The organism is Enterococcus caccae ATCC BAA-1240 (assembly GCF_000407145.1).
GTDB lineage: Bacteria > Bacillota > Bacilli > Lactobacillales > Enterococcaceae > Enterococcus_L > Enterococcus_L caccae.
In genome coordinates, this window is record NZ_KE136474.1 from 461,372 (window position 1) to 507,392 (window position 46,021).

General features: G+C 34.6%; 40 protein-coding genes, 1 rRNA gene and 1 other annotated feature. Of the genes, 32 read left to right on the forward strand and 9 right to left on the reverse strand.

Annotated features, from left to right (window positions below; translation table 11 throughout):
- The first annotated feature begins 123 nt into the window (after window positions 1-123).
- Both I580_RS12565 and I580_RS12570 read left to right on the forward strand, forming a co-directional pair.
- A complete protein-coding gene (locus I580_RS12565) occupies window positions 124-1,170 on the forward strand; it encodes a bifunctional transcriptional activator/DNA repair enzyme AdaA (RefSeq protein ID WP_010770256.1) in 1,047 nt (348 codons plus the stop codon).
- A 190-nt stretch (window positions 1,171-1,360) separates the two neighbouring features.
- A complete protein-coding gene (locus tag I580_RS12570; RefSeq protein WP_010770255.1) occupies window positions 1,361-2,329 on the forward strand; it encodes a GH25 family lysozyme in 969 nt (322 codons plus the stop codon).
- Between the two features lie 518 nt (window positions 2,330-2,847).
- Here the strand turns inward: I580_RS12570 and I580_RS12575 are convergent.
- Together I580_RS12575 and I580_RS12580 are read right to left on the reverse strand one after the other, a co-directional pair.
- Entirely contained in the window at window positions 2,848-4,077 is a 1,230-nt protein-coding gene (locus tag I580_RS12575; RefSeq protein WP_010770253.1) for a sensor histidine kinase, read from the reverse strand.
- Window positions 4,067-4,834 (reverse strand): LytR/AlgR family response regulator transcription factor, encoded by a 768-nt coding sequence (locus I580_RS12580; protein WP_010770252.1) that lies wholly within the window; start codon window positions 4,832-4,834, stop codon window positions 4,067-4,069. Before I580_RS12580 ends, I580_RS12575 begins: the two co-directional genes overlap by 11 nt.
- A 203-nt stretch (window positions 4,835-5,037) precedes the next feature.
- Between I580_RS12580 and I580_RS12585 the strand changes: the two genes are divergently transcribed.
- The 10 genes from I580_RS12585 (at window position 5,038) to I580_RS12630 (ending at window position 15,960) form a co-directional block, all read left to right on the forward strand.
- Entirely contained in the window at window positions 5,038-5,784 is a 747-nt protein-coding gene (locus I580_RS12585) for a winged helix-turn-helix domain-containing protein (protein WP_010770251.1), read from the forward strand.
- Between the two features lie 75 nt (window positions 5,785-5,859).
- Window positions 5,860-6,513, forward strand: coding sequence for a hypothetical protein (locus tag I580_RS12590; protein ID WP_010770250.1), 654 nt, complete (start codon window positions 5,860-5,862; stop codon window positions 6,511-6,513).
- Window positions 6,514-6,547: 34 nt separating this feature from the next.
- Window positions 6,548-7,651 (forward strand): WxLIP family cell surface protein, encoded by a 1,104-nt coding sequence (locus I580_RS12595; RefSeq protein WP_010770249.1) that lies wholly within the window; start codon window positions 6,548-6,550, stop codon window positions 7,649-7,651.
- Window positions 7,652-7,653: 2 nt separating this feature from the next.
- Window positions 7,654-7,971, forward strand: coding sequence for a hypothetical protein (locus I580_RS12600; protein WP_010770248.1), 318 nt, complete (start codon window positions 7,654-7,656; stop codon window positions 7,969-7,971).
- A gap of 9 nt (window positions 7,972-7,980) precedes the next feature.
- The gene (locus I580_RS12605) at window positions 7,981-8,205 is read left to right on the forward strand and encodes a hypothetical protein (protein ID WP_010770247.1); all 225 of its coding nucleotides are present in this window, start codon (window positions 7,981-7,983) and stop codon (window positions 8,203-8,205) included.
- An 89-nt stretch (window positions 8,206-8,294) separates the two neighbouring features.
- Window positions 8,295-8,987, forward strand: coding sequence for a WxL domain-containing protein (locus tag I580_RS12610; protein ID WP_010770246.1), 693 nt, complete (start codon window positions 8,295-8,297; stop codon window positions 8,985-8,987).
- Between the two features lie 135 nt (window positions 8,988-9,122).
- On the forward strand, window positions 9,123-10,148 hold the full coding sequence (locus tag I580_RS12615) for a WxLIP family cell surface protein (protein ID WP_010770245.1): 1,026 nt from the start codon (window positions 9,123-9,125) through the stop codon (window positions 10,146-10,148).
- 251 nt (window positions 10,149-10,399) lie between these two features.
- Window positions 10,400-13,234, forward strand: coding sequence for a MucBP domain-containing protein (locus tag I580_RS17275; RefSeq protein ID WP_010770244.1), 2,835 nt, complete (start codon window positions 10,400-10,402; stop codon window positions 13,232-13,234).
- Between the two features lie 587 nt (window positions 13,235-13,821).
- Entirely contained in the window at window positions 13,822-14,529 is a 708-nt protein-coding gene (locus I580_RS12625; protein WP_010770243.1) for a GNAT family N-acetyltransferase, read from the forward strand.
- 36 nt (window positions 14,530-14,565) lie between these two features.
- On the forward strand, window positions 14,566-15,960 hold the full coding sequence (locus I580_RS12630; RefSeq protein ID WP_010770242.1) for a M24 family metallopeptidase: 1,395 nt from the start codon (window positions 14,566-14,568) through the stop codon (window positions 15,958-15,960).
- An 85-nt stretch (window positions 15,961-16,045) separates the two neighbouring features.
- On the opposite strand, the gene I580_RS12635 is transcribed toward I580_RS12630, so the two are convergent.
- Window positions 16,046-16,996, reverse strand: coding sequence for a 1-phosphofructokinase family hexose kinase (locus I580_RS12635; RefSeq protein ID WP_010770241.1), 951 nt, complete (start codon window positions 16,994-16,996; stop codon window positions 16,046-16,048).
- Window positions 16,997-17,060: 64 nt separating this feature from the next.
- Complete coding sequence (locus tag I580_RS12640) at window positions 17,061-17,819, reverse strand: DeoR/GlpR family DNA-binding transcription regulator (protein ID WP_010770240.1); 759 nt, start codon at window positions 17,817-17,819, stop codon at window positions 17,061-17,063.
- A 201-nt stretch (window positions 17,820-18,020) separates the two neighbouring features.
- On the opposite strand from I580_RS12640, the gene I580_RS12645 reads away from it, so the two are divergent.
- The 14 genes from I580_RS12645 to I580_RS12710 all read left to right on the forward strand — a co-directional run bounded on the left by I580_RS12645 (window position 18,021) and on the right by I580_RS12710 (window position 32,155).
- On the forward strand, window positions 18,021-18,491 hold the full coding sequence (locus I580_RS12645) for a PTS sugar transporter subunit IIA (protein WP_010770239.1): 471 nt from the start codon (window positions 18,021-18,023) through the stop codon (window positions 18,489-18,491).
- Window positions 18,484-18,786 carry a PTS sugar transporter subunit IIB gene (locus I580_RS12650; protein WP_010770238.1) on the forward strand — a complete coding sequence of 101 codons (303 nt, stop codon included), beginning with the start codon at window positions 18,484-18,486 and terminating at the stop codon, window positions 18,784-18,786. Before I580_RS12645 ends, I580_RS12650 begins: the two co-directional genes overlap by 8 nt.
- A 138-nt stretch (window positions 18,787-18,924) precedes the next feature.
- Complete coding sequence (locus I580_RS12655; protein ID WP_010770237.1) at window positions 18,925-20,280, forward strand: PTS galactitol transporter subunit IIC; 1,356 nt, start codon at window positions 18,925-18,927, stop codon at window positions 20,278-20,280.
- Window positions 20,281-20,306: 26 nt separating this feature from the next.
- Complete coding sequence (locus tag I580_RS12660; RefSeq protein WP_010770236.1) at window positions 20,307-20,564, forward strand: hypothetical protein; 258 nt, start codon at window positions 20,307-20,309, stop codon at window positions 20,562-20,564.
- A gap of 6 nt (window positions 20,565-20,570) precedes the next feature.
- The gene (locus tag I580_RS12665) at window positions 20,571-21,329 is read left to right on the forward strand and encodes a class II aldolase/adducin family protein (protein ID WP_010770235.1); all 759 of its coding nucleotides are present in this window, start codon (window positions 20,571-20,573) and stop codon (window positions 21,327-21,329) included.
- A gap of 279 nt (window positions 21,330-21,608) precedes the next feature.
- Window positions 21,609-22,325 (forward strand): 16S rRNA (guanine(527)-N(7))-methyltransferase RsmG, encoded by a 717-nt coding sequence (rsmG, locus tag I580_RS12670; protein ID WP_010770234.1) that lies wholly within the window; start codon window positions 21,609-21,611, stop codon window positions 22,323-22,325.
- Window positions 22,326-22,340: 15 nt separating this feature from the next.
- A complete protein-coding gene (locus tag I580_RS12675) occupies window positions 22,341-23,102 on the forward strand; it encodes a ParA family protein (protein WP_010770233.1) in 762 nt (253 codons plus the stop codon).
- Window positions 23,095-23,988: a ParB/RepB/Spo0J family partition protein gene (locus tag I580_RS12680; RefSeq protein ID WP_010770232.1), complete on the forward strand. Its 894-nt coding sequence runs from the start codon at window positions 23,095-23,097 to the stop codon at window positions 23,986-23,988. The genes I580_RS12675 and I580_RS12680 overlap by 8 nt, the downstream gene beginning before the upstream one ends.
- 1,017 nt (window positions 23,989-25,005) lie before the next feature.
- The gene (locus tag I580_RS12685; protein ID WP_010770231.1) at window positions 25,006-25,833 is read left to right on the forward strand and encodes a winged helix-turn-helix domain-containing protein; all 828 of its coding nucleotides are present in this window, start codon (window positions 25,006-25,008) and stop codon (window positions 25,831-25,833) included.
- Between the two features lie 37 nt (window positions 25,834-25,870).
- A complete protein-coding gene (locus I580_RS12690) occupies window positions 25,871-26,665 on the forward strand; it encodes a hypothetical protein (protein ID WP_010770230.1) in 795 nt (264 codons plus the stop codon).
- Window positions 26,666-26,682: 17 nt separating this feature from the next.
- Entirely contained in the window at window positions 26,683-27,807 is a 1,125-nt protein-coding gene (locus tag I580_RS12695) for a hypothetical protein (RefSeq protein WP_010770229.1), read from the forward strand.
- A 323-nt stretch (window positions 27,808-28,130) separates the two neighbouring features.
- On the forward strand, window positions 28,131-29,300 hold the full coding sequence (locus tag I580_RS12700) for a WxLIP family cell surface protein (RefSeq protein WP_010770228.1): 1,170 nt from the start codon (window positions 28,131-28,133) through the stop codon (window positions 29,298-29,300).
- A 180-nt stretch (window positions 29,301-29,480) separates the two neighbouring features.
- Window positions 29,481-30,704 (forward strand): hypothetical protein, encoded by a 1,224-nt coding sequence (locus I580_RS12705; RefSeq protein WP_010770227.1) that lies wholly within the window; start codon window positions 29,481-29,483, stop codon window positions 30,702-30,704.
- Between the two features lie 347 nt (window positions 30,705-31,051).
- On the forward strand, window positions 31,052-32,155 hold the full coding sequence (locus I580_RS12710) for a tyrosine-type recombinase/integrase (RefSeq protein WP_010770226.1): 1,104 nt from the start codon (window positions 31,052-31,054) through the stop codon (window positions 32,153-32,155).
- A 90-nt stretch (window positions 32,156-32,245) separates the two neighbouring features.
- Here the strand turns inward: I580_RS12710 and I580_RS12715 are convergent, their stop codons facing one another.
- Window positions 32,246-33,763 carry a helix-turn-helix domain-containing protein gene (locus I580_RS12715; protein WP_010770225.1) on the reverse strand — a complete coding sequence of 506 codons (1,518 nt, stop codon included), beginning with the start codon at window positions 33,761-33,763 and terminating at the stop codon, window positions 32,246-32,248.
- A gap of 341 nt (window positions 33,764-34,104) precedes the next feature.
- On the opposite strand from I580_RS12715, the gene I580_RS12720 reads away from it, so the two are divergent.
- The 5 genes from I580_RS12720 to guaB all read left to right on the forward strand — a co-directional run bounded on the left by I580_RS12720 (window position 34,105) and on the right by guaB (window position 39,745).
- Window positions 34,105-34,302 (forward strand): DUF951 domain-containing protein, encoded by a 198-nt coding sequence (locus tag I580_RS12720; RefSeq protein ID WP_010770224.1) that lies wholly within the window; start codon window positions 34,105-34,107, stop codon window positions 34,300-34,302.
- A gap of 3 nt (window positions 34,303-34,305) precedes the next feature.
- Complete coding sequence (gene ychF, locus I580_RS12725) at window positions 34,306-35,406, forward strand: redox-regulated ATPase YchF (protein ID WP_010770223.1); 1,101 nt, start codon at window positions 34,306-34,308, stop codon at window positions 35,404-35,406.
- 100 nt (window positions 35,407-35,506) lie between these two features.
- Window positions 35,507-36,190, forward strand: coding sequence for a DUF1129 domain-containing protein (locus tag I580_RS12730; RefSeq protein WP_010770222.1), 684 nt, complete (start codon window positions 35,507-35,509; stop codon window positions 36,188-36,190).
- 235 nt (window positions 36,191-36,425) lie between these two features.
- Window positions 36,426-38,102: a glycosyltransferase family protein gene (locus tag I580_RS12735; protein WP_010770221.1), complete on the forward strand. Its 1,677-nt coding sequence runs from the start codon at window positions 36,426-36,428 to the stop codon at window positions 38,100-38,102.
- A gap of 158 nt (window positions 38,103-38,260) precedes the next feature.
- The gene (guaB, locus tag I580_RS12740; protein ID WP_010770220.1) at window positions 38,261-39,745 is read left to right on the forward strand and encodes an IMP dehydrogenase; all 1,485 of its coding nucleotides are present in this window, start codon (window positions 38,261-38,263) and stop codon (window positions 39,743-39,745) included.
- A 44-nt stretch (window positions 39,746-39,789) separates the two neighbouring features.
- On the opposite strand, the gene I580_RS12745 is transcribed toward guaB, so the two are convergent.
- From I580_RS12745 to croR, 4 genes are all read right to left on the reverse strand, one after another.
- Window positions 39,790-41,235: a polysaccharide deacetylase family protein gene (locus I580_RS12745; RefSeq protein WP_245558620.1), complete on the reverse strand. Its 1,446-nt coding sequence runs from the start codon at window positions 41,233-41,235 to the stop codon at window positions 39,790-39,792.
- Between the two features lie 189 nt (window positions 41,236-41,424).
- Window positions 41,425-42,696, reverse strand: coding sequence for a serine--tRNA ligase (gene serS / locus I580_RS12750; protein WP_010770218.1), 1,272 nt, complete (start codon window positions 42,694-42,696; stop codon window positions 41,425-41,427).
- A gap of 185 nt (window positions 42,697-42,881) precedes the next feature.
- Window positions 42,882-43,093 (reverse strand) — a binding site (T-box leader).
- 38 nt (window positions 43,094-43,131) lie between these two features.
- Window positions 43,132-44,283: a sensor histidine kinase CroS gene (gene croS / locus I580_RS12755; protein ID WP_010770217.1), complete on the reverse strand. Its 1,152-nt coding sequence runs from the start codon at window positions 44,281-44,283 to the stop codon at window positions 43,132-43,134.
- Window positions 44,273-44,962 carry a response regulator transcription factor CroR gene (croR, locus tag I580_RS12760; protein ID WP_010770216.1) on the reverse strand — a complete coding sequence of 230 codons (690 nt, stop codon included), beginning with the start codon at window positions 44,960-44,962 and terminating at the stop codon, window positions 44,273-44,275. The genes croS and croR overlap by 11 nt, the downstream gene beginning before the upstream one ends.
- Before the next feature lie 776 nt (window positions 44,963-45,738).
- Between croR and I580_RS12765 the strand changes: the two genes are divergently transcribed.
- Window positions 45,739-46,021: ribosomal RNA gene (locus I580_RS12765) — 16S ribosomal RNA — on the forward strand; the annotation flags it as partial.

Consider the following 46,021-nt stretch of genomic DNA (forward strand, 5'->3'; position numbering starts at 1 on the left):
TCTATACGTTTTATAATGAAAGTGAAAATAGTGACTTAGATACATCTTACATGTCGTTACTGGCAGATTTGGCTTAATATGAGAAGCAAGATCAAAATAAATTAGTAGAGAGGGGAATGCCCAATGATCAGTGAAAAAGAACAAAAACAATACTATCAAGCACTGTTAGCAAAAGATTCTACATATGACGGAATTTTTTTTGTAGGTATCAAATCAACAGGCGTTTTTTGTCACGCTACATGTCCTGCAAGAAAACCAAAGTATGAAAATTGTACATTTTATGAAACAGCAGAAGAGGCTCTTTTGTCAGGATATCGTCCATGTAAACGTTGTAAACCGTTATCCTTTCCAAGAGAAATCCCGCCCTTAGTTCAGAAAATGGTAGAGTTAGTAGAAGAAAATCCAGAGAAGCGTTGGAAAGATCAAGACTTCGCAGAATTGGGCATTCACTCGATGACGGCTAGAAGACAGTTTAAAAAAGTCTATGGTATGACGTTCGTTCAATATGCGCGTTCAAGAAGGATGGGGATGGCTTTGAAATCAATCAAAAAGGGTGAAAAGCGGATCAATACTCAGCTGGATGTCGGTTACGATTCATCCAGTGGTTTCTACGATGCCTTTTCAAAAATCATGGGAAGAAATCTAAAACAATCGAAAGAAATCAAAATATTATCGGCAGATTGGATTGATACGATTTTAGGACCGATGATGAGTATTGCGGATGATGAGTACTTATATTTACTAGAGTTTGTCGACCGGCGTGGCTTGGAAAGAGAAATCGAACGATTACGGAATCGAATGAATGCTTCTATCGTTCCAGGAAAAACCAAGATTAACGAGCAGATCAAAGGAGAACTGGATTTGTATTTTGAGAAGAAACTAGACGAATTTCGGACACCGTATCTATGTTTAGGTTCTGATTTTCAGAAAAGTGTGTGGCAAGCTTTGACAGAAATTAAGCGTGGTAAAACTTTTTCATATAAAGAGTTAGCGAAAGCGATCGGGAATCCAAATGGAATGCGAGCGGTAGGTAATGCCAATGGTGCAAATCAGTTAGCAATTATTATTCCATGTCATCGCGTAATCCAGACAGACGGAGGTCTGGGCGGCTATGGCGGTGGCGTAGAGCGGAAGAAGTGGTTGTTGAAGCATGAGCGTGAGTATCGTTGATATCAAAGAGGTTGGATGTGACTCGTAGAGTTATGCCTAGCCTTTTTTGGTGTAACTATCGTTATGCTATTGAAATCAAAAAAATACGTAAAAGCTACTATTTTGATCTAAAAGAGTTATAAAAACATGTTATTGTAAATCTATAAGTAAGTTTATTTATAAAAAAATAAAAGAAAGAGTGGTTTTTATTATGAAAAAGGTGTTATTAAATTTAGTATTTGCATGTTTAGGCGGTGTGGTATTATTTTCTCATAATACACAAGTGTATGCCGAAGACAGAACAATCAATGAGACTAATAATCATGTTATGGGAAATAATTTAAAGAAGACAGAGCCTTCTAGAAAAAGCCAGCAAGTTCGGTTACCATACACACCAGAGCTTCTTCCAAGAGCTGACTTTATTGATATCTCTTCTTGGAATGGCGAAATATCTGTGGACTCATACAAAAAAATGAATGCACAAGGTGTAAAAGGGGTAGTCGTAAAACTGACAGAATATACGACATATAAAAACCCTTTTGCTAAGATCCAAATTGAAAATGCGAAAAAAGCAGGTCTGACAGTTTCAACGTATCATTATTCTTGGTTTGTAGATGAACAAAAAGCGGTTGAAGAAGCTAATTACTTTGCTGATTTTGCACAAGAACTTGGATTAAATCCAGATACAATCATGGTCAATGATGCTGAAGAAGGGGAGATGATTCCTGCAGATGTAACGATTACATCAACAGCATTCAAAAATCAATTAAATAAACGTGGTTTTAATAACGTGATCCACTATAGCATGGCTAGCTGGTTTACGAACAATTGGTTAGAATTTCCGGTTTTAGGTAAAGAAAATAGTTGGGTAGCGGAATGGCCAAAATCACCATCGAATGAAAACTTATTGCATTCAGATACAGCCGCATGGCAATGGAGTTCACAAGTTGAATTTTCAGGTGTGACAGGTGTCTTTGATGCGAACGTAGATTATCTTGGTCGCTTTATTTCTACACTTGAGTTTAAATTGGGAACGGATTTGACTCCGATCCACTATTATCAAGGGGAAGAAGTAGCTTATCAAGGAAAAAAGTATACGGTGATTCAAACACATAAGAATTATGGCGATCCTAGTGGGGTACCAGGGATTGCGGAAGCATTGTTTGCGCTGAAAATTTAAATAAAAGAAAGAGTGGATGATGATCAGAAAAAAATCTGATTATTGTCCACTTTTTCAAATTTACCAGTCTCCAGAAAATCCACCTTTGCCTGATGAGCCGCCAGAACTGCTACTTCGATAAATTCATACCAGGTATTGCCCTTAAAAATAAACATTTATCAAGATCCATAATCTCTTTTTGTTAATAGTTTGATTCGATTTTTTTAAAATCCTTCTCATCTTTTTTTATAAATCCTTGTGTAAATGTTAAATTTGAAAAGAGATTACTTCAAGTTCATGTTGTAAAATATCAATAGGAATTTCAGAAATAGCTCCATCTTTTCCTAAACTAGTTCCGCATTCTGTAATTTAATTCTTCTTCATGTTTGTAAATTCTTCCATTCGTATCAAAATAAATAACTATCGCTATATTTTTTTGTGATACGAATGGAAGAATTTTGTTTTAATATTAATAGAAAAATAGTTGTTTAATCTGTCAAAATTGATGATAGGTGACTCAATAAATAGAAAATCAGCATTCATGCTTTTTTATGCAAGGTTAGTGATACTGTAAAATTAGTTTTGTCATGCTCAACAATGTACGATGCATTATTGTATCTATTTAAAATGGAAGAAAAAATATATAGACCTAGTCCTTGATTTTTCTCTTTGGTAGAAAAATTTTTTGTAAAAAGAGATTGAGAAGTTTCTCTGTTAAGTTCTGTAGATGAATTTTTAACTAATATGAACGTTTCTTTGTCATCTTGTTTTAGCAGGACCAAGATAGAAGGTTTTTTTGTGTATTTTGCTGCCTCAACAGCATTATCTAATAAAATAGAGAAGCTACGAATAAAATCTATTAAAGGAATGTTCACAGTGTCGATAGTATTAAGGACCTGTAGATCAAATGTAATATTATTATCAAGACTTTTTTGAATATAGTCGTTGATAAGTGTTTGTATTGGAAAAATTTTAATCAGAAACAACTGTGGATATCGGGGCATTTCCAGTAAATTACTGGAGTAGTTAAGAATATTCTCTAGATAATCCTTAGCCTGATCAAGTTGATCATTTTTCAAATAACCCATTAAACTAATTAGTATATTTTTATAATCATGTTTAAATTCATTAGCTAGGGCTATATATGATTTTTCATTTTTTAAGTGACTTTGAATTAACTCTGTTAGTTGCCTCTGTTGATAGTACTTACTTTTAGCATGAAAATAATTTGAAAAGAGAATGATGATAAATATAATTACTAGGCAAAGAATAGAATAAACGAGCACATTTTTGGATGCAATGAGTATCTGTTCAGCAAATCTTAATATTGTAATGAAAACAAATGTAAAAATCGAGATAAGAAGATATTTTTTTTTAATCAAAGAGAGATGGAGTAGAATCACTTGGATGGATTTATTTGTGTACAATTGGTAAGGGATAGCGTCGGTAATGTATAGAATTAACCATAGATCAAATGTAAAAATAGATGAAATAAGTACAAGCAAGGTTTGACCAGAAATAATAATAGTAGGAACTATCCAACTGTATTTGTTCCTAATAAAAATAAAATACTGAGAAATAGAAATTAATGAAATTCCAAAATAAATAGATTCTTTAGGGAATAACAGGTCAAATAATATCTGAAGACCTAGGATGCCTAAAAAAAATAATCTTTCTTTAAGAGAGGTTATTTTTTTTAGACAAGAAAAGAATATGATTAGCACCATATTAATTGAAGTAATTACTAAGTAAAGATGTCTAGCAATCACTACTATCACGCTCCTTAATCGCGTTAACAACTTTATTAAATACTTTGACACCAGTAGAAAGTATTACATCATTTTGAAAAATCAACGTAGTAGAAGACTTATTGTATCCAACAATATTATCTAGATTAATAATAAAAGATTGTAAATTGGTTAACATATTTTTTTGTGGAAACTGCTTTTTTACGGTATTGATTTTCATTTTGATTAAATATTGTTTGTCCATTGTCCTTATTAATACATGTCCTTTGTGGCCAGAAACGGATTCAATAAAGAGAATTTGAGATAGTTTAAAGAAAAGAGTTTCACTACGTGTTTGGAATACAACGACATCATTATGTTTATTTAAAGATAATGTCTTTTTTTCAAAATCATGTAGTATTTGTAAAATATTTTTTAGTGTCTCATCATCATTATCGATTTCTTTTTTTAGGTATCTAGTAGGATAGATATTTTCATTTATAATATTGATTGCTTGATCAGCTGCTGTTGTTAAGAATATAATTGTTGCTTTTGAATTTATTGTCCGAATCTGCTTAGCAATATCAATCCCAGAAAAGTTTGTTTTTAAATCAATATCTAGGAAAAATATATCGGTGTCTTCGATCAATTTTTTCTGAAAATAGTTCATAAATTCTAAATGATTATGTGGTTGCGGAAAATTAATAGTAATGAAGTTAGATTTATAGCTAAGGATAAACTCCATTATTTTTTTCCGATAGTTGTTATCATCTTCTAATATATATATATTCACATCCATAAAAAGATATTTCTCCTTTAAAAAATAAATATTTTTATAAATATATCATAATTGTTTTGAAAATACATAAGAACTTTACCAAAAGTATATCGAAAAGCGCTTACAAGTCGTTCTTTTTCTAGATAATAGTTGATAGTATAGTCAATGTACAGTGAGTTGGAAGTAGTTATTTCTGAAGAAATTTTAACTTAGGAGGGAGAAATATGGAAAATACAATTGGTCTATTACATATCAGAGATGATTCTGAGCAGAACGATCACATAGAGTTATTGATAAAACGGACCCTCATTGAACAACAGTATTCACTAATTGAAATTACAGAGAAAGAACAAATAGGATCGCTGGATGGTCTGGTGCTTAACTTGGAAAAATCATCTGATTATGTTAAAGCATTTCAGTGGTTGATTAATTTACAAGAGGAATATTCCTTATTTATTTGGATTCTGATTGAAGGAAAGGATTCTGAGCTGACAAAATTGTATCCTCACTTAAGTAAAAATTCAGTAATCGAAATTATTGAGTCAAATCAAGGATTTGAGGAACTAGGAATCAAAATAAAAAATGCGCTCAATTACAAAAATCACTTATTAAACGAGATAGAACCGAAAAAAAAATCTGATTACCATTACTTAGACCCGGCCAAGCTAAGTCTAGTGGTTCATGACAAAATAATAGCATTAACCCGAAAAGAATTCAAAATATTTGAACTGTTATATAAAAACTTAGATAAAGTTATGACCTATGAGCAAATCACTGAGGTACTCTATGGTAACTCATTAGGAAAATCACTAGAAAAGTATCGGGTCGCAAACTTCATCTTCCATATCAGAAACAAATTAGAAGAACAAAGCTATTTTGAAATTGAAATTATTCGAACAAAAGGATATCTACTTACCTATTCAAAAAAAGAACGATCTCTTTTGGAAAACCAAGACAAAAAAGTTTTATAATGATCGCTCATAGGAGAAAGACTAGATAAACTTAAAAAACTACGTAATTATTCAAAGAAATGGATGGCTAAAAGTGTGAAAGACAAAAAGACCTATTATCAGAAATATCGAGGCTATTATCTCGGACAATTGATCCTTTTGGTAGGATGGATCACTAATTTTATTCTTTTTTCAAGATTTTATGAAGAGGCCTTATTTTATGTAGATAAAAATGCCAAATTTATTATTCAGTTATTGTTCATCGTGACTTATTACTTGAGTGATGTACTAACGTATTTATTTGTCGCTTTTTTACTGATGACATTAAATATCTTCCTGGTCTTGATGTTTTATACCAAAAATAAGCGCGAAGGAATCAAACAAAAAGAGAGAACTTATTCAATGATCGTATTTCTAGCGATTATCGGAATAAGTACTATAGCGCTATTGATAACGATTATTTGGCCGCTGTTTTTATTACTATTTATCGTTTCTCTGACGATCGTTTATATCATATATGTCATTACAAAATCTTTATATGAAGAAAAAGATGAATTGTACGAAGAAAATGAACTAGTTAAAGTAGAAGGTCCTTTCCAAACAAAGGCAGTAGCAGAAGAATATACCAAAGAATTTTTGAAACATTGGATGGAGTATTTTACTAAGCAAGGTCTTAATTTAGTAGCAATTACTAAATGTGATGAAAATGATGAGTGGTATGTTGAAATCATTGTTCAATCAATTCAATAAGAATAAATACTAGTAGTTAGGAGAACTTTTTTTCATGAGAAAGATTAATGCGATATATCTAAGCCTTATCTGTGTTTTTTCATTATTTTTTTTTGCTGATCAAGTAATGGCTGCAGATGATGACAATAATCTAGGCTATACAGTGACACTGGTACAGTCAAATACCCAAATCGATCCCAATAAAAGTTATTTTTATGTGAAAACGACGCCAGGAGAAGCGCAAACATTAGAAGTAAGAATCAAAAGTACCAAAAAAGAGAATGTGCGGATCAAGATCTATGGCACCAATGCGATTACAGGAGACGGAGGAACGATCGAGTACAGCAATGACAAAACGTATTACGATTCGACCTTAAAAGAGCCGGTTACATCAATGCTCAAAATCCCAACGCCAGAGATTACTGTTGGGAACTACGAAGAAAAAACAGTGACAATCCAATTGACGCCGTCTAAAGAAAAGTATGACGGGGTCAAAATGGGGGCAATCGTCTTCGCTTTAGATCAAGGCGAAAAAGCCAAAAGTGGTGTCTCAACAGAATTTTCATATCGAGTAGGATTGATTACTTCCCAATCAGGAGATGAATTCAATAATGCTCAAACGTTAAATTTAAACTCCGTAAAGGCCTCAATCAAGCGCGGGAAAAAAATGGTTTTAGCGAATTTACAAAATCCTGAACCTAAAGTATTAGAAAATTTAAGTATCGTCGGCACGATGACGAAAAAAGGGACCGCTGAAGTCGTTAAAAGAAAATCTGTTGAAAATTACAGCATGGCGCCAAACAGTTCGTTTGATTTTGAAATGGACTGGGGCATTGCCGATCTGCCATCTGGAACTTATAACTTGAAATTAGATGCATCAAATGATTATCAAGAATGGCAGCTTAGCAAGGAGTTTACAATTACCAACCAACAGGCAAAAAAAATGAACGAAGAAAGTGCCTTTAAAATTATTACGCCAACTTGGATTAAGATTACCGCAATTTTTTTATTAGTTGCCACTGTTTTGATTATGTCATCAACGTTTTTTAGAAGAAGAAAATGGGAGAAACAATGGAAAAAAGTAAGAATTGCAAAACGAAAAAAACAAGGAAGTAAAATAAAAAAACGAAAAAAAATCAATAGAAAAGATGGTGAATAAGGATGAAAAAACCTTACTCTATTTGGCCGTTGTTTTTTGTGGTAGGTGTGTTTTGGGTCTTGTTTAGCCAAGCAACCCAAGCGTTAGGGGAGCAAGAGAAAACAGAAACAGGTATATCATTCAATCAGTCTGTTGAACCAGATGAACCGAAATCACCAATTTACGAGACAAAAACACCCGTTTATCCAGAAACGGATGGGGCACTACCGCATTTAGGACAAATGATGACATCTTTTATTCTATTACTGTTGGGTGTCGCTTGTTTGATTGTATTTCTAGGAGTGATTAGTTTACGTAAGGTATATAGCATACATGTATAGGAGTGTAAGATGAAAGATTATTTGTGGATTTATATATTGGGAGGTATTGCCTCTGCGTCGTTGATTTTTTTTCTGGTAACTCTTTCCAGAGATGTATTTTTAGCCAGAAAACTAAAGAAAAAGAAATTTGATTTAGCGGTTAATTTTAGCCTATTAGTCGTGTCTATTGCAAGTCTAGGATTGATTATTTATTTATTTGTTCTACTAAAAGACCAAATCAAACTGATTGGCTAGATTATTGCAAAAAGTATTATCCTGTGAACAATTTATAACAATAACTGTTACCAATTTTATTTACGTTAAATAAGAAGGGTGATTAAATTTTGAAAAAGATACTATTTACAACATTACTTGCATCATCAGCACTATTAATTTTTGCAAAACCTGCGAATGCAGAAGAAGTCGGAAATGAGCAAACAGATTTGGGGATTCGTTTTGATACAGACGGACCGAATAAACCTGGACAAGGACCATTCAAAGATAACTTGGCATTAGTATGGACACCATCTAAATTTGATTTTGGTCGTCAAGCAGCAACAGCGAATATTGCTACATACAGCAATACTGTAGCCGGAGATCAATATATTGTCGTGAATGATGACAGACAAGAAGCGGAAACTAGTGGTTGGAAAGTGACGGCTAAATTGTCTAAATTAGTTTCTAGCGACAGCTCAGCTACAGAATTGCCATCAAAACTAACATTTACTTTAGGTGATGCACAATCGTACGGTATTGGTGAAGTTGATCCAGATACAAATGACTTTTTACCAAATCCAATCGAAGGAAACTTAGGAAAACTTGCTGATTCTAACAATATCACTGTTAGTAAAAGTGTGACATTAGAAGCTGGTAATACAACTTCAACAAATATCATTGCTAAAACAAAAGCGGATGCTGTTAAAGGCGGTTTTGCTACAAAATTATCAGATACTAAATTAACTGTTACTAAAGGTACGGGAGCTGCCGGTAAAGCATTCAACGCTAGCGTAAACTGGAGTCTTGACAACACATACTAAGAAATAACTTGGTTGTGTGTTGCTACAAATAAGTAAGTAAAGTTGGTTGACGGTTATTGTTATAAGTTGTTCACAGAATGAATAGGCACTAAATAAAATCAAGTATTTATTTTACAAGGAAAGAGGGATCAGTAGATGAAAAAGCAGAGTATCAGCATATTATTGGTATTGTTTTGCCTAGCATTATTTTTTGATCCCATTAAAGGTTTGGCTAAACAAGATTCAACGAATTTGATTGGTGGATTATCGTATGAAGTTTTATACCCAGAGAATCAGAAAAATAAGAACCTAGGCTACTTTGATCTCCAAATGAAAACGGGTCAAGAACAAAAAGTTTCCCTCAAATTATACAATTCATTACCAAAAAAGTTAACCGTGGAAGTTCGGCTAAATACTGCAAAAACCAACAGTATTGGGAAAGTTGAATATGGACCAAACGAGCTAAAAGAAGATGCGTCTTTGATAAATGAGTTTATCAACATTGTCAAAGGGCCAAAAAAAGTAGTGATTCCTTCTAGAGGGAATTCTCAAGTCGACTTAGTGATTTCTTTACCCAAAGATACACCACAAGGCTTGATAGCAGGTGGCATTCAATTACAACCGGTAGCAGATAGCCAAGCGAAGGAGCAAAGTAAAAAAGATGTCGTAGTAAATGAATTTGCTTTTTTAGTCGGGATGTTACTAAGAGTTGGTGCTACTGACAGCATAAAACCTGAGCTAAAACTAAACAAAACATACATAGCATTTAAAGAGAGTAAAAGCCATTTTTTTGTCAATATTTCCAATATCCGTCCTGTCTATGTTGAAGGCATGGAGGTAGTCATTCAAGTAAGAAAAGCCAATAAACAGAAAGTGTTGTTTGAGTACCAAAAAAAGGGGATGAGAATGGCACCGAATTCGATGATCGATCTTCCTGTTGATTTAGCAGATAAGGGGATAACCGCAGGGGATTATTCGGCTCAGATCGATGTTACATCAAAAACTGGCGGCAAATGGTCTTGGACAGAAGATTTTAATGTCAATGCGTTAGAAGCAAATGGCCTTAATAAGCAACTGGTAGAAAATAAAACAGGTAATAAAGTGATTTTTTTAGTGTGTTTTTTGATTTTATGTGTGGGTGTACTTGTCTTTATTTTGAGTTATAAAGCAATAAAACGTTAAAGAATGAAACCTAGAAATAGGAAGTAATAGTTTGTTAAAAACGAAAGAACGAAAAGGGAACAGTTCAAAATAAACAATAGTGCATCAATCCTAACACTCTTCTTGAGTATCGCCTTAAATAAGCAAGCAAAATACTCCAATTAACGATCTGGTTCGAGCAGTTGAACTAAATAGGTGATAGCGATACAAAGGAGGTGTTGCGATAAGTGTGTATTTGAAAGATGATCAAAATAATAAAGAAAGGAGAAAAAATGAGTAAATTAAAGAAGAAAACTATTTCAAGTATTGTAGGAATAGCTTTAGTAATAGTATGCATATGTAGTATTATTTTAAAAAAAGCAACACCTATATCAGCATCCCAAGATAACAAGGTTGAACAAAGCGTTTATTCTTCTGTTGAGGAAGCAAGTTTAAAAGAAAACAACGACTTATTTGTTAAAAGTCAAAATACTAGAACAACTATATTACTACGAAACTATAGTCAATTTACAACTGTAAATCCCGACGGAACTATTGCTGAACCTGATAAAGTTTCAGAGAGTTTTGGTACTGCTCTTAAAGGGACCGCAAGTAAAGTTTATCATAATGGTAAACTTGTAACCGGTGGATTTGCGTACAGTGGTGTGGTCAAAGTAACTGATTCAGGAAGAGATAGTACTGGTAGGAGCTTCGACACCTATTTCATATTAGGTGAAAATTGCAGTTTTGATTTGTCAGAGTTAAAATTAGCAACAAGTTTGACTGCGTTAGCAACTTTGACTATAGAGTATAAATATTCTGATGGATTGCCGGTAGTTGGGAATATTTTAATGAATTTCAATTTTTCAACAGCTACGTATTTTGAATTAAATGAGAATAATTTGTTCGGAGTATTAGGTGATACTAATGCTAAAACTTACGGTATCCTTGATCATGATGCGCCATCTGGAAGAGTTAAAATTAGGCCAGGAGAAGGGATTACAGCTGGAGCAACATCTGTAACCTCAATAATAACAAATAATAAAGTGGAAAATATGACCTTTTGGAATTCCCATAGTAACGGGAGCCTTTCTTTTCTAAATTGGACTGGAGTTGAAATCAAACCGAAACAAATGGCAGGAAACATAGAAGGGCATCAAAATGAGTTTAGTACAGATAAAAAAAAGTTATTTACAGGAAGACAAATGGTTTCAAAATCACCATGGAACAAGTTATATGACGCATTTTTTTTTGAAATACTAGCTAATGATAATTTACTACTAAACCCAGATGACATAAAAATTTATTCGGTTATTGATAGTAATAGAGAAGATATTACTACAAAATTTTATAAAGAAAAAAACAATGATACTGGAAATATCATTTTATATCCATTAAATAATGATGAGTCATTGTATAACAAATTAATTGAGTTTGAGGTATATGGTAGTTTAGATATGAACAAAATACAACAATGGTGGCCGCTAGTAGATACAAATAATAACTTAAATTTGAGTACAAATTTTTCAATTCAGGTTAATTATGATGGGATTTCAAAAAAATTCTCAAGTAACACGGATGAAATGTCTTTCAAAAATATTAAATTCTCTAAAATGAAAATCATTGCTGAGCCAGAAGTCTTTAATGTCTATCCAGATTATACTGAATATCTTAAATCTAATTATAAGTTGAGTAAGATACCTACAGTGAATGATCACGGAACAGTTCATATTACCTACCCAAATGGTAACAAAATTACAACACCGTTTACCCCGAATGGTCCAAATGAATTTGATAGTCAATTAACAATTCCAAGAACTGAATTGCCAGAGCAATTGAATGAAGAGCCTGGAACAATCAAGGACTATGATACTTCTTTATTGGCGATTAATGAAACTGAGCCCTATAATGGTTTGACATCAGAGGATTATGCCGTGAAAATCAAGGTGTATAATCTTGGCGCAAAACCGATTCCGCAAATCATCAAAAAAGGCACGACTTTCACTAAAAAAGCTTCTGAAGTGATTCAGGATGTGGTTATCTTACCTGGACATACTGCCTCATACGAATATGAAGGTGACATGCCGGATACGTCAATCACTTGTTTAACCAGTGTGATGGTACGAATGACCGATGCAAATCAACCAGACAAGACAACGTTGGTCAAAGTGCCAGTCGAAGTGATTGATGAAACACCACCATCTAGAGGGCTTTATATTGCAGCGAATGATTTCATCAGTAGACCAGAACCGTTTCAAAATCTGACTGAAAATAAAATCAATAAACAGATTCTTAAACAATCTGAAGCAGTTGCTTGGGATGTAGCAACAGGTTCCAGTAAGGATATCACGCTTTCAGTTGAGTCGACAACATTACCTTTAAATCCTGAACATGGAATTTATAAGGCAACGTTACAAGCAGTCAGAGGAACAGAGACAGTCAAGAAAATGATCACGATAGATATTCAAAGTAATCAAAAAGTGAACGTGGAGTTCGTCGATGAAACAGGAGAAGCGTTACATGATAAAATTACTTTCGATAAAATTATCGGGACAACGATTGATTTAACGGAAGAAACAGAAGTTCAAAAAGTACTTGAATCGATTCAGGCTAAAAACTATCAATTAGTTAAAAAACCAGACAATGAAACGAAGATACCTGTAACAAGAGAAGAAAGTACGGTTCAATATCAATTTAAAGGAATGCTATTTGTACAATCTTCGCCAAACTTTTTGAATTTCGGCCGTAAGACTTTAGGGATCCCGTTTATAAAAGTCGAAAAAGCGAAATACGACAAATCATTGATTGTTTGGGATAATCGTAAAAACGGCGGTGCTTGGAATTTAACGGCGACGTTAAAGAAACCATTGACTAGTCAAGAAGATCCAAGCAAAATTCTACCTGCGGCTATTCGTTACAAGGTAAGTGATACAGAAACAGTTATTTTATCTGAGAATACAACACAGCCAATAGCGAAGAGAACACATGAAACCAAAGGGCAATATAACGTAAGTAATGAGTGGGATAAAAACGAATCTGGCTTGTTGTTAGAAGTTCCGTCTGGAGAAGTATTACAAGCAGGTGGCTATCGAGCAACGATTTTATGGCAAGTTGAACAAGCACCGTAGTGGATAAATAAAAAAGTTTCACCCATCGTGTATTCTTTTGGGTGAAACTTTTTTTGTTCAATTCATTTAGCAAATTACTACGCGCAGTATGAAGAAATGAAATAAAGAATTATTCCAATACTATTGGATTTTTAGGAATTGACAATAGAAGAAACTTAAATACTAGATATCCCAAAAACAGTCAAATCTGACACAAGCATGTTGAGTTAGAATTATCTTAAATATATACTTCCTAAACAAAGTTTTTTTTAGAAAAAAAGACATAATACTCAATTATTCGCTAATCTGCTTATCTAGAACCTACGATAAACGTATATGTAAAAACGTCCACAGAACATCATCAAAACGATCTTTATTTCTAATTTTATCCCCATATACAATAAAAAACAGATGAATTAATACGTACCATATATTGGTGGGATCCAGCTTTTTGTTATATTAATTATAAAAAATTACCCACAATATTTTTTAGAAAAAATGTTATAATCTTTTTAAATGAATGATTATTTTTTGTGAAGCGATAGGAATGTTGTATATAACCGGTTCTTTTTTTTGTTACACTAAAGGAAGTGACAGGAGGACAGAGGATGAAAATAGAGACAGAGTATAATTTATACAATCAACCGATTAGTTATCAAGTAGACAACTGGTCTACAAGAGAGTATCCAGCTAAAGTATTGCTAGAAGGAACATATTGTCTATTAGAAAAATTAGATTCAACTAAGCATTTTGAAGACTTATATCAAGTTTATGGACCAGAAAGTGATCCTAAGAATTGGACGTATTTACCAATGAATGCTTTTGGAAATAAAATAGAGTTTGCTGAATACTTAGAGTCTGTTAGTAGCTCACAAGACCCATTTCATTATGCAATTGTTGACAAAACTAACGGGAAGGCATTAGGCACATTAGCATTAATGCGTATAAATACGGAACAGGGGTCAGTGGAAGTTGGGTTTGTAATTTATTCCGATCAGTTGAAGAAAACTCGAATAGCTACAGAAGCACAGTATCTTTTAGCTTGCTATGCATTGGATGAATTAGGCTATCGACGGTATGAATGGAAATGCGATGCATTAAATGAACCTTCTAGAAAAGCGGCGTTACGTTTAGGTTTCGTATTTGAAGGGATTTTTCGAAATGCTTTAGTTTATAAAGGGCGTAATAGAGATACCGCATGGTTTTCTATTATTGAGAGCGAGTGGCCAAAGATAAAAACTCGGATGGAATCATGGCTGTCGAGAGATAATTTTACCATTGATGGCGAGCAAAAAAAGCGTTTAAATGAATTATAAATACAAACATATGTTGTTTGAAAGGGCGGTCACGAAATGAAAAAATCTGAAATTCAATTAGTTCAAGTCGCTAAACCAATGACTTTTACAGATGTTGCACCAACTTTTTTAACGGATGACACGATGCGTGAAAGAAAGCAAAAAGTCTTGGAAAATATGAAGTCAGAAGAGTACGATGCGTTAGTGGTTTATGCAGATAAAGAACATGGCGGGAACTTTGAATATTTAACTGGCTTTATTCCTCGTTTTGAAGAAGGATTATTGGTGTTGGATATTTCAGGAGAATGTACACTGATTCTAGGTAATGAGAACTTGAAGATGGCGAAGGTTGCTCGAATTGAGAACCAGTTGATTCATAGCCCATTATTCTCTTTACCAAATCAACCGATGGATAATGAAGCAAGGTTAGAACGCATTTTTGAAAAAATAGGTTTGTCTGACAAAGATAAAATCGGGGTAGTGGGTTGGAAAATGTTTACAACAGCCGAATCAGACAACGAGTCTTATTTTGATTTGCCTTATTTTATTATCCAAGCGCTTTTAACAAGTAAAAAGGAACAAGCTGTGCTTAAAAATGCGGCACATTTATTTATCCGCAGTGATAAAGGTGCTCGTACGACAAATAATGCAAATGAAATTGCCCATTATGAATATGGTGCAAATTTGTCTTCTAGTTGTATGTTAAAAGCTATGGATGCTGTTGAAGTAGGTGTAACTGAAGCTGTATTAGGCAACGAACTGACTGCTGAAGGACAAACCAACACCGTGGTGACAATTGCTGCTACTGGACAGCGTTTTGAATACGGCAATGTATATCCAACCCATAAACAAGTGAAATTAGGTGATCCACTGTCCTTAACGACGGCATATAAAGGAGGGCTATCTAGCCGCACGGGTTTTGTGATAGAAAATGAGAATCAACTTCCTGAAAATCAACAAGATTATTTAGAAAGAGTCGCTAAACCTTATTACCAAGCCATTACAAAGTGGTTGGAAACGATAAAAATTGGAATGGCAGGAAAAGAACTGTATCAAACAATCGAAACTGTTTTTCCCCAAGCTGATTATCACTGGCACTTAAATCCTGGACACTTAGTATCAGATGAAGAATGGATGTCTTCACCGATTTATGCAGGATCTGAGGAAACGTTGAAAAGCGGGATGATTTTGCAAATTGATATTATCCCATCTGTGGCAGGATATACAGGGGTAAGCGCTGAGGAATGTGTAGCGTTGGCTGACGTAACGTTACAAAAACAGTTAAAAGAGGATTATCCTGAGCTATGGCAACGAATTAGCTCAAGGAAACGTTATCTCAAAGATGTATTGAATATCGATTTAAGTGAAGATATTATCCCTTTATCAAATACAGTGGCTTATTTAAGACCGTTTTATTTAGCGAAAAATCAGGCTTTTCGCTGGATAAAATAATACTTAAAAAATAAGAAACGTCTCTTCATATTCGAAGAGGCGTTCTTTATGTTATTCCCAAAAGCCATTGTTACACGTGAAACATTTACTTGATTTCTTTTAAAAGAATGTTATTTTTCAAAGATTCAACTGACTCAATAGATACATATCCCACCGCTTGTTCAAGAGCATTACTCATCCCGCAAGCCATCCCGTAACGCAAAGTTTCTTCTATAGAAAGACCTTGGTCTATAGCGAAAGCAATGCCGCCAACTGTAGCATCTCCAGACCCCGTCGGATTGATAATGTCGATTGGGGGAATAATAACATCGAAGATCTGCTCATTATACTTTGCCACTGCGCCATCTCCGCCACAAGAAACCAGAATAAAGGGAATTCCCTGCAATAGTGGGTGGTTTAGGTGTTCAACCACATCATTTTTACTACGAATAGGAATACCTAATAACTCTGCAAATTCGTGGATATTTGGTTTGATAAAAAATGGTTTGGTTGTCCCTTGTAGAACATATTGCAGTTGTGTACCTGAAATATCTGTTAGAATTTTTATTTCTGAACCAAGTTGTGCCTGTAATTTTTGCAAGTAATCCTGATATAATCGCTCGTTTTTCGTATTAGCTGATCCGCACAGAGCAATGATTGGGCGTTTTTTTTGTTGAGATGAGAACTCAATGACTTTCTCTATTATTTGTTGTGCTGTTTTCTCTGTTATTTCAGGACCTAGCTCGACAATTTCAGTTTGATTTTTCTCTTGGTCCATAACGGTTACAGCATTTCTTGATTCCCCGCTGATTGCAAGAAAGTCTGTGTTAAATGGTTCATGCTCAAGTGCAGATTGAATCAGTTCTCCATTTATCCCAGCTAAAACGCCCAGCGTAGTTACGTCACTACCTAAAATTGCTGCTGTTCTTCCTGCATTGATCCCTTTCCCCCCAACAGCCTTTACAGGGTTACTACAGCGGTTCATTTCGCCTAAGGTAAATGTATCTGTAAAATAAATAGAATCCATGGATGGATTAAGTGTCACTGTTAGAATCATTGTTGTTTTCTCTCCTTCAGCTACCTAGCTAATCTGGGTTTCTGAAAGAGCATACCAAACCCAGTTAACTTTTTTTATTTAATAATGTGCCATAAGATTGATAAAAATTAAGTGTCTGTTCGTCAATTTGATCATCGGTGATTACATAGTCTAAATCAGACAGCTTATAAAAAGTATAAACATCGCTCACATTGAATTTTGTACTATCTGCTACAACGATTTTTTTCTTAGCATTTTTAAAAGCAGCCCGTTGGACGCCGCCTTCTAAATAGTTTGAGGTAGTCACATTATTGTTGTAGATGCCATTTGTTGCAGCAAAAGCAATATCGATATTGATTGTTTCAAATGTTTTCTCCGCATGTTCCCCGATAAATTCTTCCGTAATAGGTGTAAAATCCCCTCCAGTCAACAAAATTCGATAGTCCGTGTGTTCAATCACATAATTGAATGCCAACAGGCTATTTGTAACAATCATCAAATTTTGTTTTTTGATAAAAGGTAGCGCGTATAGAATAGTCGTTCCTGCGCCAACAAAAACAACTTGATGATCCTGGATCAAAGAATTCATGATTTTTCCGATATATTCTTTTTGCTCAATATGGAGGTTGATTTTTTCATGAGTGGCCAATTCCTTATTTTTTCGATCGATTTTTTGTGCACCACCATATAGACGAACGAGTTGGTTCGAGTCACTCAATTCGTTGATATCTCGGCGAATCGTCATTTCAGAAACATTCAGCTCCTCAGCGATATCGGATACTGTCATAAACGTATTTTTTTCCAGTAATTCTAAAATATGCGCATGGCGCTCTCTTTTTAACATAAGTATGTTCCCCTTTTTGTTCGAAAATGTTTATCTATTACATTTTAAACGTAAAACGAACAAAAAACAATCAAAAGAAAGCGTTGACAAACCTTTGCACAAGTTGTATTCTTTTTGTATAAACAAAGTTTAACATATATTTACAAAGTTGAACATAAAAAGTTTAAATATGTTAAAAAGTATAGAGGAGGAATCAAAGACATGAAGCAGATGTTTCAACCAAATTTGATCGATTTACGAGTAAGTGTTCAAGAGGAGGAAGAACTATTTGAGTTGATTGCTTGGCGATTGCAGCAAGCGGGATACGTGAATTCAGGGTATTTAGAAGGGATCATCTCAAGAGAAAAAAGGTTTCCAACGGGTTTGATCACAGAGTACCTCAATATTGCTTTACCTCATTCTGACACGGAATATATTGAAAGGCCTTTCATATATATCGTAAGAACAACAAAACCGATCAAGGTCAAACAAATGGGAGATAATCAAGAAATGGAGGTGAGCGATTTATTTTTCCTAGGAATCAAAGAGCCCTCAAAACAGGTTGGTTTATTACAGGAGTTAATGGTCTTATTTCAAAATGAAGCATTTGTGTCAGAGCTAAAAGCGACAACAGAAAATGAAGCAGTATTCAACTTATTCATGAAGCAATGGGAGGAAGTTAAAAATGCCTAGAAAATTAATTGTAGCGTGTGGTAGCGGTGTTGCAACGAGTACAACTGTAGCTGAAAAAATCAAAAGCCAATTTGATGCTGATAATATTGAGTATCCAGTAGAAGCAGTCGATTACAAATCGATTTTACAAGAATTACCAAGTGCTAGTATCTATGTTTATATCGCAAAACCTGATGATGAGGTACTTGAAGCAGCGGAGAAACTAGGTGTTTCGGTGTATGCGGGCGTGCCGTTTTTGACAGGCATGGGTGTTGATGAAGTGTACGAAGGAATTGTCAACGATACGAAGAAATAAAAAAGCGGTTCAGGTTATGACGAACCTGAACCGTAGTAGATAGTGAGAATGAAGCAATGCTTTTCTCTCACGCTCTAAATTAAAAAAGTATACAAACTAATCATACCAAAAATTTAAAGAGATAGGTAGGTAAAAGAGATGGGGATTTTTCAATCTGTGATTGATTTTATATTGAATCTTGGTTCAGCTATTTTTGTTCCGTTGATTATCCTAATTATCGGGCTGATTGCTCGGATGCCACTGAAAAAAGCGTTTATGTCAGCTGTTACACTCGGTGTTGCATTTACAGGAATGAGTATGGTGATCAGTTTTATGTCGGATGCGGTCAGTCCTGCATCTGAGGCGATGGCCAAAAATACAGGAATCAGTTTGCCAGCTCTAGATTTAGGTTGGACGGGTGCGGCAAGTATTACCTGGTCATGGTCTTATGCATTTGTTTTTTTCGCAGTCGTTTTAGGCGTGAATTTTATTATGCTTCTATTAAATTTAACGAAGACACTAAATGTCGATATGTGGAATGTTTGGGGTAAAGCGTTGACTGCGTATCTGGTGTATTTTATCAGTGGATCACTTGTTGCAGGGTTCATTGCGGCTGTTGTTCAAGTCGTTTTAGAACTAAAAATGGGCGATATGTTCCAACGGCATATTCAAGATTTAACAGGGATTCCTTTAGTGACGGTAACCCATTTGATGAATATTTCGGCTGTATTGATGCTGCCAGTTAATATCGTGATGGATAAAATCCCATTCTTTAATAAAAAAGCCGATACTTCAGCATTGAAAGCAAAAATCGGGATTTTTTCTGAAAATAGCGTGATGGGATTCATTATTGGTGTATTGCTTGGTTTTGGAGCAGCGTACGGGATTTCTGGTTCGTTGAATTTAGGGATTAAAGTGGCAACGGCGATGGCATTGTTCCCGATGATTAGTAAGATGTTTATGCAGTCTCTTTCTCCTTTAGCGGATGCGATGTCAGAGATGATGAAAAAACGCTTTAAAGATCGTGAAGTTTTTATTGGTTTAGACTGGCCCATTTTGGCAGGGCGTTCTGAGATTTGGGTAACAGCGATCATCTTAGTGCCGATTTTCATTGGTTATGCCATGATCTTACCAGGCAATCAAGTATTGCCTTTGGCTGGCATCATCAATTACTCGATTGCAGTTGGAGGATTATTACTGACTGGGGGAAACTTGTACCGCATGATCACACTTGGCATTATTTATACGCCGCTTTATTTATATGGTGCAACGTATCTTGCACCAGTGTTGACAGGTTTAGCGAAAAAAACAGGTGCAGTTGATTTAAAAGGCGGCAGTATAACATGGTCATCGATTGAAGGACCAGAATTTAGAATTTTGTTTGCAGAAGCAGCCAACTTGAATGTTGTTGCCATTATTGGTTTTATCATGTTTATCGCAATGTTCGTTTGGTTATATAAGTATATGGCAAAAGAACCTGTGCCAAGCGCACGTTACGAAGAAGTGAAGGATTGAATAAAACATAGAAAGGACCAAATGATATGACTCAAAAAGGAAAATGGATGATCCTACTATTTGTAGATAGTTTACTGTTTATACTAGCATTATCAATTAATATCGTTCCATTGTATTTTCTAGTCATGCTCCTTTCTTTTGTCATTTATAAATACGGAAATCCAGTACTTTTTAAGGAATACGATGATAGAAAGAAACAAAAATATAAAGAATATCAAGTGGTGCAGGAAGCAGCGAAAAAAGCGATCCGCACAGGTAAATTACTAAAAAAGAAGGAGCTGTAGTAAATCATGGCAGATGGAAGAATTTTATTTGAACGTGAAAGAGAAGATATGGCAAAAATCGTACAACTGATTTTTGAGCGTAAAAATACCAATGTTGCTGGCGGAAATTTTTCATTTAAAACAACGGATAAAGAGGGGAAAGAATATATTATCATGACCCCTACAATGATGTCTCAAGCCTATTTAGGACATGTTTCCCCGTCACAGATTTTAGTGGTGGAACCTCATACAAGAAAAGTCGTTGCAGGAGAAGGGGGATTAACAAGAGAAATCAATATGCATGAAGCGGTATATGATGCGAACCCTGAAATTAAATCTGTTTTACATGCTCATGCACCCAATAGTATGTTTTGGGCCACTAGTGGCTTAGATATGCCTAATTTGACCGAAGCGACTCAGAAAGTCGAATACATTGAAGTCTTGGAATTTGAGCCAAACTGTTCAGAGGAGCTAGCGGAAATCGTCAGTAATCATATTAAGACAATGCCGAGAAAAACATTGCCTCATGAATTTTTGTTGGATAGTCATGGCGTGTTGATCACAACAGGTGGTGAAACAGGGATGGAGGCTATTCATTCGGCTTTAGCTATTCTGGATACAGTCGAGTGGAACGCCGAGATTGCGTATAAGCAAACGATTTTTCAAAAGCTTGGTATTTTAGATGGCTACTATTCTAAAGGGGTTAAAATAGGCACGATTGAAGATCTGATCAATCGTGAGCCGATTTATAACCAAAAAATCAAAATGACAGCTGGCGGAGACTAAGAAGGAAAATATCAAAATGAGGTTGGAACAAAAGGGAGTGATTCTGCTCCAACCGTTTATCTGGATTCCACGTGAGTGGATATAACTCGAAGAGTTATGTCCCACTCACGTTTCTTTTTTACTGAAAATGAGCGGGATTTTTTTCTGCTATAATAGAAAGAAACATTTTATTAACTGTGACAAATCTTGCTAAAAACATTGCAAGAAATCTCTATTTGCGTTAAAGTAAGAAAAGACAACTGTGAAACATTTTCCTGTTTCACGCAAGGAAGGAAACGTATGACACCAGAAGAATTTAAACAACTATTAAGCCAAAAAGGCATTGATTTGTCAGATGAGCAAATGGCACAATTTGCTCGTTATTTTGAATTACTCGTTGAGTGGAACGAAAAAATGAACCTGACAGCAATTACGGAAAAAAAAGAAGTTTACTTGAAACATTTTTATGATTCTATCTCATTGGCATTTTTTGAAGATTTTTCGACAAATAAATCGATTTGTGACGTTGGTGCAGGAGCAGGATTTCCCAGCATTCCATTGAAAATTGTTTTTCCAACATTACAAGTCACAATAGTTGATTCATTAAATAAACGAATCACTTTTTTAACTGAATTAGTAAATGAGTTGAAGTTGGAAGAAGTCTTTTTGTATCATGACCGTGCAGAAACGTTTGGTCAAAAAACTGAATTTCGTGGTGCTTTCGACTACGTAACGGCCCGTGCAGTTGCTCGTTTAAATGTATTAAGTGAACTGTGTCTACCGTTAGTCAAAAAGGATGGTTTTTTCTTAGCCTTAAAAGCTGCCAAAAGTGAGGAAGAAATTATTGAAGCCAAACCTGCAATTGCTATCTTAGGTGGTAAATTTCAAAAAGAAGTTTCCTTTGAACTACCAGTCACAGCGGATGAGCGCCATATCGTTGTAGTGCAAAAGAAAAAAGAAACACCAAAAAAATACCCAAGAAAACCAGGGTTACCAAATAAACAACCAATCAAATAAGATGGAGGGACACAAATGGCACGAATAATTTCTGTAGCGAATCAAAAAGGCGGCGTTGGTAAGACAACGACCACCGTTAATCTAGGTGCTTGTCTTGCTTATTACGGCAAAAAAGTGTTGCTGATCGATATTGATGCTCAAGGAAACGCAACAAGTGGTATCGGCGTACGTAAACCAGATGTTGCGACAGATGTTTATGACGTATTAGTAAATGAAGAACCAATCAAGAATGTGATTCAGCAAACGTCTAGAGAAAATCTAGATATCGTTCCAGCGACAATCCAGCTTGCCGGAGCAGAAATCGAATTGACTTCGATGATGGCAAGAGAATCTCGTTTAAAAGCTGCGATTGAAGAAGTAAATGATATTTATGATTTTGTTTTGATCGATTGTCCGCCATCTTTGGGACATTTGACTATCAATGCCTTTACAGCGAGTGATTCGATTTTAATTCCAGTGCAATGTGAGTATTACGCACTTGAAGGATTGAGCCAACTCCTTAATACGATACGTCTTGTTCAAAAGCATTTTAATCCAGAATTACGTATCGAGGGTGTATTGTTGACGATGTATGATGCTAGAACCAACTTAGGTGCTGAAGTCGTAGAAGAAGTTCGCAAGTATTTCCGTGAAAAAGTCTATGACACCATTATCCCTAGAAACGTTCGATTGTCTGAAGCGCCAAGTCATGGTTTGTCGATTATTGATTATGATCCCCGTTCACGTGGTGCCGAAGTGTACCAAGCACTAGCAAAGGAAGTGTTGGATAATGAGTAAAGGAAAAGGTTTAGGTAGAGGTATTGATGCATTGTTTCAAGATTTTGCTAGTTTGGAAGATGTAGATGTTCAAAAAGAAGAAGTACTTGAAATTCCTTTAAATGAACTTCGTCCGAATCCTTATCAACCAAGAAAAACATTTGATGAGGCATCTCTTCAAGAATTAGCGAATTCGATACAGCAATCGGGTGTTTTTCAACCAATCATTATCAGAAAATCTGCCGTCAAAGGATATGAAATCATTGCTGGTGAAAGACGTTTCCGTGCTTCAAAATTAGCAGAGAAAGAAACCGTCCCAGCGATTGTCCGTGAGTTCGATGAAGAAGCAATGATGCAAGTTGCCGTGTTAGAAAACTTGCAGCGTGAAGATTTAAATCCACTAGAAGAAGCAGAAGCGTATGATATGTTGATGAAAAATTTAAAGTTAACACAAGTGGAAGTTGCAGAACGTCTTGGAAAAAGCCGTCCGTATATTGCAAACTATTTACGTCTGTTGACCTTACCAACTCAAGTCAAAGAAATGGTTCAAGGTGAAACTCTATCTATGGGACAAGCTAGAACGTTACTTGGTTTAAAAGATAAGGATTTAATTTTAACTCTAGCAAAACGAGTGGTAGAAGAAAACTTGACTGTCCGTCAGCTAGAACAAATCGTTAATGATTTAAATGAAAATCAAGGCAAAAAAATTTCTAAGAAAGAGAAGAAAACGGTTAAAGATAAACCTTATTACATTCGTGAAAGCGAAGATCGCTTAATGGATAAATTCGGTACAACCGTTGCTATTCAAGAAAAAGAAGGCAAGGGTAAAATTGAAATCGAATACCTTTCACCGTCAGATTTAGCAAGAATTTTAGATATTTTAGAGATACATTTTGATGAGGCTTGATTGGCAGGATAAACAAAAACGTGGAGCGAAACTTTTTTAGTTTCGCTCCACGTTTTTATATATTTTAAACAGGACTATACGTATGAAATATGAAAAAAATACATTTATACTAAGTTAATATTCACTATAATTAGTATATTTCAAAATAACATAATTTTTCTTGTTTTTATATAAAATAAGAAAAATTTATAATTGTTAAATTAAAGCATATGTCTATAGGTTACTAGAGGCTCAATTAAATACTCACTATAACGAGTATACAATAAATAATTTGGACATGTCAATGAGGAATAAAAAAATAACAATATATTTAATTTATGGATAATAGATGCGATTTAACAGGTAAATCATGTATTTAACGATTAAATATTAATAAAAAGCTACGTTATTATAGAAAAAACCATGTAGATTGCTTCTGCTATTTGTAGTTTGTAATAATAAATTAGTGGTTCGCATTAAATTTACTTATTTTCATACGCCGTCAAATGAACCGTCAAAAATATTCCTCTAGCTCAATAACCTTAGCTTCTCAAAACGTAAGAAGATAAGGCTTTTTTATAGTACTAATCTTTGCAGAATTCTCTATTTTTCTGCCCTTTTTTAATTTCTTAAAAAAATAAACGATTGTTATAATTTTGAAAAGAAAAGTATTGTTTTAAGTAAGGATAAACGCAAATAAACGAAAGAAAGAAATGATATTTTTTGTCTATAAAAACGGTATAGATTTATTTATTTTTATAATAAGTATTATTTTAGAAATACTTTTCTCCATATATTTCTTAATAGACCGTCATTCAACCGTCAACGGTAGAAAATAAATACTAGTAAAATATGCTATATAAAGTTGTTTTTCTTATTTTATATAAGAATAGGAAATTCCTATTATCTAATTATTCACAGGTTTATGTGAGGCGTGATGATTAGAAGCTGAGATACTTTTATCTGTTTAGGGAATTTTATCAAATACAAATGGTTGGAATTTACTATATATAAAAATTAAGAGGAGGATTTTCTATTATGAGGAAAAAAATTATTATATTGACAGACACACTAAGTGCAAATGGACTGTTGCAGAATAGTTTGTTGAATATGGATTATGAAATAATGGTTTCAAAAGATATATTGACTCAACCAAAAGATAAAGAATTTTATTTTCTGCAAAATTTTGATCTTATCATTTATCAACAATCTATGTACAGCGGGTTAAAAGAATCATTTATAGATAATTTAGCACTACTAAACAAACCGATTGTTGTCTTAACGTTTGAATCAGAACAGGACAATAAGTCGAAATATCTGAATAACTCTAATGTGAGTTTTGTTCGCTATCCAATATCCGTCACTGACTTAGCGAGTAAATTAGCTACTATTTTTGAGGAGACGGCTAATCGTACAGATAAAAATAGTCAAGAAAGGGCAGTGGCTTCTTCTGGTAAGAATGGTGAGACTTTACAAAATCCTACCTCATTTTCCAATGTAGTCAAAGCAAAAAAGCAGTACTCATTTCAATTAAAAGATCGTACATTGATTATTGATAACTGGTTGATTCCATTGACTAAAAAAGAGCATCAAGTATTAGAGCATTTTATTAAGTCAGATCAAAGAGTCTTTTCAAGTCAGTCATTATGTGAAGCCATTTGGACAAATGCAAAGCAAAAAAATAAGCAGGCTTTGTTGAGTAATCTAATCAATAGAATCAAACAAAAAATAATGGAAAAAACATCGATTTTTGAACCGTTTATTCTAAATAAAAAAGGAATTGGTTATTACTTGAATCAAGAGTTTGTCATTCTAGATGAACAAAATGATGAAAAGATAAGAGAATTGTTAGTAGGTAGTATTTAACTCAAATAGGGTAAGTATAAGAAAGGAAGCGGGAGATTTGGCAATATTTAATAAAAAAAGCAAAAAAAAAAGAAACGATGATGAGTACGAAGAGTACTACGATGAATATGATGAGTACGACGAGTATGATGAGTACGATGAATATGATGATGATGAATTTGAAGAAGAGTCTTATGAACCACCTAAAAAAAGTCGTCCAGAAACTTCAAATAAAAGAGAGCGTTCGGAAAATATTATGAGAAAACAAGAGCAAGAAACACAACAAGAGCAAGCTGCTGTAATAGAGCATCTAAATAATGAGAATCAACAGTTCCAAAAAGAAGTACAACGTCAAAAAACAATGGCTGAGCGTTTGAAGGCGGAAGTTGAAAACAAACAGCAAGAAATCGATCAATTGACAATGCGTTTGACAAGTTCATCGAAGTCTAAGGAAAGAATTATAGCGTTAGAAGAGCAAGTCAGACAATCAGAAGAGCTGAGAGTTCAATTAGATGAACAGTTATTGGCTGAGCGCAATAAAAATCTAGAGACTGAAAAGCAACTACGGAATCAAGATCAAATGAAAAATCAAATTGCAGAAGTATTGATGGATGCAAAAGAAAAAGCACAGCAAATCATTGAACGTGCCACTATTGAAGCTGATCGAACCGTAGAAGCAGCTAGACACGAGACGAAAAAAGCAATTTCAGAAGCCTCGATCGAGTTAAAAATGATTAATCAGGAAGCGGCTAATTATCACACACGTATTCTTCGTCTACAAAGTGAAACAAGTGTATTGATGGAAGACTTGCTGAATAAATCTAGTCGGCTAGCAGACCAGTCATTAGACTAAAGGAAGGGGATCAAGAAGTGGTTTATCAAAATATTATGGTCGACATTTATCAAGCCGCTTCTCCAGCAGTAGGCGAGCGCCTTTTTGATGATGATATGTTACGGGATATCTATTACATTTGCGAAGAAATGTTTCAAAATAAAAATAAAAGGGTCCCATATCCTCAAAAAGAAGTAGAAGAATACTTTGAAGAGTTTCATACCATAATTTCTTTTTTTAAACATGTTGAGATTACATTAGATTTTGTCGATCTTGATTGGTCTGCTTTGTTGGATGAGTTGATTCATACCTTTCCCCAAATTGCTTGGATAGGCGGCTCTAAGGAAAAAGAGGACAATCGTGTTGTTTATTATATTGATTTTGTTCCTATTGCGTATAGAGAGAATGGATTTCCGTTTATGGTCAATCTGTTACAGTCATTGAGTCAGCAATTAAAGAATGATGAGGGAGACGTACTGGACTCCTTTATTAGTGAGATCGAAAGGCTCGTATCTAAGTTTATCCAACCTCTAAAGATAGCTAAATCAGAGGTAGTAGAAAAAACAGAAGTTGTAGAATACAGTGAACAAGATGAAAATTATTTACTAAAAATAGAAGAAGCTGTTAGTAGAGAAAGATATGCAAAAGAAAGAATGCGACTTGCCAACAAAAAGTTGGAAGTCGTAATTGATCAAATGGAGCGCCAAAATCTATCCAGAGCTATGAAAGAATTAAGTCGGCCAAGCAATGAGGAAAATGAAAATTGGGATCAGATTTTGAAAATTGATTTAAGAGAGTATTCACAACTATTGCAGAAAGCTAAATTTCTAGAGCAATCATGGATGATGAATAAAGAATTAGTGACAAAATCTGAGAAGATGACGATTTCGGATAACCAACTGACTTATGAAAGAGAACAAGTTAGGAGTTTTAAAGATTCAGTTTCAACAAACGAAATTTATTTGATATTAGACGAATGTAAGTTAATTGAATCTCGAGTAAAGATCAAAAAAAAATCATGGTTTCGTCAACCACATGTCCGGATAATGAAGATGGACTACGAAAGCATATTAAATAAAGCAGCCTATTTTGATCTTATACAGGGAGAAAATTATTTACTAGAACAGATAGTATTAAACGAAGAATCGGTTGTTGGTGACTAAAGTAGCACTACAAGTCAGTAGAGTTACACAATAATATTGAAAAAGTAATAAATAAAAAGGATTGGGAATAGTCGGCTTTTCCCATCCGCTACTACATAGTTTTTTTGAGTATTTGCCAATAAAAAAAGTAAAAAAGAACAATCTCAAAATAGCAAAGCAATAACCGCCAGTACACTAAGAGAAAGTCATGTGAGACACTTGGAAAAGGATTGATTGGAAAAAGGCAATTTTAGCCTGTGATTATTTGATTTAAACAGTTGCTAGGTTTGATTTTTCATCAAATATATACATATGATTTTATTATGTAGGGAGTTTAAAATTCAATGATTAAGAAACGGAAAATACTTCGCTTGATTACGATGATCGGATTTTTTCTATTCTCACTGACATGTCTATTTGCTGGATCTGATACGGGGATGGCTATTTCAGTAAAGCCGATTTTACCCCCAAATCAGCATGACCCGCAAGCGACATATTATGATCTTAGAATGAATCCAGGTCAGGAACAAGATTTGAAGATAGAGCTGATCAATACCTCAGAGAAAGAACAACAGGTTACATTACAAGTCAATGATGCTACAACAAATGAAACTGGAGACATAGATTATTCTGATCGATCGAACATCGTCTCTAGAGATAAGAGTTTGAAGATTGCTCTAAAAGATATTGCAACGACTGAGCCGGAAATAGTTATTCCTGCAAATAAAACAATTACAACAACAGTTCATCTAAAAATGCCGAATCATCCGTTTGACGGAATGATTTTAGGCGGGATCAAAGTTGTCTCATCAGAAAAGATCAAGGAAGAACAGGTTCCAACTAATAAAGATAATCAGGCAAAAAAAACATATATAGTCGCTGTAAAACTAACTGAGACTGATACGCCAGTTGAAGCTAAATTGAATTTAGTAGACATTATTTATTCAAATGAGTCGAATAGAGATAGTCTAAAAGCAACTATTCAAAATGAGCGAGCGGTAAATTTAGAAGATATTGAGTACGTAGCAGAGGTTTATGAAAAAGGTTCGGATAAAATCTTGAAACAAAGTAAGGTAACAGGTTACCGCATGGCACCTAATTCAAGTTTTACTTTTATTTTTGACGGAGAAAATAAAGAGCTTCAATCTGGAACTTACCAAATGCACCTGACTGCAAAGTCTAAAGCAACAAATCAGGAGTGGGAATGGGAGAAAGAATTTGACGTCAAAACGGCCAAAGCTAAAACAGTATCTGCGCCTAGTAGAAATTCAGAGAAAGATCACATAATGTTATACACTATTATTTTTGTGAGTACGTTTGTGGCATTACTATTACTTTTATTGATTTTACTGATTTCAAGAAAACGTAAAGAAAAACGCTATGAAGAAGCTTTGTATCAAAGAAACAAAAAACGTGATCGAAACAAAAAAAATGTTCAACACAATAGAAAGTCCCTAAGAAGAAAAAATGTTGGTGCTAGAAAAAAGAAAAAATACTCTACAAATCCAGAATAGCTACAAGAATCTGATAAACAAGCAACGAACTATTAGTCTGCCATCTTACAAGTAGGTATCTAATGCTATTTAGAGTAATGCCCATCAAAAACTGAATTAAGTTTTAAAACAGTTATCGATCAATGTTTTTAAATCATGAAAAAAGGATTTATAGTATAGCGATTTTAGGAGTTGGTGGACATGAACGAAGCTGAGCAAAATAGCCAAAAACAGGGAAGAAAAATCATAAAAAAATATATACTACATCAGAAAGTCAATCCAAGACTCTTAGGGGTAGAACTATTCAATAAACACTTAGTTACACCAAATGAAGCGTATCTGTCATGTAAATTGATTTTTAAAAAAGATGTTCAATCATTGATGGAGCTTGAGCAAATCACGCAAAGAATTCATGAAACGTGGACTAAAAAAAATACTGAGTTAGTCATAAAAAGAATCAATGTTTATACATCAACCGCCTATATTGTCCTAACCTTTACTATCGGTTTTTACGAAGAAGCACAGGTGAAACACTTACGGGAATTAAAAGAATGTGCTAAAGAAATTATTGAAACCTATGATAACGTCATCAAGCAGGAAAAAGAAGCGGAGTACAAAAGAAAAGAAGCAGAAATAAATAGCGCTTTAGACCAGTTCAGTCAACTGACAAAAAAAATGGATATTTTAGAGGATAGGCTTGCAAAAAATGAGTCAATTGTTTTAGATTCTGGAGAATTACTTAAAACTGAGCTTACGAAAGTTAGTCAAACGATTAAGGAACAAATGAATCAAGTTGAACACAGAATCACGACTGTCCAAGGTGATGCTAAAAAGAAAAAACAACTAATGGCAGAAATAAAGCCAGATTCTATAAAAACGAAACAAGTAGCTAAACGAGTTGTAGGTATAAAAAAAGACAAATATGTACTTAATCGTTCAAAGCAACTATCAAAGACTGTAAAAATTAAAAACGGTTTATTGATGCGTTCGCCAGAAAAAAAAGTAGAAAAAGAAAAATCAAATGAAAAAAGTGGCTTGAAAGGAACTGCTTCCAATCTAGAGTTGGAAGTTTTGAAGTATTTTACGAAAGATCAAAAATTGAATGGGAAACAGATGATACAAAAAAAAAAATTTTTGACGTTAAAAGCAAAAATAGAATTTATAGACTATTTGTGGATGTTATTGGAATTAGAAGGTAAAGAAGAGATTATTATCGCTAATAAACTAAGCTGTCGAGAATTAATTGAAGACTTAGGTCAGTTTATGGAAACTATAGAAAAAGTGACTGCTGGTCCTGCAATTTTTAATTATTGGGTCTATTGTTCACAAGAAATAGTAGTGAAACTAGAAGGATATGCGGCATTAAAAGATTTTTTAAGCAATTCATTAAAGTTAAATAACAATATTCTGGTGAACGAATTATGATATTTAACAACTCGATTTGAAAAAAAAGGGGGGATGTACAAGAAACTAGAACAGTTTCAGATGTATGAGCCTCTTTATTTTTCATTCTAATATTATGTGAATAGTATTTGTATAACAAAAAAAGGTGACTGCATACTTTCAAATATTTTCTTTTTTTCTATAATTTTTGAAACGAAGTAAAAAAAATAGTAATGCATACTTAGTTAAGAAAAACGAACGTATTGTAAGATCATAGTTGAGTTTAAATAAGTGTTTTGAGTGGACAGGAGAACATAAAGTAATTGACATTTCTAAAGATTTCATTTGCTTAAATCAATAAAAATTAAATTTTAGAAAGGACCTTGATCATGGCTAGAAGAGGAGAAAATATCTATAAAAGAAAAGATGGTCGCTGGGAAGGTAGATACATAAAAGGGAGACAAAAAACTGGGAAGATTCATTATGGTTATATCTATGGTTACAAGTACTCAGAAGTAAAACATCAACTTATCTTGAAAAAATATGAAAAACAAACGAACAGTAGTAAAAACCTTCTTCCTTATGAAGGACAATTGTTAGACTGGACAAGCTATTGGTTGGAGACATTTGTTCGACCGAAAGTTAAAAGCAGTACCTATGCGAGCTATAAAAACAAGATGAATGTTCATGTATTATCAACTATCGGTTCAATCAAATTACAAAAACTAAAACAAGCGGATATTGACACTTTATTGAAAAAAATGAATGGACGGCTAAAGGCGAGTTCTATTCGGTCGATATTTTCAGTATTGAAAAACTGCTTAAGCAAAGCAGTATCGCTAAAATTATTAGCAGAAAATCCCTGTATAGGGTTAGAACTTCCAAAGACAAGAAAGAAAACTGTGCAGGCCCTGTCTATTACAGATCAAGCGAAGTTAGTTAAAGAAGTCAGTTCAAGTCAGAAATTTTTCTCTATCATACTTGCTTTGCAGACTGGACTTCGAATTGGGGAAATATGTGGATTAAAATGGGAAGACATTGATTTTGAAAATAACACATTAGGTGTTAATAGAACAGTGCTTAGAGTTCAAACAGAAGATAAGGCTGGACGAAAGACAGAAATTGTGGAAGTAACACCTAAAAGCAACAACTCACAACGAAAAATTCCAATTACTGAATCATTAAGAAAAAAACTATTGGAACTTCAGAAAATATCTACCAGTGAGTATGTTATTTCAAATAAACATAAGGCTTTAGAACCGCGCACAATTGCATATCGTTTTCAAATAATTCGAAAAAAAATAGGATTGGAAAAATTTTCATTCCATTCTTTGAGACATACCTTTGCCACTCGTTGTTTGGAAGCTGGGGGAAATATTGCAACGATCAGTTCATTGTTAGGACACTCCTCAACAAAAATGACATTAGATTGTTATACAAACTCATTTTTTACAGAAGAACGTCAATTAGTAGAGAAGCTGGAATTTAATTAATGCTTTAGTTCTAATCGTGTGAATAAAAAATGTTGTGCTGCTTTGTTTGATAGACAAAGCAGCACGGGAATGCACTTTATATTGGTATAATCAGCTATTGGTATGATCGGAATAGATATTAAACAGTAGTTGCTCTAGATCAACAATATCTTTTTTTTCGTTATAGTTGCTCATAAAGAAAAAATATTTGCCACGTTTTTTGAGATGTGAGCAATCAACATTACTAATAACCAAGTCATAAACTTGATTGACAGCTAAGGATTCAGCTCGTGCAAAACCCGTCAATTCAACATATTTGATCCACCAATCTGTAAATTTTTTTTTGCGAAGTAAATCCCCCTCGATAAATATACCAACAGAAATTTTTGTTTTGGTGCATTCTTCGTAAAAGCGTATTGCATGAGCATATTTTGTGATGAGAACACTATCATGAGTTTCATCAATCAACATTCTTGGGTATTTATTTTTTAGATGATTTACGAGATCATGGACAGTTCTAGAATACGTGGTTTTATTCCTGTGGAAATCAGTGGAGTCCCAATAGTAATCAATATGACCTTTGAATAGCAAATGATGATAGCCACTAGAATTTAAATAATAACGAAGAGTTGAATCGTGTGTATGGGTCAAGCTCGTATTTGGATATTTTTTTTTCATAAAATCTAAGACTTCTTGATTTAAAGCTCGAATAAAAAAATTACTGTATCTCTCAACTAAATCAAGCTCTTTTAAGCAATGTGAATTAGCAGGGATGATTTCTTCACCAAGCATGAAGAGTAGCAGTAAGATGGTTTCGCTTGGAAGCATTTTAAAGGAATAATAAACTAGAAATGATCCAAGTGCTTGATTAATTTTTATGAATAAATGAGTTTTTTTCAAGGCATTCACAAATTTTTTCTGACTGTCGATATCTGATTTGTTGTTGAAAAAGGATTCTTTTTCACTGAAGTTTTGAATTTTTTTTTGAGCATTTCTTCTTTTTAACAAGCTTAAGTAGATAATAAGTTTTTTTCTAGCTAAGTTCGACAAGGAACTACCTAGAATATGTTGAATACTATTGACTGTTTCATAGATTCTGGGGTCGATATTAGGAATTTTTAAGTGATGTTTAGGATCTGTGACTGAATAGAGAGAGACGTAAAAAAAGCGAATTTGCAGCTCAGAACCTAACAGATACCCATTTTGGATGGATAAGTCAAATTCAAACAGTAAGTTGTTCAATTCATTGATTTTTCTGAAGTAGGTTGAATAACTAACGCCAATTTTTTCACATAGACGAGTAGTATCAATGCTACCGCAAAGTAATAATTCTTCTAAGATTTTATACATTGGTGCATGGACAATCAATTCATTATACAAAGTGTGAAGAGAATAATCCGATTTTGTTTGAACCGTGATAGTATACTTGCTTACTTCAACGGAAAAACGATAATCTGACTTTTTTGCTAAAGTTGTTAAACTTTCAATCAACTTAGCTAAAAAATAATCACCAATCCCTAAATGTTGTAAAACCTCTTTTTTTGTTGCAGTACCGCCAACTTTACTCAAGTAGATCAATAAGTCAATTTGATAAACTTCTAACTTTTCGAGTAAGTCAAATTTTCTCATAGTAAAACTCCTTTAAATGTCAGTATTGAGGTAAGAGGAAGAAGAGCCTAAAAGATAATAGTGATTGCTTTTACTTTAAGAGCTCAACTTTATTCTTACATTGACATTGTGATTATTATCCAACATATATAGTGTAAATACAATCTTATTTATGCTGATTTATTTTCATTTTTTTGATAAATCCTCTTGGTTGTTGTTTATATTTTATTGTTTAATATATAAAAAAACTGAATCAATAAAATAGCTTTGCTTGATTGTCCAAAAAATGGTATTGTATCTTTGTATGTTTATGTCTGTTTTTATGACGATTGATGACTATTTTTAGAAGGGATATGTCTGGAATGTATGAACTTGGAGATATTGTAGAAATGAAAAAGCCACATGCTTGTCAGGCGAATCGTTGGGAAATCATCCGAATGGGTGCTGACATTAAAATAAAATGTACGAATTGCGGTCATATCGTTATGATGACACGTCGCGATTTTGAAAAGAAAATGAAGAAAATTTTGGAAAAAAAACTAATAAAGGATAGTGAATGATCGATGGCATTAACAGCTGGAATCGTAGGTTTACCCAATGTAGGGAAGTCTACCCTTTTTAACGCAATTACAAAAGCAGGAGCAGAAGCAGCAAACTATCCGTTTGCAACAATTGATCCCAATGTAGGGATGGTTGAGGTACCTGATGAGCGCTTATTGCGTTTAACAGAGTTAGTGAAACCTAAAAAAACAGTACCAACTACTTTTGAATTTACTGATATCGCTGGAATCGTTAAAGGTGCAAGTAAAGGAGAGGGCTTAGGAAACCAATTTTTAAGTCATATCCGCCAAGTAGATGCTATTTGTCATGTAGTACGTTGTTTTGACGACGATAACATTACCCACGTTGAAGGACGTGTAGACCCATTAGCAGATATTGATACGATCAACTTGGAATTAGTACTGGCTGATTTAGATTCTATTACAAAACGCTATACACGTGTAGCTAAGATCGCTAAGACGAAAGACAAAGATGCAGTAGCCGAATTAGCAGTCTTAGACAAACTGAAACCAGTTTTGGAAGAAGGGTTATCTGCTCGTACGATTGAATTTACTGAAGATGAGCAAAAAATTGTTAAAAGCTTATTCTTGTTAACAGCAAAACCTATTCTATACGTAGCAAATGTGTCGGAAGATGAAGTAGCAGATTCGGATAATAATCCATATGTTCAACAAGTTCGTACTTTTGCAGCAAATGAGCAAGCAGAAGTAATTGTTGTTTGTGCACGTGCAGAAGAAGAAATCGCAGAATTAGATGATGAAGATAAAGCTGAGTTTTTAGAAGCGCTAGGCATTGAAGAATCTGGTTTAGATCAATTGATCCGTGCAGCCTATGATCTTTTAGGTTTAGCAACTTACTTTACGGCTGGTGAACAAGAAGTTCGTGCATGGACGTTCCGTAAAGGAATCAAAGCTCCTCAAGCTGCTGGAATCATCCATACTGATTTTGAGCGAGGATTTATTCGTGCAGAAACCGTTTCATTTGATGATTTAAATACGTATGGTAACATGCAAGCAGCGAAAGAAGCGGGCAAAGTTCGCTTAGAAGGAAAAGAATACATTGTACAAGATGGCGATGTGATGCTTTTCCGTTTCAATGTATAGAAAAAAATTGCTAAAAACTGTTTTTCTCCCTAAAAAATGTGTTAGAATACTTTTTAGGTAAAGACTGCTCCGTTGGCCACGGGCGAGGAGGACGCAAAAAATGGAATCAGAAGCACTTCGAGACATTGTTTCAGAAAATCGTGAACTTGAACAAAAATTGACAAAGAGAAATGAACAATACATCTTTGACTTAAAAAAATCATTGGTTGCTGCTAATCTTTCAGAAGAAGCACAGACACTTGCTTTACATGAAATTCTACCACATTTAGTAGAAGGTCAAAAAAGTGGGAAAACTGCGCGTCAGCTTTTTGGCACAGTGGCTGAACGTACAGAGTCTATTTTAAATAAACCGGAAGAACTTCCAGAATCAACGCCGGCGTTGATGTGGTTGGATAATACGTTATTGTTGTTCGGCGTGATGACAATTATGTTTTCAATTATGATGATGTGGTCTAAAGGCAAATCACAACCATTAGGATTGTTAACGTTAGTATTGGCATCAATGGCAGGTGGGTATGCCTTTTATCTGATGTATAAATATGTATACCAATATGACCGCCCGGGTGTGGATAAATCAAAGCGTCCAGGTTGGTTCAAAACAGGTTCAATCTTAGTTGGTGCAATGTTTCTATGGCTCGCTGTTTTTACAGGCTCCTCAATGTTGCCAGCAATCATTAATCCTGTCTTAGATCCAGTAATCGTAATCATTATTGGTGGGATTGCTTTAGGTACGCGTTATCTGTTAAAGAAAAAATACAACATGCGCAGTAGTTTGGCGCGTTAAAGAATAAAAGCAGAAGAGTTCGAAACAAAACGAAAAATAGTTTTGTTTCGAACTCTTCTTTTCAATTAATGAAGTAAGTAGAAGGTCTCGCTACCGTAGAGTCGTTAAATAGCAACCAATGCATCAACATACAAATTTAAAAAAGGGTTCATGTTTGAAAGAAAAGCCTCAGCACGCTACCATAGAGAGTAGGAATGAAATTTACAATTAATTTTCATTATGAAGAGGTGGATCAATGAAAGAATGGATCAGACAACATAGTCAGTTACTGATTATTCTAATTTTTTTTATATTAAGTGTATTATCTTTATATAGTGTTTATCTTCAAAAGGGTCATATTATGATTGGTGATGACTATCATTTTCATCAAAATCGAATCGAAGGCTTGGCTTCATCTTTGCAACATGGCATACTGTTGCCGAAGGTGAGTTACTTTTTCATCGGAGGATATGGATATGCATCGAGTTTATTTTATCCAGATTTCTATCTGTATTTTCCAGCAATTTTACGTGTATTAGGCTTTTCACTCGCAACTAGTTTTATTGTTTTTTCTATTGGGATAAATTTGGCTACATTTATTTTAACGTATGTATCTGGAAGATATATGAGGTTATCAGAAATAAAAAGCTTTTTATTTTCATTATTATATACCTTATCGATTTATCGGTTACAAGATTTTTTTAATCGCCAAGCTATTGGAGAGTTGCTGGCGATGGGCTTTTTCCCATTGGTTTTAGCAAGTTTATATCTATTAAAAAATGGAAAAGAGACAAAGTGGTTATTGTTAACAGTAGCTATGACTGGAATTGGTTTAGCTCATTTCATTTCATTGGAAATCGTCAGTATTTTTATAGGAGTGTATATTCTTTTAAATCTAAGGTACTTTTTAAAGAAAGAGATCATTGTTGCGATAGTAAAGGCCGCTGGGGTTACTATTTTGCTACTAGCTTTTTATTTAGTACCCATTTTTGAACAGATGAGTCATGTTACGTTCCAAGTAACGTCAAATCCGTTGACGTTGATTTCAGATAGAAGCTATTCTTTGATTGAACTAATAACCCATAGCTTTAAAAATAGCGTATTTCATGCTTCCTCAGCGAATATAGGTGTGATTCTGTTGTTTGGTTTGGTCATCTACACAGGGATGCTTTTTAAGCGAAATTCACCGAATCGTGAGTTAGTCGTTCTGGCTTTGTTATTTATGTTTATGACGACGGATCTTTTTCCTTGGCAACTCTTTGATTATACGCCGCTTAATACGATTCAGTTTCCCTGGCGTTTTTTATCGATCGTGACTTTGGTGTTAGCGTTTCTTATTGCAAATGATGATATAGGATTATTCAAAAAATTTCCAAGTAGTCAGATCATCTTAGTTCTGGTTATTTTTCTTGGTGTTGGGTTGTACGAAAAAGAAAGTATTGATACTGAAGGAAAACGTATCTTGTCACACCACTCATATGATCAAACGAATAGTTATTATATCGGAGCTGGACACGAGTATTTACCAAAAGAAGTTGATTATTCTACTATTAAAAAGAATAAGAAACGAAAAGTTGTGTATGATGCTTCTAAGGTAGAGGTTACAAATATCAAAATGGGCTTTGATTCGGTGGCTTTTGACTATCACACAAAGGATACGATAAAAACGACGATTACTATTCCGTTTATCTACTATTACGGCTATCAAGCTAAAATAATAAGTGATGGCAACACCAAAATAATTCCTGTATCACTAAACAAGCAAAATGGATTAGTAGATGTTCAGTTATCTAAGAAAGGTAGTGTCTCTATTTCTTATCAGACGACGTGGGCTCAAAAAATTTCATTGGGTCTGTCTGTGATGACTCTTTTAGTTTGTGCAATATGGAAAGTTGCGAGTTTGCGTTTTACTAAGCGGGAATCCAAGAAATAACCTTAGTTATCCTTTTATTTTGATAACAAAAAAATGAGAAAATACTCATGTTGAGAGAAACCAAAAGAAAATCTCTGGAAACAATGAAATGCGGTTGACTTACCTTTTATTATCTGTTATTTTCTTATATAAAATTAAATAGAGGAGTGGTCTAGAAAATGTCTAACTGGGAAACTAAATTTGTAAAAAAAGGTCTTACGTTTGATGATGTTTTATTGATTCCGGCAGAAAGTCATGTACTGCCTAATGAAGTGGATATGAGCATCCAACTAGCAAAAAATATTAAGTTGAATATTCCTCTAATCAGTGCCAGCATGGATACTGTAACAGATAGTAAAATGGCAATCTCAATGGCTCGTCAAGGCGGTTTAGGGGTTATTCATAAAAATATGAGTATTGCACAGCAAGCAGACGAAGTTCGTAAAGTAAAACGATCTGAAAGTGGTGTGATCATCGATCCATTTTTCTTAACACCAACAAATTTGGTAGCAGATGCTGAAAATTTAATGAGTAAATATCGTATCAGTGGAGTTCCTATTGTAGAAACGATGGAGAATCGTAAATTAGTTGGGATTATTACGAACCGTGATATGCGCTTTGTAACAGATTATCAAATGAAAATCGATGAAGTAATGACAAAAGATAACTTAGTAACAGCCCCAGTTGGGACTTCTCTAAAGGATGCTGAAAAAATTCTACAAAAACATAAAATCGAAAAATTACCGATCGTTGATGAAAACAATCGCTTAAGTGGATTGATTACAATCAAAGATATTGAAAAAGTGATCGAATTTCCTAATGCAGCGAAAGATGAACATGGTCGTTTATTAGCCGCCGCCGCTGTTGGCGTTACAAGTGACACATTTGAACGTGCTGAAGCTTTATTGGAAGCAGGCGTAGATGCAATCATTATTGATACGGCTCATGGACATAGTGCAGGTGTTATCCGTAAGATCAAAGAAATTCGTGATACATTCCCAGAAGCTACTTTGATTGCGGGAAATATTGCAACAGCAGAGGGAGCTAAAGCACTTTATGATGTAGGCGTGGATGTTGTTAAGGTTGGGATCGGACCTGGTTCTATCTGTACAACGCGTGTCGTTGCAGGTGTAGGTGTTCCACAATTAACAGCTATCTATGATGCGGCTTCTGTTGCTCGTAAGTATGGAAAAGCGATTATCGCTGATGGTGGAATCAAGTATTCAGGAGATATCGTAAAAGCTTTGGCAGCTGGTGGACATGCAGTTATGCTTGGTAGCATGTTAGCTGGTACAGATGAATCACCAGGTGAATTTGAAATTTACCAAGGTCGTCGTTTTAAAACATATCGTGGTATGGGTTCATTAGGCGCAATGGAAAAAGGTTCAAGCGACCGTTATTTCCAAGGAAGTGTCAATGAAGCGAATAAATTAGTGCCAGAAGGAATCGAAGGCCGTGTTGCTTATAAAGGTAGCGTATCTGACATTGTGTTCCAAATGATCGGCGGGCTAAAATCAGGTATGGGTTATGTAGGTGCTGCAAACTTGAAACAATTACGTGATGAAGCGCAATTTATTCAAATGAGCGGAAACGGATTGAAAGAATCTCATCCTCATGATGTTCAAATTACCAAAGAAGCACCTAACTATTCTGTAGAACAATAAATAAAAAAACACGTATGTCTTAATCGGCATACGCGTTTTTTTATTTATTGCACAGGACGTTCATCTTTAGAACCATAATACATATGCAAAGGCTTAGCCTTTTTTCCTAATAAATCGTTAGAGGGTAAAATCTCATAGCCTTCTCCTCGTAACCGGTCAATCACAGTCGCTACGGCATCAACTGTTTCAGGATGGATATCATGCATTAAAACGATTGTGTCATTATAAGCAGTCTCGTCAATTCGTTTGATGATTGCTTGAGCATTATGACTTTGCCAATCTTGAGAATCTACCGACCATTGAATGATTGGTTTTCCGATGATTTTCGCTACGTCTTTGTTTACAGCACCATACGGTGGTCTAAAATCAGTAGGAAGTTTCCCTATAGCGTGATAAATAGCTTTGTCTGTTTTTTGAACTTCATCTTTCACTCTTTGTGCATCCACGCCAGTTAATTGAGGGTGTGAGTAAGAGTGACTGGCTACTTCGTGACCTTCTTCGGCCACTCTTTTTACAAGAGCTTCATGTTTAACTACATTTTGACCTAACATAAAGAAGGTTGCTTTGACTCCTTTTTCTTTTAGAATATCTAGAAGTCTAGGTGTTGTTTCAGGATTCGGACCATCATCAAAAGTTAGTGAAATATACTTTTTATTCGGGTCTAAAGGCTTTGGCAAAACTTCTTTAATACTAGCGGGATCAACGAACTCTGGATTTACATAACCTGCAATCTCTTTGTAATCCAACATGATTTCTTTTTTGCCAGTTGGATTTTCTGGTAGACCTAGGCTGATTGCATCAGGGTGGTAGGTAAAACTAGTTCCATCTAAAGAAATCTTAGGCATATTAAGAATACTGTCGATAATAGCATTACCATCTGGGCTTTCAGAGAGTAATTTTTGTTCAATGACTTGCTGAACTGCTAAAATATTTGATTCACTCATGAAAATATCTTGTAATGTTAGTGGCTGTTTTGTTTTTTGATTCATAAAGGCTGTATTTTGACCTAATTCAGTCTTTTTATACCAATCTTCAGCATTGTAATTCCAAGTATAGATGTCAACTACAGGTTGATAACCAACTACATTTTCATTGATTTTAAGCATTTTTATATGGCCAACCAGTTTGATTGCAGTCTCTTTGGGGCTATCTTTTTCAATAGAAGCCATCAAAGTTGTTAATTCAGTCTTTGTTGCTAGCAATTGAGGGATTGAGTCAGAGGCAATAGGTTCATAAGTCAGTGTTTGAATAAGGCCATCTGTTTTCTCTTGTTCAGTACTTTCGAGTTCCTCATGTTTTTGAGATTCTCGAATTTTTGTTAGTAGTGCCGCTTCTTTTTGCTCATAATAACTATTGTCTTCAAGTTCGCTAGCTTCTTTTGGCTTATGCTGCATTGCATAGGTTGCATAAACACCACCGCAAATTAAAATAATAGAAATAGTTAAAATTGATATAAAAGTTATTTTTTTTGAAAAAACGTTTTTTTTCATTTCGCGACGGCTGTTCCTGGTTCCTCGTGGGTGATTTTTTCTCTCCATAGCGTTTGATCCCTCTAATTTATAAATTTGATTATTTACAGTAATCTAAATGTATCATGCCTATTAGGGACTTTCAACTGTCATTTTATTAAGGAAACGATTCTTTTGATTTATTTAATTTTTTTTATTAATCTAAAAAAATTATTTAATCAGTTTTAAATTGCCCATATAAGGAACCAAAACTTCAGGAATTGTCACTGTTCCATCTTCATTTTGATAATTTTCTAAAATAGCGGCAACAGTTCGACCAACAGCTAGACCAGAGCCGTTTAATGTGTGAGCGTATTGAACTTTATCATTTTCGTCTCGGTAACGAATCATCGCACGACGTGCTTGGAAATCTTCACAGTTTGAGCAAGAGCTGATTTCGCGGTAAGCATTTTGGGCTGGAATCCAAACCTCTAAGTCATACGTCTTAGCAGCAGAGAAGCCCATATCTCCTGTAGCTAATGACATAACTCGATAAGGGAGGTTTAACTTCTGTAAAATATCTTCCGCATTAGCTGTCATTTTTTCTAATTCTTCATAAGAATGGTCTGCATCGCTGAATTTCACCATTTCTACTTTATTGAATTGGTGTAAACGAATCAATCCTCTTGTATCACGGCCAGCACTCCCAGCTTCAGAACGGAAAGATGGGCTCAAGGCTGTAAAGTAGATAGGTAAATCTTTACCGTCTAAAATTTCGTTATTGTAATAGTTTGTCAAAGGAACTTCAGCAGTTGGAATCAATGTCATATCAGTGCCTTCTAATTGAAATACGTCTTCTTTGAATTTAGGGAATTGACCAGTTCCAAACATAGAATTGCTATTTACGATATAAGGTGTCATCATTTCAGTGTAACCATGATCATAAACATGCATATCTAACATAAAATTGTATAATGCTCGTTCTAGTCGAGCGCCTAAGCCTTTATAGTAGACAAAACGACTGCCAGAAACTTTTGCTCCCCGTTCAAAATCCAGAATGTCTAAACCTTCGGCTACATCCCAATGAGGTTTTGGGTCGAATGCAAAATGTCTAGGCTGACTCCAACGACGTACTTCAACATTATCTTCTTCGTCAGCGCCTACAGGTACTGAGTTATGAGGAAGGTTAGGTAATGTTGTAGAAATCTCTTGTAGTTTCGCGTCAATTTCCTCAATTTCAGTATCCATTGCTTTAATATTACCGCCAACTTCTTTCATTTCAGCGATTTTGTCCGTAGCGTCTTCCTTATTCCGTTTTAATTGTGCAATTTCAGCTGAAACATCGTTACGATACTTTTTCAGTTCTTCTGATTTCACTAATAAATTACGGCGACTTTCATCCAAACGTAAAAACTCTACTAATACCTCTTCTTTTACACCACGGGTTTTCAACTTTGCTTGTACTTCGTCAAAATTTTGACGAATCATTTTTACATCTAACATAATTACTCCTCCTTAAATATTTAGGTAATAATGCTTCACTCCACCTTGTACTTTTTAACATCGGTTCATTTTATTCCGTGAGTTTCAAAGTAAAAACCTAGCTGGGTGCGACCGAGCAATACTAGACCGCGTAGCTAAATAATAGTGTAGCAAAACAAAAAGCCACTCCATCCCTAGAAAAAAATTCTTGGGACGAAATGACTTGAATTTCGCGGTACCACCCAAGTTCAGCGTAATGCTGCCCTTGTATTGCAGATAACGGTTGCTGCCGGTTTGATTTATTTCATCAAACGCGAGTAACAGAGACGGACTTCTTTATAGTTGAATATTTGCTTTCACCACCGCAAACTCTCTTTGATTCAGTACTATAAATACTTTTTCTCTTTGCTTGTCATTAGGATACAAAACTTTTGTTGGGATGTCAACCTTGGTAAATCAATTCCTCTTCAAAGGTAAATGGATAATAAAAGATGTCCAATGATTATCAGAGGTTGCGTAGATATAACCACCATGTAAGGCTATAATACTTTGTGCGATAGCCAGACCAAGACCTGTTCCGCCAGTTTCTTGTGAGCGGGACTCTTCAACGCGGTAAAAACGATCGAATAATTGATCTAAAGATTTCTTAGGTATTGGCGGACCATCGTTTCTCACAGCGATTACGGCTTCTGTTCCAACTTTTTCTACATCAATAACGATATTTTTACCACCTTTACCGTATTTTAGTGCATTTGATAACAGATTATCGAAGACTCGTACTAGTTTTTCTGTGTCTCCATCCATTTTGATTGAGGCTGGATTCGCATTAACTTGAATGGTCATACCATTTTTATCTGCTTCAAGTTCAAAATCAGCGGCAAGTTGTTCAATCAGCTGAGCCATATCAAAACTGATTAAATTGATAGGAACTGAAGGTTGGCGAACTTTTGTATACTCAAAAAGGTCATCAACGAGTAGCTTCATCTGTTTTGCTTTGACGTAAGCTGTGTGGGTGTATTTCAATAAATCTTCTTGGTTATGGAATTGTCGATCTTCGATCAAACCTAAATAGCCAATAATAGAAGTTAAAGGTGTTCTAATATCATGACTCACATTAGTGATCAGTTCATCTTTGGATTTTTCTATTTTGCGTTCGTCTTCAATAGCAGCAACAGTACTGTCAACTAAACCATTGATACTGGTGACAACTTTAGCCAAATCACCACTCAACTCAAAAGGAATACGGTGGTCATAGTTGCCATCAGCGATAAAATGCAATTCGCTGATAATGTGTCTTAATTGCATTTGACGATAACGACGAATCAAACGCCAATACAATACGCTGACATCAACGATAAAGAAAATAGGAATCACAAACTTACTCAAACTCCAAAATAAATCTGTATTTAGTTCTTGGGCAAATGCACCTTTAGTCGCCCAGATGATTCCTTTTAATGTTTCACTGCCGCTAAGAATAACTGTAATTGAAACATTTAATAGAAGTAACAGGATAATCGTGACGATTCCTTCAGCAAGTAGTTCGCTAATTTCTTTCGATGTTAAGGTGATTCGTTTTTGCTTTTCGATCTTCTTTTGTCTAACGAGCATCGATCTTATATCCAACTCCCCAAACTGTTTGAATGACTTTTTCACCACCAGTTGCTTCTTCTATCTTATCTCTTAAATGACTAACGTGAACCATGACGGTCTTTGCAGAAACGATGCTTTCTTGCTGCCACACACGTTCAAAAATTTCATCAGCACTAAAAACGCGATTGGGGTGACTTGCTAATAGGTATAAAATCCCAAATTCTAATGCAGTTAATTGAATTTCTGTACCATCAACTGTCTTCACTTCATGAGAATCTTTGTTGATGATCAATGATCCAGTTTCAAGTACATCAGGTTCATCAGCTTTTTGTTGCATTTGACTACGTCTCAAAATAGACTTAACACGAGCCATAACTTCCAATGGGTTAAATGGTTTTGTAACATAATCATCTGCACCAGCAACTAATCCTTTAATTTTATCCATATCGGTTGTTTTAGCCGTTAGCATAATAATTGGAATTTGAGATTCTTTTCGTAATTCTTTTACCACCTGCATACCATCCATGATGGGCATCATGATGTCTAGAATAAGCAAGTCGATATCTGAGATTGTCCGAATCTTAGATAAAGCCTCTTTTCCATCATAGGCTTTTACCACTTCATAGCCTTCATTATGAATATAAATACTCAGCAGTTCCACGATTTCTTTATCATCATCAGCAACTAAAATTTTCATATCATTCATTTCCTCCATATATATAGTAGAATTCTTCCTCTTCATTCTAACAAAAAAATAGAAAAAATGATAAAAACAAGGAGAAGTTACGGGAAATTTAGAATATGTTACTAAAAATTAAGAAATAGGCTAAAAAAGATCGTTTTTAGAGTCAAAAACGAACAATAAAGAACAAAAGTAATAAAACAATCGGTAACGAAAAAAACTTTAAAAAAAGTGCAAATTTTAGTTGACCTAAGCGCATAATCTTGGTATATTATATCTTGTCGCAAGGCACTGAAGCAACACGCCAAACGATCAGAATAATATAACAATCCAACAGTTGAAAAAACTTTGGAAATCAGGTGAAAAACTTGTTGACAAACAATGACTAACCTGATAAACTAGTGAAGTTGTCATAAGAAACAAAAGACAGCTAAGCGAAAATAGAATAACAATCAAGTTTGAAAAAAACTTGAAAAATCAGGAAGAAAGTTGTTGACAAATAACAAACAACCTGATAAACTAATGAAGTTGTCGCGAAACATTCGATAACATCAAGCAGAAAAAACTTTGAAACTTTTTTAAAAAAGTGTTGACATCAAATCGAAGATTTGATATGATATAAAAGTTGCTGCGAGGTAACACAGTAGACCTTTGAAAACTGAACAAAGTAAGACGAACCAAATGTGTAGGTTGTTTTTACAACGGTAAAAACAAACAACAATTTTTAACAAAGCGAAGCAATATGCTAGCAAACAAATGAGCTTAACAATCGCAAGATTGTGTTCAACTTTTATTATGAGAGTTTGATCCTGGCTCAGGACGAACGCTGGCGGCGTGCCTAATACATGCAAGTCGAACGCTTCTTTTCTACCGAGTGCTTGCACTCGTTTGAAAAGAGGAGTGGCGGACGGGTGAGTAACACGTGGGTAACCTACCCATCAGAGGGGGATAACACTTGGAAACAGGTGCTAATACCGCATAATAGTCGACACCGCATGGTGTTGATTTGAAAGACGCTTTCGGGTGTCACTGATGGATGGACCCGCGGTGCATTAGCTAGTTGGTGAGGTAACG

What these genes read in the sequence shown, in the direction of transcription:
- I580_RS12685 (WP_010770231.1), top strand. Translation starts at nt 25,006, where the DNA reads ATGAGGAAAAAAATTATTATATTGACAGACACACTAAGTGCAAATGGA.
- rsmG (WP_010770234.1), top strand. Translation starts at nt 21,609, where the DNA reads ATGACACCAGAAGAATTTAAACAACTATTAAGCCAAAAAGGCATTGAT.
- I580_RS12715 (WP_010770225.1), bottom strand. Translation starts at nt 33,763, where the DNA reads ATGAGAAAATTTGACTTACTCGAAAAGTTAGAAGTTTATCAAATTGAC.
- I580_RS12680 (WP_010770232.1), top strand. Translation starts at nt 23,095, where the DNA reads ATGAGTAAAGGAAAAGGTTTAGGTAGAGGTATTGATGCATTGTTTCAA.
- I580_RS12640 (WP_010770240.1), bottom strand. Translation starts at nt 17,819, where the DNA reads ATGTTAAAAAGAGAGCGCCATGCGCATATTTTAGAATTACTGGAAAAA.
- I580_RS12745 (WP_245558620.1), bottom strand. Translation starts at nt 41,235, where the DNA reads ATGAAAAAAAACGTTTTTTCAAAAAAAATAACTTTTATATCAATTTTA.
- I580_RS12710 (WP_010770226.1), top strand. Translation starts at nt 31,052, where the DNA reads ATGGCTAGAAGAGGAGAAAATATCTATAAAAGAAAAGATGGTCGCTGG.
- ychF (WP_010770223.1), top strand. Translation starts at nt 34,306, where the DNA reads ATGGCATTAACAGCTGGAATCGTAGGTTTACCCAATGTAGGGAAGTCT.
- croS (WP_010770217.1), bottom strand. Translation starts at nt 44,283, where the DNA reads ATGCTCGTTAGACAAAAGAAGATCGAAAAGCAAAAACGAATCACCTTA.
- I580_RS12720 (WP_010770224.1), top strand. Translation starts at nt 34,105, where the DNA reads ATGTATGAACTTGGAGATATTGTAGAAATGAAAAAGCCACATGCTTGT.
- I580_RS12655 (WP_010770237.1), top strand. Translation starts at nt 18,925, where the DNA reads ATGGGGATTTTTCAATCTGTGATTGATTTTATATTGAATCTTGGTTCA.
- I580_RS12580 (WP_010770252.1), bottom strand. Translation starts at nt 4,834, where the DNA reads ATGGATGTGAATATATATATATTAGAAGATGATAACAACTATCGGAAA.
- I580_RS12605 (WP_010770247.1), top strand. Translation starts at nt 7,981, where the DNA reads ATGAAAGATTATTTGTGGATTTATATATTGGGAGGTATTGCCTCTGCG.
- I580_RS12600 (WP_010770248.1), top strand. Translation starts at nt 7,654, where the DNA reads ATGAAAAAACCTTACTCTATTTGGCCGTTGTTTTTTGTGGTAGGTGTG.
- I580_RS17275 (WP_010770244.1), top strand. Translation starts at nt 10,400, where the DNA reads ATGAGTAAATTAAAGAAGAAAACTATTTCAAGTATTGTAGGAATAGCT.
- I580_RS12705 (WP_010770227.1), top strand. Translation starts at nt 29,481, where the DNA reads ATGAACGAAGCTGAGCAAAATAGCCAAAAACAGGGAAGAAAAATCATA.
- I580_RS12565 (WP_010770256.1), top strand. Translation starts at nt 124, where the DNA reads ATGATCAGTGAAAAAGAACAAAAACAATACTATCAAGCACTGTTAGCA.
- I580_RS12595 (WP_010770249.1), top strand. Translation starts at nt 6,548, where the DNA reads ATGAGAAAGATTAATGCGATATATCTAAGCCTTATCTGTGTTTTTTCA.
- I580_RS12570 (WP_010770255.1), top strand. Translation starts at nt 1,361, where the DNA reads ATGAAAAAGGTGTTATTAAATTTAGTATTTGCATGTTTAGGCGGTGTG.
- I580_RS12585 (WP_010770251.1), top strand. Translation starts at nt 5,038, where the DNA reads ATGGAAAATACAATTGGTCTATTACATATCAGAGATGATTCTGAGCAG.
- I580_RS12630 (WP_010770242.1), top strand. Translation starts at nt 14,566, where the DNA reads ATGAAAAAATCTGAAATTCAATTAGTTCAAGTCGCTAAACCAATGACT.
- I580_RS12660 (WP_010770236.1), top strand. Translation starts at nt 20,307, where the DNA reads ATGACTCAAAAAGGAAAATGGATGATCCTACTATTTGTAGATAGTTTA.
- I580_RS12665 (WP_010770235.1), top strand. Translation starts at nt 20,571, where the DNA reads ATGGCAGATGGAAGAATTTTATTTGAACGTGAAAGAGAAGATATGGCA.
- I580_RS12645 (WP_010770239.1), top strand. Translation starts at nt 18,021, where the DNA reads ATGAAGCAGATGTTTCAACCAAATTTGATCGATTTACGAGTAAGTGTT.
- I580_RS12675 (WP_010770233.1), top strand. Translation starts at nt 22,341, where the DNA reads ATGGCACGAATAATTTCTGTAGCGAATCAAAAAGGCGGCGTTGGTAAG.
- I580_RS12700 (WP_010770228.1), top strand. Translation starts at nt 28,131, where the DNA reads ATGATTAAGAAACGGAAAATACTTCGCTTGATTACGATGATCGGATTT.
- croR (WP_010770216.1), bottom strand. Translation starts at nt 44,962, where the DNA reads ATGAAAATTTTAGTTGCTGATGATGATAAAGAAATCGTGGAACTGCTG.
- I580_RS12650 (WP_010770238.1), top strand. Translation starts at nt 18,484, where the DNA reads ATGCCTAGAAAATTAATTGTAGCGTGTGGTAGCGGTGTTGCAACGAGT.
- guaB (WP_010770220.1), top strand. Translation starts at nt 38,261, where the DNA reads ATGTCTAACTGGGAAACTAAATTTGTAAAAAAAGGTCTTACGTTTGAT.
- I580_RS12615 (WP_010770245.1), top strand. Translation starts at nt 9,123, where the DNA reads ATGAAAAAGCAGAGTATCAGCATATTATTGGTATTGTTTTGCCTAGCA.
- I580_RS12730 (WP_010770222.1), top strand. Translation starts at nt 35,507, where the DNA reads ATGGAATCAGAAGCACTTCGAGACATTGTTTCAGAAAATCGTGAACTT.
- I580_RS12635 (WP_010770241.1), bottom strand. Translation starts at nt 16,996, where the DNA reads ATGATTCTAACAGTGACACTTAATCCATCCATGGATTCTATTTATTTT.
- I580_RS12735 (WP_010770221.1), top strand. Translation starts at nt 36,426, where the DNA reads ATGAAAGAATGGATCAGACAACATAGTCAGTTACTGATTATTCTAATT.
- serS (WP_010770218.1), bottom strand. Translation starts at nt 42,696, where the DNA reads ATGTTAGATGTAAAAATGATTCGTCAAAATTTTGACGAAGTACAAGCA.
- I580_RS12625 (WP_010770243.1), top strand. Translation starts at nt 13,822, where the DNA reads ATGAAAATAGAGACAGAGTATAATTTATACAATCAACCGATTAGTTAT.